The following is a 56,662-nucleotide window of genomic DNA, read 5'->3' on the forward strand; positions in this document are numbered from 1 at the left end:
GGCTGAGCGACCCGGCGGCCGGGCCGGCGGCGAAGCGGTCGCCTGCTCTCCGCGCCCGTCGGGCCGACGCCGTCCGGTGCGGGTCGCTGGCTCGGACGTGGGTGGGGATCAGTGCAGGGAGCGGGCGTAGCCGGTGGGGGTGTGACCGGTGACCGCGGCGAAGTCGCGGGCCAGGTGGGCCTGGTCGCTGTAGCCGAGGTCGGCGGCGAGGGCGGCCCAGTCGGGCAGCCCGGTGACGACCTGTTCGATCGCCTCCAGCAGGCGGTAGCGACGGATCACCCACTTGGGGCCGACGCCGACGTGGTCCAGGAAGAGCCGCTGTAACCGCCGGACGGAGAGATCGTGCCGGCGGGCCAGGTCGTCCACCCGCAGCACGCTCCGGTCGGTGCGGATCGACTCGGCGAGGGCGATCGCCTCGGCCGCCGCCGGGTCGGGCTGTGGCGCCCAGGCGAGCAGGAAGGCGTCCAACGCCCGCCGGCGCTCGTCGTCCGTACCCCCGCAGCGGGGTGACGCGACGGCGGACCCGGCGGCGCGGGGCGTGGTCGGGCCAGCGGGGTGGGTGGCGGCGGCACCGGGGGTGGTCGACCCGGCGGCGCGGGCGGCGATCGGGTCGGTGCGGAGCGGGACGTCCCGGTCGGTGAGTTCGGCGACCGGGCGACGCCAGAACGGGCGGAAGCCGCCGGGGCGGAACTGGATGCCGCTGACCGTTCCGGTGCCGGTCAGGGTGACCGTGAACAGCCGCCGACCGACCCCGGCCACCTCGGCGGTCTCCGGGCCGCCGGCATCCTGCCGGAAGACGACGTTGACCGCCGGGTGCGGCACCACCTGCTGGGTGAACGGCGCGGTCAGCGCCCAGTCGGCCAGCCAGTAGTGCTCCACCCACGGGCGCAGCGCGGGGGCCGGCAGGTGCCGCCGGAACCGCAGCTCCCGGCGCAGCCGGGCCGGATCGAGGATGCCCCGGTCATCCGCGCGTGGCTGTCGCATTCGTTCAAGACCACCTTCATACGCTGGCCGTATGCCAACGAAGACTAGTGAGCTGCTGGCCGCCGCCGCCCCGGGGACCGTGGAGTTGGTCCGGGCGATCGGCGACGACCAACTCGACCTGCCGACCCCGTGCGCGGAGTACGACGTCCGCGGACTGATCAACCACGTGTACGACGTGGCGGTCAACTTCCAACGCCTCGCCGCCGGGCAGGAGACGGACTGGTCGGTCAAGACCGATCACGTGGCCGAGCCGGGCTGGCGGGACCGGTTCGCCACTGAGGTGAAGCAGCTCGTCGTGGCCTGGGACGACCCGGCCAGCGAGGAGGGCGTCGCGCCGGCGATGGGGCTGCCCCGGTCGACGATCGGCCTGATGGGGGTGGTGGACCTGGTGGTGCACGGCTGGGACCTGGCGCGGGCCACCGGCCAGCCGTACCAGCCGGCGCGGGAGAGCATCGCGGCGCTGCACGGCTTCATGGACGAGATGGGCCCGATGGGCCGGCAGATGGGCGCCTTCGGCGCGGAGGTGCCGGTCGGGGCGGACGGGACCGAACTGGACCGGCTGCTCGGCCGTACCGGTCGCGATCCGGCCTGGAGGGCTGCTTGACATCGACTATTCACTGGATGAATAGTTGGCCGGGTGTCCACGTCGCACGTGCTGCTCGGGTTGCTGGCCGCCGGCAACCGGCACGGCTACGAGCTGAAGCGCGCCCACGACACCCGGCTGCCCCGGGCCAAGCCGCTCGCCTTCGGCCAGGTCTACGCCACCCTGGGGCGCCTGCAACGGGACGGCCTGGTGGTCACCGCCGGTCAGGAACGCGAGGCCGGCCCCGACCGGACCGCCTACGCGCTCACCGACCAGGGCCGGGCCGCGCTCGCCGGCTGGCTCGCCGCCGTCGAGCCACCCATGCCCTACGTGACCAGCGCGCTGTTCACCAAGGTCGCGGTGGCGTTGCTGGTCGCCGACCTCAACGCGGCCCGGTCCTACCTGATCGCCCAGGCGCGGGCGCACACCGACCGGCTGCGCGAACTCACCGCCGTCAAGACGGCACCCTCGACCACCCTCGATGACGTCGTCGCCGTCGACTACGCCGTCGCTCACCTCGACGCCGACCTGAGGTGGCTGCGCACCACCCTGGCCCGCGTCGCCGACTGGCACCGGGAGGTGCACCCGTGAGCCGACTCCAGGCCCGCGACGTGGTCCGGTCGTACGGCCCGACACCGGCCCTGCGCGGCGTCAGCCTCGACGTCGCCGACGGCGAGATCGTCGCCGTGACCGGACCCAGCGGCTGCGGCAAGTCCACCCTGCTGCACTGCCTCGCCGGCATCCTGCGCCCCGACGAGGGGGCGGTGCGCTGGAACGGCGAGCGGATCGACACCTGGCCCGAGGCGGCGCGGTCCCGGCTGCGCCGTACCGAGTTCGGGGTGTTGTTCCAGTTCGGTCAGCTCGTCCCCGAGTTGACCGCGGCGGAGAACGTCGCCCTGCCCCTGCTCCTCGCCGGCACGGGGCGGCGAGAAGCAGGGCGGGCGGCGGGCGAATGGCTGGACCGCTTCGGCGTCGGGCACCTCGCCGACGTGCGCCCCGGCGCGATGTCCGGCGGGCAGCAGCAGCGCTGCGCCACCGCCCGCGCCCTGGTCACCGGGCCCCGGGTGATCTTCGCCGACGAGCCGACCGGTGCCCTCGACACGCTCAGCGGCGAGGAGGTCCTCACCCAGCTCGTCCAGCTCGCCCGGGAGCAGGGCACCACCATCGTCCTGGTCACCCACGAACCCCGGATCGCCGCGTACGCCGACCGCGAGGTGATGCTCCGCGACGGCGTGGTCGACCCGACGGGCCTCGGCCTGGACGAAACCCTCGTCCCGCTCCCGGCGGCCGGCCCCGGCGCGGACCCCCGGTGAGGCCGGGCGTCGCGCTGCGGCTCGCCCTGGCCGGCAACCGCACCGACACCGCCCGGGTCGTGCTCACCGCGCTCAGCGCCGCCCTGGCCAGCCTCGCCGGGCTGGCCGCCCTCACCGTGCTGGCCATCCCGACCCCACCCGGCGGACGGGGCAGCAACAACTCCGAGCAGTACACCAACGCGCTGCTGCGCGAGCCGGGCCTGCGCGGCGGGACGGCGGTCGCGTTGCTGCTGCTCGCCGTGCCGGTGCTCGCCCTGGCCGGGCAGTGCGTGCGGCTCGGCGCCCCGGCCCGGGACCGGCGACTCGCCGCGTTCCGGCTGGCCGGGGCCACCCCCGGGCAGGTGACCGGGCTGGTCGCGGTGGAGGCCGGGCTGGCCAGCCTGCTCGGCACCCTGGTCGGGCTGGGGACGTACCTGGTGGGCCGGGTGCTGCTGCACCGGCCCGACGCCCGGGGGCTGCTGCCGCTGCCCACCGACGTGCTGCCGGCGCCGCCGGTGATCGCGGCGGTGGTGCTCGGCCTGCCGGTGCTGGCCGGGCTGGTCGGTGTCGTCCTGCTGCGCCGGGTCACCGCGACCCCGCTCGGCGTGGTCCGGCGGACCCGCCGGGAACGTGCCCCGAGGCCGTGGGCCGGGCTGCTGATCGTGGCCGGGCCGGCCGCGTTCGGCCTGCTCGCCCCGATCAACAGGTGGTACGCCGACCGTGCTCAGGACCCACCGGCGCTGCTGGAGCCGGCGCTGATGGCCGGCGGTGCGCTGGCCGCGCTGGTCGGGGTGGTGGTCGGCACCGGCTGGCTGTCGTACACGGCCGGGCGGCTGCTGCACCGGTGGGGTCGCGGGGCGGCCGTGCTGCTGGCCGCCCGTCGGTTGACCGCCGACCCGTGGGCCGGCAGCCGGACCCTGGCCGCCCTGCTGACGGCGGTGATCGTGGGGGCGGGTGCGGCCGGGCTCCGGGCCTCGATGATCGCCGACATGGCGGCGAACCGGGCCACCGGCCAGGGCCTGGCCGGCAGTGACGACTTCTACCTGAACACGATGGACCTGGTCGACCGGGCCGCCCAGCTGGCCGTGGCGCTGGCCGCCGGTGGCCTGGTCGTCGCCCTGGTCGAGGGGATCGTCGCCCGCCGCCGGACGTACGCGGCGCTGGTCGCCTCCGGGGTCCCCCGCAGCGTCATCGGCCGGTCCGTCGGGTGGCAGGCGCTGGCCCCGGCGGTGCCGGCCATCGTAGTGGCGCTCGCCGGCGGCCTGCTGCTCATCTGGGGCGTCGCGGGCCGCCCACGCACCTACGGGGCGCACTCCTTCCAGGTGTGCACGGGCGACGCCGTGCGGTGCGCCGACCCGTCGGCCCTGCGCACCGTGTGGGTGCCCGAGGTCGTGGTGACACCCGAGCTGCCGTGGGCGCAACTCGCCTGGGTCGGCGCGGGTGCCCTGGTCGCCGTGCTGGTCACGGTCGGTGTCGGTCTGCTCTTCCTGCGGATGAGCACCGCCGTCGAGGAACTCCGCACCGGCTGACCGCGATCAGCCGGTGCGCAGCGGCAACCGCCCGCCGGTCCCGGGCCGACCCGCCGAGCGTTGCCGGCCCGCCGGTCCCGGCCGGCCCGGGGACCCGCCCCGGCCCGGCGGGGACCGGTGGCGGCGGTCAGGCGCGGCCCAGCCGGTCGAGGATCCAGGCGTTGATGAACGCCTCCTCGCGCCAGGCGTCGTACCGGCCGCTGGGGCCGCCGTGGCCGGCACCCATCTCCGTCTTGAGCAGGTAGTCGCCCTGCGGGGCCACCGCCCGCAGCCGGGCGATCCACTTGGCCGGCTCGTGGTAGAGCACCCGGGTGTCGTTGAGGCTGGTCACCGCCAGGATCGCCGGGTAGTCGGCGGCGGTGACGTTCTCGTACGGTGTGTACGACTTCATGTACGCGTACACCTCCGGGTCGGCGAGCGGGTTGCCCCACTCCTCCCACTCGGTGACGGTCAACGGCAGCGACGGGTCGAGGATCGAGGTGAGCGCGTCCACGAAGGGCACCTGCGCCACGATCCCGGTGAACGCGTCCGGGGCGATGTTGGCGACCGCGCCCATCAGCAGGCCACCGGCCGAGGCGCCCCGGGCGACCAGCCGGTCGGCCGCCGTCCAGCCGGCCTTGACCAGGTGCCGGGCGCAGGCCACGAAGTCGGTGAAGGTGTTCTTCTTGGCCAGCATTTTGCCCTCGTCGTACCACCGGCGGCCCAGTTCACCGCCGCCCCGGATGTGCGCCACGGCGAAGACGACGCCCCGGTCGAGCAGGCTGAGCCGGGCGACCGAGAACCACGGGTCCATGCTGGCCTCGTACGAGCCGTACCCGTAGATCACGGCGGGGGCGGAGCCGTCGCGTGGGGTGTCCCGGTGGCAGACCAGCGAGATGGGCACCCGGGTGCCGTCGTCGGCGAGCGCCCACTCGCGGTGCTGCTCGTAGTCGGCCGGGTCGTACGCGCGCCCGTCCGGCCCGGGGAGCACCGGCTTGCGGCGACGCAGCGTCAGTTCCCGGGTGACCAGGTCGTAGTCGTAGACCGAGTCGGGGGTGACCAGCGAGGTGTAGCGGAACCGCAGCTGCCGGGTGCGGTATTCCGGGTTGGCGTCCAGCCCGACGCTGTGGATCGGCTCGGGGAACTCGATGTCGTGGCCGTCGCCGCCGCCGACGGGGAGCACCCGCAGCCCGGTCAGCCCGTTGCTGCGCAGCGAGACGACCAGGTGGTCGGCGAACGCGTCGACCGACTCCAGCCGGGTGCCGGGGCTGTGCGGGATCAGCGGCACCCAGTCGCCGGGGGCGTCCGCCGAGGTGTACGCGAGCGCGAAGTCCTCCGCGCCGTCGTTGTGCAGGATCAGGAACCGGTGGCCGTGGTGCTCGACGCTGTATTCGACGCCCTGCCGGCGCGGGGCGATCACGGCTGGCTCGCCGGTCGGGTTGTCGGCCGGGATGACCCGCACCTCGCTGGTGACCTTGCTGGTGCTGTCGATCAGCACGAACCGCTCGGATCGGGTCAGCTCGACGCCCACCCAGAACCGCTCGTCCTCCTCCAGATGCACCACCACGTCCTCGCCCGACGGGGTGCCGACGGTGTGCCGCCACACCCGGTTGGGTCGCCACGCCTCGTCGACGGTGATGTAGAACAGCACGGTCGCGTCGGCCGACCAGGCGGTGCCGTAGAAGGTGTCGGGCACCTCGTCGCCGAGCAGTTCGCCGGTGCTCAGGTCCTTGATCCGCAGGGTGAAGCGTTCGTCGCCGGAGAAGTCCGTCGAGTAGGCCAGCCACCGCCCGTCGGGGCTGACGTCGAACGCGCCGAGGGAGAAGAAGTCGTGCCCTTCGGCGAGCTGGTTGCCGTCGAGCAGTACCTCTTCGCCGTCGAGCGGGGCGCCGTCCGCGCTGACCGGCGGGTCGGTCTCGTCGTCGCGGACCGCGCGGCGGCAGTGCACGCCGTACTGCTGGCCCTCGATCGTGCGGGTGTAGTACCAGTGGCCGCCCTTGCGGGTGGGCACCGACAGGTCGGTCTCCTGGGTGCGCTGCTTCGTCTCGGCGAACAGCGTGCCGCGTAACGCTTCCAGGTGCGTGGTGCGCTGCTCGGTGTAGGCGTTCTCGGCGGTCAGGTGGGCGATGGTCGCCGGGTCGTCCTTGGCGGCCAGCCAGGCGTACTCGTCGACGACGGTGTCGCCGTGGTGGGTGCGCTCCGCGCGGACCTGTCGGGCGACGGGCGGGGTGGTCTCGGTGGTCACGCCGCCACGTTACCGGCCCGTCGCGCTGCGCGGCGCGGTCGAACCACCACCCACCTCTTTAGAACATGTGTACGATGACTGTCATGTCGACGCCAGCGGGTTCGAGCGGTGCAGCGGAGATCACCCGCCGGTTGGCCGGGATCTGCGGTCCGTCCTTCGCCCGGTTCGCGGGCGCGGCCGACGAGGTCGCCGGCCGGCTCGCCCGGTGGGTGGCCGTCCCGGGTGGGCCCCGGGCGGCGGCCGAGGTGCTGCGGCTCGCCGCCCGGCACGACCTGTCGGTGGTGCCCCGGGGCGCGGGCACGAAGATCGACTGGGGTGCCGCGCCGGCCCGGGTCGACATCATGCTCGACACCGGCCGGCTCGCCGGGGTCGGCCACCAGCCGGCGGCCTCCCCGGTGGTCGAGGTGGGTGCCGGCACCCCGCTGCGGGCGGTGCAGGCCACCCTGGAACGTGCCGGCCGTCGGCTGGCCCTCGACCCGCCGTCCCCCGGTGCCACCCTCGGTGGGGTGCTCGCCGCCGACGAGTCCGGTCCGCTGCGGCACCGGCACGGCACCCCCTGCGCGCAGCTCGTCGGCCTGCGGTGGTTGGACGCCGACGGTGAGCTGGTCAGTGCCGGCCGCAGCGCCGCGGAGCTGTCCGGGGTGAGCGCACCCGTCGGTCTCGACTTGGGCCGGTTGCTCTGTGGTTCGCAGGGCGGGCTGGGCGTGCTCGTCTCGGCGACGCTGCACGCGCAGGCGCTGCCGGCGAGCCAGGTCTGGGTGTCTCGACCGGTGTGGAGCCCGCTGGAGGTGCACGACCTGGTGCGGGCGGTGTTCGCCGCCGACCTCGACCCGGCGGCCGTCGAGCTGGACCTGCCGGCCACCGGGTCCCCGCCGCGTCGGGCGGTCGCCCCGGCGTCGGGCGCGACGTCGGGGCCGCCCGGTCGACCGATGTCCGCCGCCGAGGCGGCGGCCCGGGCCAACCATCCCGCGATGTCCGGCCGGCGGGCCGATCCGCCGCCCGCCCGGGGTAGCGCCGGTGAGCTGGCGATCCTGCTGGAGGGTGACCGGTCCGAGGTGGCCGAGCGGGCCGACCGCCTGTTGGCCGTGCTCGGTGGCGCGGCGAGCGTCGCCCCGTTCGCCCCGGCCTGGTGGGGGCGCTACCCGTTCGGCCCGGGCGACACCGCGTTGCGGGTCGAGGCCCCGGCCAAGGATCTGCACGCCGCCGTCTACGCGTTGCGCGACGCCGCCGGCACACCCCTGTCGGTACGCGGCTGCGCCGGTGCGGGTGTGGTGCACGCCGCGCTGCCCGGATCGTTCCCCGTCGACCGGGTGGCCGGCATCCTGGCCGCCGTCCGGGGGGTGTTGCTCGCCCGCCGGGGCCGGTGCGTGGTGGTCGCCGCTCCCGCTGCGGTCCGCCGTGAGGTCGACGTGTGGGGTGAGGCGGCGGTGATCCCCCGGCTGCGGGAGGCGAAGGAGCACCTCGACCCGCACCGCCGGCTCGCCCCCGGCCGCCTCCCCGGCGGCCTCTGACCAGCCCCGGCGGCCTCCCCCGGTGGCCTTTGACCAACTCCGGCGGCCCCTGACCAACCCCGGTGGCCTCTGGGTGTCGAGGTGATCGGGAGTGGATCAGGAGAGGGCGTCGTTGCGCAGCACCAGGATGGCGATGTCGTCGCGGGGTGACTCGACCGAAAAGTTGATCGCGGTGGCCCGCAGTCGCGCCGCGACCACGTCGGCGGAGTAGCCGGCCAGCGGCGCGGCGGCCTCCCGCAGCCGCTCGGTGCCGAAGAGTTCCCGGCCGCGTCGCCGCTCGGTCACCCCGTCGGTATAGAAGATCAGCGCATCGCCCGGCGCGAGCAGGATCTCCTCCGCCGGTGAGGTGATCGAGTCGAGCAGGCCGAGCGCGGTTCCACCGGTCCCGACGAAGTTCGCCCCGCCGGGACCGTGCAACAGCACCGGTCGGTCGTGCCCGGCCAGGTGCAGCGAGACGTCGAGCCCGTCGCCGTCGTCCGGCCCGACCGCCGCCAGGGCCAGCGTGCAGTAGCGTCCCCCGCCGCGCTCGACAAGCGTGTCGTTGAGCCGGGCCAGCACCTCGGGCAGCGGCTTGCCGTCCCCGACGAGCACCCGGATCACGTCCCGGACCAGCCCGGTCACCGCCGCCGCCTGCACCCCCTTGCCGGACACGTCGCCGACCACCACCAGCCAGCGCCCGTCCGGCAGCGGCACCACGTCGTAGAAGTCGCCGCCGACCTCGGCCTCGTCCCCGGTCGGGACGTACTCGGCGGCGAAGCCGACGCCCTCGACGACCGGGAGCACCGGCGGCAGCAGCGACTGTTGGAGGGTCTGCGCCACCCGACGCCGTTCGGCGTGGATCCGGGCGTTCTCGATGGCGAGGCCGGCCCGCCGGGCCACGTCCTCCAGCACCGCCACCTCGTCGGCGTCGTGCCGGTGCCGCTGGTGCCGGCCCACGGCCAGGGTGCCGAGCTTCTGGCTGCGGACGACCAGCGGCACGGCGAAGCCCTCCATCGGCCCACCGAGCGGCACCTGGGACCCGGTGCGCGACGCCTCGCGCAGCCGGGCCTGGACCGAGTCCGGCCCGGACTCCTCCAGCACCTTGTGCAGTTGGGGCAGGACCGACTCGTCGGCGTGGCTGCACGCGGCCAGCTTGAGCCGGCCCCACTCGTCGGTGGTGTGCACCGCGCACCACTGGCCGAGCCGGGGCACCACCAGTTGCGGGATCAGCGCCATGGTCAGGTCCACGTCGAGCGACTGGGCGAGCAGTTCGCTGGCCTCGGCGAGGAAGGTCAGCCAGGCCGAGCGGCGGACGTCGGCGCGGCGCAGCCGGTCGTTCTCCAGGTGCAGCGAGAGCCGTTCGGCGGCGAGTACGGCCAACGGCCGGGCGTACGCCGACGGTGCCGCGTCCAGCTCCAACTCCCCACCGTACGGTCGGTGCACCGCCAGCGGGACCCGGAGCAGCTCGTTGCCGGCGCGCGGCTGGCGGCCGTACCGGGCCAGCACCTGCGGGCCCTCTCCCTCGCCCCGGTCGAGCCGGATCACCCCGCCGGCCGCGCCCACCATCTCGGCGACCCGGGTGAGCAGGTCGGTGGCGAACTCGGGCAGCGGTTCGTCGGCGTACGGGTCGGGCCTGGTCTGGGTCAGTTCGCTCATCGCTGCGGCGCTCGGTGCGGTGGTCGCCAGGTCGCTCTCGGCCTGCCCGGGTGGCGGGTACGGGGACAGCGGCCCGCCGCCGTGGTCGCCGTGGCGGTCCAGCCGGAACCACACCCCCTTGCCGGTGGGCAGGTAGGTGGTGCCCCAGCGGCTGGCGAAGTGGTCGACGAGCAGCAGCCCGCGCCCCCGGGCGGAGACCTCGCCGATCTCGTCGGTGTCGTTGCGGCTGCCGACGATCAGCTCGTCGACCGGCCCTGCGGCGAAGTCGGAGACGGTGACGGTCAGGCCGATCCGGTCGGCGACGACCTCGATGTCCAGTTCGGTGCGGGCGTGCTCGACGGCGTTGGTGGACAGTTCGGTGGTGAGCAGCAGTGCCTCGTTGAGCAGTTCGTCGAGGTCCGCCTCGGCGAGCACGGAGCGGACGACGGCGCGGGCGGCAGCCGGGGTGCGCCGGTCGGCGGGCAGTCGGACGCGCCGGACGTGCTCGTCCCGTCCCGCGTCTGTCCCGGCCCCCGGCTCCGTTGACACCCCCGTATCCTCTACCGCGACCGCCCGGGTGCCAAGCCGCACCACGCACCGTCACACCCGTCGCACCGATCGGCAGGTCGACGTCACCCCCGTCGTCGGGTGCGGGTCGGCGACCAACGGCTACGTGTCGACCTGTGGTGGTGGTGGGGCCGGGTGCCGGGACCGCGTCCCGCCTGCGGTGTCGCTGTCGGGGCGGTGGTGGCACCGGCAGGGACATGTCGGGCACGTCGTGTCCGCTGCCCGGGTCCGGACGCGGGCACAATGAGGGAAAGTCGGCGTGTCGGCACGCCGGGGACCCTCCGAGCTGAGCGAGGAAAGATGACCGCGAAACAGTCGGTGACGGCGGACGTGTCCGCTTCCGAGCATGACGCGCTCCTCGGTGAGCTGTCGGAGGCGCTGCGGCGGGTCGGCCGGGGTGACTTCAAGGTACGGCTGCCCCGGCGCGCGGGTGCGGCTGGTGAGGTGGCGGACGCCTTCAACGAGGTGGTGTCGCTCCAGGAACGGCAGCACCTGGACCTGCGCCGGATCAGTCGGGTGGTGGGCCGGGACGGCCGGCTGACCGAGCGCCTCGACGAGGAGGGCCTGGACGGCTCCTGGGCGGAGGGCCAGCGGGCGGTCAACTCGCTGATCGACGACCTGGGTCGACCGACCACCGAGATCGCCCGGGTGATCATGGCGGTGGCCGACGGTGACCTCTCCCAGCACATGGAGTTGGAGATCGACGGTCGCCCGCTGCGCGGTGAGTACCTGCGGATCGGCCGGACGGTCAACACGATGGTCGGGCAGCTCTCGTCGTTCTCCAACGAGGTGACCCGGGTGGCCCGGGAGGTGGGCACCGAGGGCAAGTTGGGTGGTCAGGCGGACGTACGGGGTGTCGCCGGCACCTGGAAGGACCTCACCGACTCGGTGAACACCATGGCGTCGAACCTGACCGGCCAGGTGCGGTCGATCTCGCAGGTGGCGACGGCGGTGGCCCGGGGTGACCTGTCTCAGAAGATCACGGTCGGGGCGCGCGGCGAGGTCGCCGAGCTGGCCGACACGATGAACTCGCTGACCGACACGCTGCGCCTGTTCGCCGAGCAGGTGACCCGGGTGGCGCGGGAGGTGGGCACCGAGGGCAAGCTCGGTGGGCAGGCCGACGTGCCGAACGTCGCGGGCACCTGGAAGGACCTCACCGACAGCGTCAACTCGATGGCGTCGAACCTGACCTCTCAGGTGCGTAACATCGCGCAGGTCTCGACGGCGGTGGCCCGGGGTGACCTGAGCCAGAAGATCACCGTGGCGGCGCAGGGCGAGATCCTGGAGCTGAAGGACACCGTGAACACGATGGTGGACCAGCTCAGCTCGTTTGCCGACGAGGTGACCCGGGTGGCCCGGGAGGTGGGCATCGAGGGCAAGTTGGGCGGTCAGGCCCAGGTACGCGGGGTCTCCGGCACCTGGCGGGACCTGACGGAGAACGTCAACCAGCTCGCCGGCAACCTGACCAGCCAGGTCCGCAACATCTCCCAGGTCTCCACGGCGGTGGCGAAGGGTGACCTGTCGCAGAAGATCACCGTGGACGCGCAGGGCGAGATCCTGGAGCTGAAGAACACCGTCAACACGATGGTCGACCAGTTGTCGTCGTTCGCCGACGAGGTGACCCGGGTGGCCCGCGAGGTGGGCACCGAGGGCAAGCTGGGCGGGCAGGCGCAGGTGAAGGGTGTCTCGGGCACCTGGCGCGATCTCACCGACAACGTGAACTCGATGGCGTCCAACCTGACGTCCCAGGTGCGCAACATCGCCTCGGTGACGACGGCGGTGGCGAAGGGCGACCTGTCGCAGAAGATCACCGTGGATGCCCGGGGTGAGATCCTGGAGCTGAAGTCCACGGTCAACACGATGGTGGATCAGCTGTCGTCGTTCGCCGACGAGGTGACCCGGGTGGCCCGGGAGGTGGGCACCGAGGGCAAGCTCGGCGGTCAGGCCCAGGTACGCGGGGTCGCCGGCACCTGGCGGGATCTCACCGACAACGTGAACTCGATGGCGTCGAACCTGACCAGTCAGGTGCGTAACATCGCGCAGGTCTCCACGGCGGTGGCGAAGGGTGACCTGTCGCAGAAGATCACGGTGGACGCGCAGGGCGAGATCCTGGAGCTGAAGAACACCGTCAACACGATGGTGGACCAGCTCAGCTCGTTTGCCGACGAGGTGACCCGGGTGGCCCGGGAGGTGGGCACCGAGGGCAAGCTCGGCGGGCAGGCGCAGGTGAAGGGTGTCTCGGGCACCTGGCGGGATCTCACCGACAACGTGAACTCGATGGCGTCCAACCTGACGTCCCAGGTGCGCAACATCGCCTCGGTGACCACGGCGGTGGCCAAGGGTGACCTCGGTCAGAAGATCACGGTGGACGCGCAGGGCGAGATCCTGGAGCTGAAGAACACGGTCAACACGATGGTGGACCAGCTCAGCTCGTTCGCCGACGAGGTGACCCGGGTGGGTCGCGAGGTCGGCATCGAGGGCAAGCTCGGCGGTCAGGCCCAGGTCAAGGGCGTGAGCGGCACCTGGCGGGACCTCACCGAGAACGTGAACCAGCTCGCCTCGACCCTGACCACCCAGCTCCGGGCGATCTCCCAGGTCTCCACGTCGGTGACCCGGGGCGACCTTACCCAGCGGATCGCGGTCAAGGCGCAGGGCGAGGTCGCCGAGCTGAAGGACAACATCAACCAGATGATCGTCACCCTGCGGGAGACGACCAAGAAGAACGCCGAGCAGGGCTGGCTCGACTCCAACCTGGCCCGCATCGGTGGCCTGCTCCAGGGCCAGCGGGACCTGGGCGAGGTCTGCCGCATGATCATGATGGAGGTGACCCCGCTGGTCGACGCGCAACTCGGCGCGTTCTTCCTGGCGGACACCTCCGACGGGGTGATGCGGCTGCGGCTGACCGCGTCGTACGGGTATGTGGCGCGGGGGCACGACGTCACGTTCGGGCCCGGTGAGGGGCTGGTCGGTCAGGCGGCGCTCTCCCGCCGGACGATCCGGCTCAACGCGCTGCCCGACGGGCGGATCACCCTGCGGTCGGGGCTGGCCGAGACGCTCCCGTCCGACCTGGTGGTGCTGCCGATCCTGTTCGAGGGGGAGCTGCTCGGGGTGATCGAGTTCGCCAGCGTGGCCCGCTTCTCGGAGCTGCACCTGGCGTTCCTGGAGCGGCTGGTGCTCACCATCGGTGTCGCGGTCAACACCATCCAGGCCAACCGGCGTACGGAGGAGTTGCTGGCCCAGTCGCAGCGGCTGGCGTTGGAGTTGCAGGACCAGTCGGCGGAGTTGCAGCGCACCAACGCCGAGTTGGAGGACAAGGCGAAGCTGCTCAGTGAGCAGAAGGGCAACATCGAGACCAAGAACCGGGAGATCGAACTGGCCCGGCTCGGCCTGGAGGAGAAGGCGCAGCAGCTCACCCGGGCGTCGGCGTACAAGTCGGAGTTCCTGGCGAACATGAGCCACGAGCTGCGTACCCCGCTGAACTCGCTGCTGCTGCTGGCCCGGTTGCTGGTGGAGAACTCGGAGCGCAACCTCACCCCGAAGCAGATCGAGTTCGCCCGGACGATCCACGGCTCGGGCTCGGACCTGCTGCGCCTGATCGACGACATCCTGGACCTGTCCAAGATCGAGGCGGGTCGGATGGACGTCGAGCCGACGGAGATCCGGTTCGCCGAGATCCGCAACTACGTGGAGCAGGCGTTCGCCCCGCAGGCGGAGGACAAGAACCTCGACTTCCAGGTGCGGGTGGCCAAGGAACTGCCGCCGGCCCTGGTGACCGACGCCCAACGGTTGCAGCAGATCCTGCGCAACATGCTCTCCAACGCGGTGAAGTTCACCGACAACGGCGCGGTCACCCTGCGGATCGCCCCGGCGGCGGAGAACGCGGTCTTCGACGTGCCGGCGTTGACCAACGCCCGCCAGGTGATCGCCTTCACCGTGATCGACACCGGCATCGGCATCTCCGACGACAAGCTGAGCATCATCTTCGAGGCGTTCCAGCAGGCCGACGGCACCACCAGCCGGCGGTACGGCGGCACCGGGCTGGGCCTGTCGATCAGTCGGGACCTGGCTCGGCTGATCGGCGGCACGATCACCGTGACCTCCGCGCCGGGGCAGGGTTCGACGTTCACCCTCTTCGTACCGGATGTGCTGGCGCCGGACGCGGTGGTGGCGCCGCAGTCACCGTCGCCGGAGCGCGCGGGCCTGCCGGCGTCGCTGCTGATGCCGCCGGTGGAGTTGCTGGCCGCGCCGGAGGCCCCGGCCACCCGGCAGTTGGACGGCGCGACGGTACTGATCGTCGACGACGACGTACGCAACGTGTTCGCGTTGACCAGCGCGTTGGAACTGCACGGGATGACCGTGCTGTACTCGGACAACGGCGCGGACGGGGTTCGCGTGCTGGCCGAGCATCCGGAGGTGGACATCGTGCTGATGGACGCCATGATGCCCGACCAGGACGGTTACGAGACGACCCGGCAGATCCGCCGGAACCACCGCTTCGCGGACCTGCCGATCGTCTTCCTCACCGCGAAGGCGATGCCCGGCGACCGGGAGTCGGCGCTGGCGGCCGGGGGTAGCGACTACATCACCAAGCCGGTGGACCTGGACGGGCTGATCGAGCGGATGGCGTCCTGGATCAGTGGCAGCCGAGACAAGGAGAATTCGTGACCCAGACTGCCAAGGCGCTGCTGGTCGACGACCGTCGGGAGAACCTGATGGCCCTGGAGGCGATCCTCCAGGGGCTCCCGGTGCAGTCGGTGGCCGTGGAGAGCGGTGAGGCGGCGCTGAAGCAACTGCTGGTGGACGACTTCGCGGTCATCCTGCTGGACGCCCAGATGCCCGACATGGACGGCTTCGAGACGGCCAGTCACATCAAGCGCCGGGAGCGGACCCGGCACGTGCCGATCATCTTCCTCACCGCCGCCGACAAGGACGCCCAGTTGGCGCTGCGCGGCTATGCGGTCGGGGCGGTGGACTACCTGACCAAGCCGTTCGACCCGTGGGTGTTGCGGGCGAAGGTGTCGGTGTTCGTGGAGCTGTGGGTGAAGACCCGGCAGTTGGCGGCGCAGTCCGACGTGGTGCGTGAGCGTGACGCCCAGTGGCGGGTGCTCACCGACGCGGTGGACGCGGCGGCCACCCTGCTGCGGGTCGAGGACGACCCGGAGGCCCGGCAGCGTGCCCTGGACATTCTGGAGCAGGCCCGCTGGGGCAACACCGCCTGACCGGCGGCGTGCACCGGGCGTGACCAGGCGGGTGCCGGCCCGGCCGGGGGGCGGGCGTGCGGTCGGGTGGCGGCGTGCTCAGTGGGCGGGTGTGCCGCTGGCGGCGCGGCGGGCCCGCCAGCGCTCGCCGAGCGAGTCGAGTTCCTCCTGGATGAAATAGAAGAAGTCCCGCATCTCGGCCACCCGTTCGCCGCCCGGGGTGGCGGTGCCGCCCAGTGCGGTGACGCCCGCGTCGGCGATGTCGATGAAGTTCTTGTAGAGGCCGGTCTTGGTGATGGTGCCCTCGTACCAGGGGTTGTCGGGCAGCCGGTAGTGGTCCCGGCGCGAGCGCGGGACCGGTTCGCGGACCAGCATGCTGACCTGGGTCAGGTGGCGTACCGCGCCGGATACGGCTGCCGCGCTGACGCCGAGCCGCTCGCCGATCTGGGCGGCGGTCAGCGGGCCGTCGGCGCTCATCACGGCGAACAGGACCCGGGCGGACATCCGGGGGAAGCCGACGTCCGCGAAGGCCATCGCCATCCGTTCGACGAAGAGGTGGACCTCGTCGTCGTGGCCGGGTTGACGGTCGTCAGGCATCGGACGCTGCTCCTCGGGCTCGGGACGGTTCAGGCGATGGTGCCGCACCGGACAGAAACTTCACAACTTTGTGAAACGAGTGTAGCTTCTGAATTATGGAAACCCCGATAGCGGTGACCGGCCTGGTGAAGACCTTCGGCCGCACCCGGGCCCTCGACGGGCTCGACCTGAACGTCCGGGCCGGTGAGGTGCACGGCTTCCTCGGCCCGAACGGCGCCGGCAAGTCGACCGCCATCCGGGTCCTGCTCGGGCTGCTGCGGGCGGACGCGGGGGCCGTCCGACTGCTCGACGGTGACCCGTGGCGCGACGCCGTCACGCTGCACCGCCGCCTGGCGTACGTGCCGGGCGACGTCACCCTCTGGCCCCAGCTCTCCGGCGGCGAGGTGATCGACCTGCTCGGGCGGATGCGCGGCGGGCTCGACCCGAAGCGCCGCGCCGAGCTGCTCGCGTCGTTCGAGCTGGACCCCCGCAAGAAGGGGCGCACCTACTCCAAGGGCAACCGGCAGAAGGTCGGCCTGGTCGCCGCGCTCGCCTCCGACGTCGAACTGCTCATCCTCGACGAGCCCACCTCCGGGCTGGACCCGCTGATGGAGGAGGTGTTCCAGCACTGGATCGACCGGGCCCGCCGCGACGGCCGCACCGTGCTGCTGTCCAGCCACATCCTGGCCGAGGTGGAGGCGCTCTGCGACCGGGTGACGATCATCCGCAACGGCCGCCACGTCGAGACCGGCACCCTGACCGAGCTGCGTCACCTGCACCGCACCGCGATCGACGCCGAACTGGCCGGCCCGGTGGACGGCCTGGCCGACCTGCCCGGCGTGCACGACCTGCGGGTAGACGGCGACCGGGTCCGCTTCGCCGTCGACACCGTCGCGCTGGACACCGCGCTGCGCCGGCTCACCGAGATCGGCGTACGCAGCCTGGTCAGCCAGCCGCCGACGCTGGAGGAGCTGTTCCTGCGCCACTACGAGACCCCGGCCCCCGACGCCCCGGTCTCGACCGCGTCGGGCAGCACCGCGCCGGGCAGCGACCAGCCGACGGGGGTACGGCGATGAGCACCCTCACCGGCACCGGTCACCTGGCCCGGCTGATCCTGCGCCGGGACCGGATCGTCCTGCCGCTCTGGGTGCTGCTGCTGACCGTCCTGCCGGTGTCCTACGCGGGCAGCTTCTTCGCGCTGTTCCCCACCGCCGCCGAGCGGGCCGCGTACGTCACCGGCACCGCCCGCAACCCGTCGGTGGTGGCCCTGCTCGGCCCGGTCTACGGCGACAGCGTCGGCGCGTTGACCGCCCAGCGCGGTGGCTTCCTCCAGGTGATCGTCGGGCTGGCCGCCCTGCTCACCGTCATCCGGCACACCCGCACCGAGGAGGAGGCCGGTCGACGGGAACTGCTCGGCGCGACCGTCCTCGGCCGGTACGCCGGGCTCACCGCCGCACTGCTGGTGACGTACGCGGCCAGCCTGCTGCTCGGCCTGCTCACCGCCGCCGGGCTGGCCGCCACCGGGCTGCCGGCGACCGGCTCGCTGGCGTACGGGCTGTCGGCGGCGCTGGTGGGGGTGGTCTTCGCCACGGTGGGCGGGTTGGCCGCCCAGCTCACCCAGACCGCCGGTGGGGCGCGCGGGATCGCCGTCGGGGTGCTCGGGGTGGCGTTCACGCTCCGGCTGGTCGGGGACACCTCCGAGCACGGGTGGCCGAGTTGGCTGTCCCCGCTGGGTTGGGCCGCACGCATCCGCGCCTACGCGGGGGAGCGCTGGTGGGTGCTGGCCCTGCCGGTCGCGCTGACCGTGCTGCTGGCCGTGGTGGCGTACCCGGTATCGGTGCGGCGGGACCTCGGGGCCGGCGTGCTGCCGTCGCGGCCGGGTCCGGTGCGGGCCGGGCGGGTGCTGTCCGGGCCGTTCGGGTTGGCTTGGCGGCTGCACCGGGGGCCACTGCTGGGCTGGTCGGTGGGCTTCCTCCTGCTCGGGTCGGTCGTCGGTGGCGCGGCCGAGGCGGCCGGCCGCTCGGTCGCCGGCAACGCCGCGTTGGAGCAGGTGATGGCCCGGCTGGGTGGCGCGTCGGGGCTGGCCGAGGCGTACCTGGGGGTGTCGTTGGGGGTGGCCGGGCTGGCCGCCGCCGGCTACGGCGTCCAGGCGGCGTTGCGGATGCGGTCGGAGGAGGCCGCCGGGCGGGCCGAGCCGGTGCTGGCCACCGGGGTGCACCGGTCGACCTGGCTCGCCTCACACCTGGTGTTCGTCCTGCTGGGGCCGGTGGTGGTGCTGGCGTTGGTCGGGCTGGCGGCCGGCCTGACCTACGGGCTCAGCATCGGTGACGTGCCGGGGCAGCTGCCCCGGATGCTCGGTGCCGGCCTGGCGCAGGTGCCGGCGGCCTGGGTGCTCGCCGGCCTGGCGGTGCTGCTGTATGGCCTGTTGCCCCGCCTCTCCCCGGCGGCCTGGGCGGTGCTCGCGGTGGTGGTGCTGCTCGGTCAGCTCGGCGCGGTGCTGGAGCTGAGCCAGTGGCTGCTGGACCTGTCGCCGTTCACCCACACCCCACAGGTGTTGCGCGCCGGCTGGAGCGTCATTCCGCTGCTGGCCCTGACCGTGCTGGCCGGGGTGTTCTGCGCGGTCGGCTTCGCGTCCTTCCGCCGCCGCGACATCCCGGTCGGCTGACGGCACGACATCTCCCGGCTGGCCGGCCGCGCCACGACGCGTCGGCCGGCGGGCCCTTGCCGGGGCGGGCCCGACCGGTCAGCCGGAGGGGGTCTCGTTACGGATCATCAGGGCGGAACGCAGGCCGGTGATGTCGAGGACGCGCAGCAGGAAGTCGCCCACGTTGCTCAGGATCAACAGGCACTGGGAGTGGCTGGCCTTGCGACTGAGCACGACCAGCGTGCCGAGCCCCTGCGAGTCGCAGAAGGTCACCCCGGCCAGGTCGAGCACGATGCGCGGCGGAGGCTCGGCGAGCACCTCGTTCACGACGGTCGACAGTTGGGCGGCGGTGAGCATGTCGATCTCACCGGCCAGGCGCAACACCACTTCGTCGCCAGTCCGGTGTACCGTGATGGACAGCTCGGCACGATCCACGCCGTCAGCCTATCGCGATCCCACCAACCTGGCCCGGCGAGACGATCCGCCATGCCGATCACCGGGCGAGCGGCAGATCCGCCCCACCGGCTCCGGTGGGGTGAGCCGGGTAACCCGGCCCCGGGGTGGCTGCGGATTCCCCGCCCGGCGCTGACACAATGGGCCGCATCGTGACCGATACCTTTTCCGCCGGGACCGGCCGCTACCCGGCCGACGCACCGGCCTCCGAGGCCCTGTTCGACCGCGCCCAGGCCATCGTGCCCGGCGGGGTCAACTCCCCTGTGCGCGCGTTCCGTGCCGTCGGTGGCACCCCGCGCTTCATGGTCCGGGGGGAGGGTCCCTGGCTGTACGACGCCGACGGGCGACGCTACGTCGACCTGGTCTGCTCGTGGGGGCCGCTGATCCTGGGCCACGCCCACCCCGAGGTGGTCGAGGCGGTGCGGGAGGCCGCCACCCTCGGCACCAGCTTCGGCACCCCCACCCCGGGTGAGGTGGAGTTGGCCGCCGAGATCGTCGAGCGCACCCCGGTCGAGCAGGTCCGGCTGGTCAACTCGGGCACCGAGGCGACCATGTCGGCGATCCGGCTGGCCCGGGGGTTCACCGGCCGATCCAAGATCATCAAGTTCGCCGGCTGCTACCACGGCCACTCCGACGGGCTGCTCGCCGCCGCCGGCTCCGGTGTCGCCACCCTCGGCCTACCCGACTCTCCCGGGGTCACCGGCGCGGCGGCCGGCGACACCATCGTGCTGCCCTACAACGACATCACCGCCGTCGAGGCGGCGTTCGCCGCGCAGGGTCCGCACATCGCGGCGGTCATCACCGAGGCCGCCGCCGGCAACATGGGCGTGGTCGCCCCCCGCGACGGCTTCAACTCCCGGCTCGCCGCGATCGCCCACGCCCACGGCGCGCTGCTCATCGTCGACGAGGTGATGACCGGGTTCCGGGTCTCCCGCGCCGGCTGGCACGGCCTCGACCCGTCCGACGCCGACCTGTGGACGTACGGCAAGGTGATGGGGGGCGGGCTGCCCGCCGCGGCCTTCGGCGGGCGCACGGAGATCATGTCCCGGCTCGCCCCGGCCGGCCCGGTCTACCAGGCCGGCACCCTCTCCGGTAACCCGCTGGCCTGCGCCGCCGGCCTGGCCACCCTGCGGCTGGCCGACGACGCCCTCTACCGCCGGCTCGACGACACGGCCGCCGTCGTGGGCAAGCTCGCCGCCGACGCGCTGGCCGCCGCCGGGGTCCCGCACCGCCTGTCGTACGCGGGCAGCATGTTCTCGATCTTCTTCACCGACGCCGACGTGGTCGACTACGACAGCGCCCGCACCCAGCAGGTGCCCGCGTTCAAGGCGTTCTTCCACGCGATGCTCGCCGCGGGTGTCTACCTGCCGCCGAGCGCGTTCGAGTCGTGGTTCGTGTCGGCGGCGCTCGACGACGCCGCCCTGGAGCACATCGCCGCCGCCCTGCCCGGCGCGGCGACAGCAGCGGCAGCGGCAGGCAGCGGGGGGTAAAACCAGTGAGCGCGAGGAGTGAGCCGGGTTTGCGAGCCCCGCAGTCGCGAACGAGGGGGATGCAATGAGTAAGACCGTCGTCCACGTGCTGCGGCACGGCGAGGTGCACAACCCGGACCGGATCCTCTACGGCCGGCTGCCCGGCTTCCGGCTTTCGGAGCTGGGCGTGCAGATGGCCAAGGCCGCCGCCCAGGCGGTCGCCGAGCGGGAGGTCGTGCACGTGGTGGCCAGCCCGCTGGAACGCGCCCAGCAGACCGCAGAGCCGATCGCCGGGCAGTTCGGGCTCCCGGTCGGGGTGGACGAGCGGCTGATCGAGAGCGCCAACTGGTTCGAGGGCAAGAAGGTCTCGCCCGGGGACGGCTCGTTCCGCGACCCGCGCAACTGGTGGGTGCTGCGCGACCCGGTCACCCCGAGCTGGGGCGAGGCCTACCGGGCCATCGCCGAGCGGATGTTCGCCGGGCTGCACGCCGCCCGGGTGGCCGCCGAGGGACGCGAGGCGGTCATCGTCTCCCACCAGCTCCCCATCTGGACGCTGCGCCGCTACGTCGAGCGCAAACGGCTCTGGCACGATCCGCGCCGCCGGCAGTGCGGGCTGGCCAGCCTCACCTCCTTCCATTTCGACGGGGCGAAGGTGGTCGGGATCGGCTATTCCGAGCCGGCCGCCCACCTGATCGCCATGTCCGCGACAGCCCGGACGGCCAAGGGGGCCTGAGATGCGTTCCCGGAGGCCGTTGGCCGTCCTGCTCGCCGCCGTCACCGCCGGGGCGGCGCTGGTCGGCTGCTCCTCCGGCACCGACGAGAGCCGGTGCGCCAACAACGGCGGCATCGTCGAGTGCGCCCCCGACCAACGCTCCGCCGCCCCGAAGATCGCCGGTGACCTGCTCACCGGCGGTGGGTACGACACCTCCCAGGCCCGGGGCCAGGTGGTGGTGGTCAACTTCTGGGGTTCCTGGTGCGCGCCCTGTCGCGCCGAGGCCGATGACCTGGAGGCCACCTACCAGGCCACCAAGGCATCCGGGGTGACCTTCCTCGGCATCAACGTGCAGGACAGCCGGGACAAGGCGATCGCCTTCGAGGAGGGTCGGGTGACGTATCCGAGCCTGTTCGACCCGGCCAGCCGGCTGGCGCTGGCGCTGGACATCCCGCCGAACACCATCCCGGCCACCGTCGTGCTGGACCGGCAGGGCCGGATCGCCACCGTGATCAGGGCCGCCGTCACCACCGACGGGCTGCGCCCGATCGTCGAGCGGATCGCCGCCGAAGAGCCGGCGTCGACCGGTTCCCGCTGATGGGCGAGACGTTCCGCGAACTCGCCCAGTCCGGCCCGTTGCTGCTGGCCATCGGTGCGGCGGCGCTCGCCGGGCTGGTCAGCTTCCTGTCCCCGTGCGTGCTGCCGCTGATGCCCGGCTACCTGTCGTACGTGACGGGGCTGGCCGGCACCGACCTGGAGGGCCGCGCCCGGCCGACCACCCCGACCGGCGCGGACCCCGCCCCGGGCGGCGGGTCGGCACCCGGCGAGGGCCCGGCCTCCGACGGCGGTTCGGCTCCCGACGGCGGTCCCGGCGGCACGGTGGCGGTGGCGACGCGGGCGGCGGCCCGGCCGGTGGCGGCGGTCAAGGGCCGGGTGCTGGCCGGCACGCTGTTGTTCATCGCCGGCTTCACCGTCGTCTTCACCGCCACCGCGATCCTCTTCGCCGGGTTCGGTCGGATCTTCTTCGACTACGAGCGCACCTTCCAGGTCGTCATCGGCGGGCTGATCGTCCTGCTCGGGCTCAGCTACCTGGGCGTGCTCCCGGGGATGCAGCGGGAACTGCGGATCCGACGGTTGCCCGCCGCCGGGCTGCTCGGTGCGCCGGTCCTCGGCGCGGTGTTCGCGTTGAGCTGGATGCCGTGCACCGGTCCGACGCTGGGTGCGGTGCTGGGGATGGCCGCCACCGGTGGGCAGACCGACCGGGCCGTGGTGCTGGCGGTGGCGTACTGCCTGGGGTTGGGGTTGCCGTTCGTGGTCTTCGGGTTGGGCTTCCACCGGCTGCTCGGGGTGTTCCGGGCGGTCCGGCGCAACAGCCGGTGGGTGACCCGGATCGGCGGGGTGCTGCTGATCCTGATCGGCCTGGCGCTGGTCACCGGCGGCTGGCAGAGCTTCGTGATCTGGTTGCAGACGACAGTGGGCCCCGGCGAGGTGAGCATCTGATGACGACCGTCGACGACCGGCCGGCCAGCCCACCCGCCGAGGCCCCCCGCCGCCGGCCGAATCCGGTGCTGGCCCTGCTGCGCAACTCCTGGCGGCAGCTCACCAGCATGCGTACCGCGTTGATCCTGTTGTTCCTGCTCGCGGTCGCGGCGATTCCCGGCTCGGTGCTGCCGCAGCGGGGGGTCAACCCGGAGAACGTCGACAGGTACTTCGTCGAGCACCCCGATTTGGCCCCGCAGCTCGACCGGATCGGCGCGTTCGAGGTGTTCGGTTCGGTCTGGTTCTCCGCCATCTATCTGCTGCTGTTCACCTCGCTGGTGGGCTGCATCCTGCCCCGGATGCGCGACCACGTGCGCGCCTTGCGGGCCCGGCCGCCGGCCGCGCCCAAGCGGATGGACAGGCTGCCGCAGCACACCGTGCTGGAGGCGCCGGGGGCCGCCGACCCACAGGCCATCGCCGCGGTGCTGCGCCGCCGCCGCTGGCGGGTGCAGGTGCGCGGCAACGAGGTCTCCGCCGAGAAGGGCTACCTCAAGGAGACCGGCAACCTGCTGTTCCACACCTCGCTGGTCGCCGTGCTGGTCGGCGTCGCGCTCGGCTCGTGGTACGGCTGGCACGGCAACCGCCTGCTGGTCACGGGCGCGGACAACGCCTTCTGCAACACCCGCCAGCAGTACGCCGAGGCGAAGCTCGGCCCCCGCGTGGACAGCGCCGACCTGCCGTCGTTCTGCCTGACCCTCGACAGGTTCGACGCCCGGTTCCTGCCGTCCGGTCTGCCGGAGAGCTACCGCGCGACGGTGACCGTGGACCGGCCGGACGGCTCGGACCGGCGGACCGCCGATTTCTCGGTCAACTCGCCGCTGCGGCTCGGCTCGGCCAACGTCTACCTGCTGGGTCACGGCTACGCCCCGATCCTGAAGTACACCGACCGGTACGGCCGCAGCCAGACCAGTACGGTGCCGTTCCTGACCAGCGGCGACGCCAACCTCACCAGCGAGGGGGTGGCCGCCTTCCCGGACGCCAACGTCGACCCGGCGACCGGCCGGCGGGACGCCAACCAGCAGGTCGCCTTCGAGGGGTTGTACCTGCCGACCGCCCCGGACACCGCGCCGTTCGCGTCGTCGCGGTTCCCGGAGGAGCGCAACCCGGCCGTGGTGCTGGCCGCCTACCGGGGCAACCTGGGGCTGGACGCCGGCATCCCCGGCTCGGTCTACCAGCTCGACCAGCGGCAGGTGACCAACGGCAAGCTCAAGCAGGTCGGCAACAAGAAGCTCACCCCCGGTGAGACGTGGACCCTGGACGACGGCAGCAAGCTGGAGTTCCTCGGCACCAAGCGGTACGTCACCCTGTCCGTCCGGCACGACCCGGGCGAGAAGCTGATGCTGGGCGCCTGCGTGGTGCTGCTGGCCGGGCTGATGGGATCGCTGTTCGGCAGGCGGCGGCGGGTCTGGTTCCGGGTGACGCCCCCCGACAGTGGATCTCCGACGGGCGGTAGTAGTTTGGTGTCGGCCGGTGGGCTGCCGCGCACCGATCATCCAGGGTTCGCCGAGGAGTTCGCGTCTCTCGTCGCCGCGGTACGCGACGACGGGCGGCCCGACCGGCGGGCGCGAGAGGGAGTCGAGTGATGTCCGCAGTCTCCGACCAGCTGGTGACGTTCGCGATCCTGGTGTACCTGGTTGCGATGATCAGCCACGCCGTCGAGTACGCCCTGGGCAACGTCCGCGCGGTGTCGGCCCGGGTCGCACCGGCCCGGGAGTTGGTCGGCGCGGGTGTCGGTGGGGCCGGCGACGCGGTTGCCGGTGGGGCCGACGCGCCGGTGAAGGGCGACGCCGTCGGGACCACGCCGTCGTCGACCCGGCCGAGCCGTTCGGCGGGACGGGCCAGGCTGGCCGGGCGGATCGCCGCCGGGCTGACCGTGCTCGCCGCCGCGCTGCACCTCGGCGCGCTGGTCACCCGGGGCATCGCGGCCGACCGGATGCCCTGGGGCAACATGTACGAGTTCGTGCTGACGGTCACCTGGATCGGGACCGCCGCCTGGCTCGTGGTGCTCTGGAAGCGGCCGTCGCTGCGCCGGCTCGGGCTGTTCCTCACCCTGGTCATGGTGCTGCTGCTGGCGTTCGCCGAGCTGAAGCTCTACGTCCCGGTGGTGCCGCTGATGCCGGCGCTCCAGTCGTACTGGTTCATCATCCACGTGTCGACGATCGTCTTCTCCTCCGGCATCTTCCTGCTGGGCGTGGTGCCGGCGGTGTCGTTCCTGCTGCGCAACGGGTACGAGCAGGGGCGGCGCAGCTTCCCGTACACGTTGGCCCGGCGGCTGCCCGGGGCGGCCGACCTGGAGCGGCTGACCTTCGCCCTGCACGCCTTCTCGTTCCCGATCTTCACGTTCGCGGTGATCGCGGGCGCGATCTGGGCCGAGGCGGCCTGGGGCCGGGCCTGGGGTTGGGACCCGAAGGAGACCTGGGCGTTCATCTCCTGGGTGGTCTACGCCGGCTACCTGCACGCCCGCGCCACGCCCAGCGTCCGGCGCAACGTGGCGACCTGGATCGCGGTGCTGGGCTTCCTGACCGTGCTGATGAACCTGTTCGGGGTGAACTTCTTCTTCACCGGCCTGCACTCGTACGCCGGGGTGGAGTGAGTCGGCCGGTGAGCACCCGGTCGACGCCCAGGGTCACCTGGTAGGCGACCTCCGGCACGTCGGCCAGGTCGATGCGCTCGGCCCGCAGGGCGAGCTGGGCGTGCAGTTCCCGGGCCACCGCGTCGCGGATCTCCTTCAGCAGCGGGGAGAAGCCGTCCGGATCACCCACGGTGTACGCGTCGTCCATGCGTCCCATCCTCTACCGGAGGACCAGGTGTGTCGATGCCCCTGGCCTGCAGAACGTCTATCTCTCCCGAAGTCGGTCAGCGGTACCGACCGCCAGCGGTCGTTGGTGGTCGTGATGCCTTCCCATTGGCTGACACCTTGACGCCCCATAAGGCTGATGACATCATCGCCGAACGATGTTTGCGTAAACAATTTAGGGCTTAAATCGGACATCAGCTTCGACTGTGGCATCCGGATGGGGGCGCGCTGCTTGTCGATGTTTACGTAAACATCGACAAGGGTGACGTGGTCGACGTTGACGGCCGGCGGGGGAGACGCCCTGACCCCTGGCCCACCCGTCTGCGAGGAGAGACTCTCCATGAGGAAGTTGGACAAGCGCACCGCCTCGGTGCTCGTGCCCCCTTGATGGCGATGCACCCTACGAGGACAACGACCAGCCGCTGGACACCGACTCGCCCGGCTGACAGTTCCCTGAACTCCGCCGTACCGCCACCTGGTCACTCCCGACGCGGCGGACCCGGACGAGAACCTCGTTCCCCCGCTATTGGAGCCGCACATGTTCCCGAAGCAGACAGGCGTCAGATCCGGCGCCGCCCCGCTTTCCCGTCCCTTGCCCCTCCTTGTCCTGCTACTGCTGCTCGCCCTGGTCGCGGCGGTCGGCACGGTCCTCCTCCCCACGGTGAGCGAGGCCATCACCCGCTCCTCGCAGACCATGTACACCCCGCCGCCCGGCACCCCCGCCCCCGGCACGCTCTACCCCAGGGGGATACGGCTGGAGCACAGCGGGTCGGCCAACGGCACCATGCTCGCCACCTTCGAGCAGTACACCACCGGCAAGCCCGTCTTCCCGATCTACCGCAGCACCGACACCGGCAACACCTGGACCAAGATCTCGGAAGTCGCCGACACGCAGAACGGCTGGGGCATGCGCTGGCAGCCACAGCTGTTCGAACTGCCCATCGCGATCGGCAACTTCCCCGCCGGGACCATCCTGGCCGCCGGCGACTCCGTCCCCAGTAACCGCTCCGGGTTCAAGATCGACATGTACGCCAGCACGAACCAAGGGCAGACCTGGACCTTCGTCAAGAACATCGCCAACGGCGCGGGCAGACCGGTCTGGGAACCCTTCTTCCTGGTCAACGGCAACAAACTCATCGTCTACTACTCCGACGAGCGAGACAGCAGCCACAGCCAGAAGCTGGTGCACCAGGTCAGCGCGGACGGCATCAACTGGGGCCCCGTCGTCGACGACGTGGCGACCTCCACGCAGAGCGACCGGCCCGGCATGTCGACAGTTGCGAAGCTGCCGAACGGCAACTACGTGATGACGTACGAGTACGGGGGCTCGCCGGCGGGAAACCTCGCGGTCTACTACAAGATCTCCTCCAACCCCGAGGCGTTCGGCTCGGTCACCGGCCAGGTCCTGAGGTCGACCGACGGCCAGACCGCCTTCTGGAACCCGTACATCACCTGGCTTCCCACCGGCGGCTCCAACGGCACCCTCGTCGTCAGTGCGCAAAGCACAACCGACGTGTTCGTCAACACCCAGGGTGGTGCCGCGAACGCCTGGACCCGTGTCGATTCCAAGGTCGCCGGCGGCTACAGCCGCGGCATGGTTCCGCTGGCCGACGGCCATAGCCTGGTGGTGCTCAGTGGCGGCTACAACGGCAGCACCGTCAACTCCGTCACCTACAGCACCATCGACCTGGGCGGCGTCGTGCCGACGACACCGGTCCCGTCCACGGGGACGACGACGGCGAGGCTGATCGGCGCCCAGTCGGGTCGTTGCCTCGACGTGCCGAACAGCAACTCCGCAAACGGGACCAGGCCGGCGCTCTGGGACTGCCACACCGGGGCCAACCAGCAGTGGACGTACAACGCCTCCACCCGCCAGTTGCAGTCGCTCGGCAAGTGCCTGGGCGTCTCCGGTCAGAGCACGACGCCGGGCGCCACGGTGGTCCTCGGGGACTGCGGCAGCGGTGCCAACCAGCAGTGGACCCTCACCAACAACACAGTGGTGGGAGTCCAGTCCGGGCTGTGCCTGGACGTCGCCAACAACGCGACCGCGAACGGATCAGCGGTGAACATGTGGACCTGCAACGGAGGCGCCAACCAGCGGTGGACCCGCGGCTGACACCAACCTGACGTCGGAGGGATCCGGAACGAGGCGTTCCGGATCCCTCCACCGTCTTTCTCGGATGGCGTCACGAACCGATAGCTGTTTATCGTGTCGTTCAACAGCCCGCCGGGCTGCGAAAGGAGCACCGCAGCGATGATCCCAGCATCGCCGGACGGTGTGCCGCGGGCCCTCGCCGGATCGTCAGGCATCACCCGGCGCCACCGGCGCGTGTCGATGGCGGACGTGGCCCGAGCGGCCGGGGTCTCCGCGCAGACGGTATCCCGCGTCTCCACCGGCCATCCCGGGGTTGTCGCGTCCACCCGCCAACAGGTTCTCGCGGCGATGCAGCAGTTGGGCTACCGGCCCAACAGCGCGGCCCGGGCGCTGAAGAACGGCGAGTTCCGCACCATCGGCGTCATCATCTTCACGCTGTCCACCACGGGAAACAGTCGGCTGCTCGAAGCGATCGCCACCCACGCCAGCCGTGCAGGTTACGTGATCACGCTCATGCCCGTGGCGACACCCACCCAGCACGGCGTGCTGGGCGCGTTCACCCGACTGGGCGAGCTGGCGGTGGACGCCGTCATAGTGGTGATGGAGGTGCATCTGCTCGACGCCGCGATGTTCGTCCTCCCGCCAGGGGTGCATGTCGTGGTCGTCGACTCCGATGCCGGCGACCGTTACAGCGTGGTGGACACCGATCAGGCCGACGGCGCGCGGCAGGCCGTCCAACACCTGCTCGACCTCGGCCACCACACCGTCTGGCACGTCGCCGGGCCGCCGGAGTCCTTCGCCGCCGGGCGTCGGTCGACGGCGTGGCGCTGCGTGCTCGAAGGGGCGGGTCGGCCCGTACCGGCGATGTATCGCGGCGACTGGTCGGCCGAATCCGGCTACCGCGCCGGCCTCCTGCTGGCAGACGAGGCGTCGTGCACCGCGGTATTCGCCGGCAACGACCAGATGGCCCTCGGCGTGCTGCGGGCGTTGCACGAGAAGCACCGGGTCGTTCCCCGCGACATCAGCGTGATCGGCTTCGACGACATCCCGGACAGCGCCTCGTTCATCCCACCGCTGACCACGATCCATCAGGACTTCGCCGAAGTAGGCCGCAGATGCGTCGAGACCGCGCTGCGACAGATCCGCAACCAGCCCGTCGAGCCCGGTACCAGCCTGGTGCCGAACCGGCTGGTGACACGGGCCAGCACGGCAGCACCGCGAACCGTCTGACCCGAACCGGGCTGCTCCTGCCGGTGCTTCCGCCCGCATCGTCGGTGCAGGAGTTGAAGCGTGCCGTGTCCCGCGCTCGGATCGTCGTTGCCTGGCTCTGGAGTGGTCAGGTGCCGAACCAGCCGGGGACGTCGAGGCGGAAGGAATCCGGTGGGGTGACCGCGCGCAGGTCGTCCTCCAGGGCGGCGACCCGCTCCGCGCCGAGCCGGGCCACCCAGCGTTCCCGCAGTGCGTCGAAGAGCACCGCCGAGCGGCGCAGCCCGTCGACGCCCTTCTCTGTCATCCGGACCAGTTTGCGGCGGGCGTCGGTCGGGTCGTCGGCGCGTTCCAGGTAGCCGAGGGCGACCAGCCGGTCGACGGTCTTGCCGGCGGCCTGCTTCGAGACGCCGAGGCGGTGGCCCAGGTCGGATGCGGTGGTGCCGTCGACCCCGACGGCCTGGAGCACGAAGCCGTGCGCCGGCCGCAGCTCGGGGTGCCCCTGCCGGGCCAACTCGGCGTGCAGGTCGTCGACCAGGCTGCGGAAGCCGGCGAGCAGCAGCAGGGGCAGCACAAAGCCGGGCCGCTCGGGGTCACCTATCGACATGTTCGACAACCTGGTTTACTGTTTCGACAACCACGTTGACTATCGTACGTGAGGGGTACCGCCATGTCCCGACCCGGCTTCACCACCCACACCCTCGACACGGCGCCCGACGCCGCCCGCGCGACCATGGCCGGCGTACACCGAAGGCTCGGCCACCTGCCCGGCGCGGTCGGGCTGATGGCCGAATCCCCCGAACTGCTCAAGGGGTTCCTGACCGCCTCCGCCACCTTCGAAGCCACCGACCTCGCGCCTGTCGAGCGGGAGGTGGTGGTGCTGACGGTCGCCACCCGCAACCGGTGCCACCTCTGCGTGGCGATGCACACCGCCACCCTGCACCGGCTGGGTGCCGCCGCTGAACTGATCGCCGCGCTGCGCGACGGCACCGACCTGCCCGAGCCCCGGCTGGCGGCGCTGCGCCGGTTCACCCTCGCCGTCCTCGACCACGCCGGTGACGTCCCGGACGACGAGCTGACCGCCTTCCTCGACGCCGGCTACCGGCCCCGACACGCCCTGGACGTGGTGCTCGGGGTCGGGACGTACACCATCTCGACCCTCGCCAACCGACTCACCCGTGCCCCACTCGACCCGCCCCTGACTGCGTACGCCTGGGAGCCGGCGGCCTGATCGCAGCTCCACGTCGGGCGTATTACAACGTGTTACGCTTGAGGAGTGTCGGATCGTGAGTATGTCTGGACCGACGAGGGTCTGGACAACGCCAGCCGCAACGGTGTCGGCGTGGACGAGACGACCCAGGCGCTGTACGCCCCGTCGGGCCTACGCCATGAGCGTGCTCTCGGGGATCTGCTGCTCATCATCATGGGGATGGCCGACAGCGGTCGGGTGATCGCCGCACTGTGTGACCGCATCGGTGGGACGAGCACATACAAGATCATCGGAGCGCGTGCCCTGCGCGGCGCAGACCTCGACGATTGGAGGAGGCGAGTCCTATGACCGAGCCGGACTTTGAGCGGATGACCAAAGACGAGGTCGTGGCATGGTTCCAGCACACCGACAGCCTGGCGCCGGTCATCAGGTCCATGACGGCGACGCCAGCCTCCGGCACCGCTCCCGAGACACCGATGGCGCTGGTCAGCACCCGACTGCCGGTGGCGCTGGTGAAGCAGCTTGACCGCCTCGCCGAGCAAACCGCAGTCCGTCGCTCCGACATCATCCGCGACGCTCTGACCAGGTACGTCACCACCCGCTCCGAGCCGGTGAGCCACGACGAGGCCGAACACGCCCTCGACGTGCTGCGCCGTGTCGTCGCCGCCCGAACCACCGAAGGTCGGGCGGACGCGGCATAACCCTTTGGCGAGATGCCTTGCCGCACGACGCCGGGACGGCACGCGTCACCGACGCCGGGCCGGGGCGGGGCATCGAGGAAGATGATGCCCCCGAGGGCCGACATTCCGACATCCCGGGCCGACCCGATCTCGCCGGACCGGGGCTGTCAGTCGTGCAGGAAGGGGAGCAGCAGGGCGGTCAGCTCGGCCGGGCGCTCCTCGAACAGCCAGTGGCCGCTGTCGGTGACCACCCGGCCGTCGACCGTCCGGGCGTAGCGGCGCACCTGGTCGGCGACCTGGCCGCCGAGGCTGGCCGCCGCGCCGACGGCCAGCACCGGCATCGGCAGCGGATTCTCCCGGTACGCCGCGTTGTCCTTGACGTCCTGCGCGAAGGCCCGGAAATAGTTGAAGCTGGCCCGCAGGTGGGCCGGGTCGGTCAGGTGCCGGGCGTACTCCTCGATGTCGTCCGCACCGATGCTGCCTTTGTTCACCATGATCGAGTCGGTGAAGCGGTCCACCCAGCGCGCCTCCCGGCCGGCGACCAGCTCCTCCGGCAGGCCGTTGGTGAGGCTGAAGAAGCCGAAGTTCCACACCGCCGGCCCGGCCTCGGTCAACGCGGGAAACGTGTAGATGCTCTCGTCCGGGATCGGTGCCTCGGTCAGCACCAGCCGGGACACCGAGTCGGGGTGCGCGGCGGCATAGGCGTACGCGACCATGGTGCCCACGTCGTGACCGACCAGCCGGATGTCGTCGGCCAGGCCCAGGCCGGTCAGCAGCCCGTGCAGGTCGGCGGCGACTGTCTTCTTGTCGTACCCGTCGGGTGGGGCGTCGCTGCCGCCGAAACCGCGCAGGTCGGGCGCGACCACCTGGTACGTCGCGGCCAGTTCCGGCAGCAGCGCCCGCCACATCCGCCAGCACTGCGGATAGCCGTGCAGCAGCACCAGGGTCGGTCCCCGGCCGCCCCGGACGTAGTTGATCGCCACGTCACCGACCTGCGCCCGCTGCTCGGTGAACCCCGCCGGAACCCGTCCGTCGCCCATCCCGACCCCCGCCCCCATCCCGACCCCCGCCCCCGTCCCGACGTCGCCGGCTGGCACCCGCCCCACCGTCACCCGTGCAACGAGCAACTGTCGGCCGGAGAGACGCGCCTGCCCGGGTGGGGAGGCGTGCCGGCCCGGGTGGGGAGACGCACACCGCCCGGCCCCACCCGGCGTGGGCGGTGCCGGCAGCGGTGCGGGAGACTGGCCGTATGGCGGCTCGTGGCTTCCCGTACACCGATCTCAAGGACTTTCTCGCGGCGCTGGAGCGCGCGGGCGAGCTGCGGCGGGTGACCGTCCCGGTGGACCCCACGCTGGAGATCAGCGAGGTGGTCACCCGGACGGTCCGGGCCGGCGGGCCGGCGCTGCTGTTCGAGCGGCCCACCCGGGGTGAGATGCCGGTGGCGATCAACCTGTTCGGCACCGAGAAGCGGATGGCGATGGCGCTCGGCGTCGAATCGCTCGACGAGATCGGCGACCGGATCGGCGCGCTGATCAAGCCGGAGCTGCCGGTCGGCTGGTCCGGCATCCGCGAGGGCCTGGGCAAGGTCATGCAGCTCAAGTCGGTGCCGCCGCGCAAGGTCAAGACCGCCCCCTGCCAGGAGGTGGTCTACTCCGGTGACGACGTCGACCTGAACCGGCTGCCCGGCCTCCAGGTCTGGCCGGGTGACGGCGGGATCTTCCACAACTACGGGCTGACCCACACCAAGCACCCCGAGACCGGCAAGCGCAACCTCGGCCTCTACCGCCTCCAGCAGCACTCCCGCAACACGCTCGGCATGCACTGGCAGATCCACAAGGACTCCACCGCCCACCACGCGGTCGCCGAGCGGCTCGGCCAGCGGCTCCCGGTAGCCATCGCCATCGGCTGCGACCCGGTGGTCAGCTACGCCGCCTCCGCGCCGCTCCCCGGTGACATCGACGAATACCTGTTCGCCGGGTTCCTGCGCGGCGAACGGGTCGAGATGGTCGACTGCCTGACCGTGCCGTTGCAGGTGCCGGCGCACGCGCAGATCGTGCTGGAGGGCTACCTCGAACCCGGCGAACGCCTGCCCGAGGGCCCGTTCGGCGACCACACCGGCTTCTACACCCCGGTCGAGCCGTTCCCGGTGCTGCACATCGAGACGATGACCATGCAGCGCAACCCCGTCTACCACTCGATCGTCACGTCCAAGCCGCCGCAGGAGGACCACGGCCTCGGCAAGGCCACCGAGCGGATCTTCCAACCGCTGCTCAAGCTGATGATCCCGGACATCGTCGACTACGACCTGCCGGCCGCCGGGGTGTTCCACAACTGCGCGATCGTGTCGATCCGCAAGCGCTACCCCAAGCACGCGCAGAAGGTGATGAACGCCATCTGGGGCGCGCACCTGATGTCGCTGACCAAGCTGATCGTGATCGTCGACTCCGACTGCGACGTGCACGACTACCACGAGGTCGCCTTCCGCGCCTTCGGCAACGTCGACTACGCCCGCGACCTGCTGCTCACCGAGGGCCCGGTGGACCACCTCGACCACTCGTCCTACCAGCAGTTCTGGGGCGGCAAGGTCGGTGTCGACGCGACCCGCAAGCTGCCCACCGAGGGCTACACCCGGGGCTGGCCGGAGGAGATGACCATGTCACCGGAGGTCGCCTCCCTGGTCGACAAGCGCTGGAAGGAGTACGGCATCTGATGGCCACCGCCGTCGCGCCCGCCCCCCGCCCCGGCCGGGTCAAGTCCTTCCTCAAGCTCGTCGCGATCGAGCACTCCGTCTTCGCGCTGCCGTTCGCCTACCTGTCGGCGCTGACCGCGATGCAGGTCAACGGCGGTCGGGTCCGTTGGCTCGACCTGTTGCTGATCACCGTGGCGATGGTCGGGGCGCGGACGTTCGCCATGGCCGCCAACCGGATCCTCGACCGGCGGATCGACGCCCGGAACCCGCGTACCGCCGGGCGGGAACTGGTCACCGGGGCGGTGAGCGTGCGGACGGCCTGGACCGGCGCGGCCGTCGCGCTGGTGGTCTTCCTCGCCGCCGCCGCCCTGCTCAACCCGCTCTGCCTGCTGCTCGCCCCGCTCGCCGTGATCCCGCTGGTCGTCTACCCGTACGGCAAGCGGTTCACCGACTGGCCGCACGCCATCCTGGCCATCGCGCAGGCGGTCGGCCCGGTCGGCGCGTGGCTGGCGGTCACCGGCACCTTCGCCGGCTCGTGGCCGGCCTGGCTGCTCGGCGCGGCCGTCGGCCTGTGGATCGGCGGCTTCGACCTGATCTACGCCTGCCAGGACGACGAGGTCGACCGGGTGATCGGGGTACGCAGCGTCCCCGCCCGCTACGGCCGCCGCTTCGCGCTGCACGCCTCCACCGTGGCGCACGTGGTGACGTTCGCCCTGTTCGTCTGGTTTGGCGCGCTGGTCGGCTACGGCTGGCCCTGGTGGATCGGGCTGGCGCTCACCGCGGTCGCCTTCGGCTACCAGCACGTGGTGGTCACCCCCACCGACCTCAGCAAGGTCAACCGGGCCTTCTTCACCGCCAACGGTTTCGTCGGCATCGCCCTGTTCGCCTTCGCCCTACTCGACCTGGTACTCCGTCTCAACCTCCGCGCCTGACCCCGCCCCCTCCCCTCGCCCCTGCCCCCTGCCCTTCCCCCTGCCCCCTCGCCCCCCGTGATCAAGAGGTTTGCGTCAGGTGATCAAGAGGTTTGCGTCAACTTGAAGATCAAAGTTGACGCAAACCTCTTGATCACCGGGGCGGAGCGGGCCGGGGCAGGGCGGGCCGGGGCGGGCCGGGCGGCGCAGGGTGGGTGGGGGTTAGGGGTGGGTGGGGTAGCGGGCGCTTTCCAGGGTCCAGTCGATGGTGCCGCGGACGGCGTTCGCTATGCCGTCGAGGTGGGCGGTGACGGATTCGTCCAGCGCGGGGCCGAACGACGGGACCGCGGCGCGTTGCGCCTGGAAGCGGGCCATCGTGTCTCGCCACCGCTCGGCGACCAGCTCCACCGCCTCCGCCACCGGCACGTTCCGCTCGGCGGCCAGCGCCAGCACCAGGTTGTGCCCACCCGAGGTGACCCGGTCCCGTTCCATCGAGGCGAGGTCGTTGTACCAGGAGAGCAGGTCGTTGCCGAGGGTGCCGATCCGGCGCAGCAGTGGATGGTGGTACACCGCGTCGGGCAGCACCCGGCCCCCGACGAACTCGATCAGCGGATACGACACGTACGCCGCCGAGGTGGCCCGGCGCAGCGCGATGTACTCGGCCACCCCGGGCACCCGCCCGTTCTCCTTCGCCACCGCCTCCCGCCAGTTGCCGTCCAGGTGGTCGCCGACCGCGTCGGCGAACCGCAGCCGCCAGCGCGCCGGCATCCGGCGGCGGGGGGACCGCCACGCCTCCACCAGCAGCCGGCGCAGCGGACCACCGAAGTTCGGGTGTCGCCGTCGGGGGCCGTCGTGCAGCAGGGTCAGCGTCCCTCGCCGCAGGGCCCGGATCTGCTCCGAGGGCAGCCGGTCCGGCCCGTCGCAGGCGTCGTCGACCAGGAAGAACCAGGTGAACAGGGCGGCCACGGTACGCAGGTCCGGTTCGCTCGCGTCCGGATAGAGGCGGCCGGCGTACCGGGCGAAGCCCGCCCGGTCGAGCCGGTGCAACGCCTCGGTGCCCAACGGCAGGCCCAGTCGGGGCAAGCGGTCCAACAACCAGTCCTGCACCCCCTCGGCGTACGGGGAGAGCCGGGGAGGGATCGGGCACGCCGACCGTAACGACCAGAGGATCTCGTCGACCATTACCGATGTCTCCCCCGTACGATGTGGATCATCCGATCGCAGCATCGCAGGTCCGCCGCTGACGCGCCGTCCGGGCTGGTCGACGAACGCCTGGTCCGCAGGCATGACGACGGTGAGTGGATCAACCGGTCCCGCCCCGTGATGCGGTCGTCGGGTCGGGACGCGCGGAGAGTGTGACCGCCGGAGCGGACGGGCGATTGCGGGGGTGGGCGGCGGCTGCCGGCGTACACCAGGCAGGCTGGGCGTATGCGCGAACCATGGGTGGTGGGGGTTTCGGGGGCGTCCGGCACCCCGTACGCGGCGGCCGTCGTCCGGGGGTTGCTCGACGCCGGGCAGCCGGTGGATCTGATCGTGTCCCGGGCCGCCCGGTTGACCGTTCTCGACGAGACCGGCCGGCCGTTCCGGGACGGCCACTGGGCCGAGGACCTCGCCGGTTGGCTGGGCCGCGACCTGACGGGCGACGACGTACGACACTGGCCGGCCGGCGACATCGCGGCCGGCCCGAGCAGCGGCTCCTACCGGGTACGCGGGATGGCGGTGGTGCCGGCCAGCACGGCGGCCTGCGCCGGCATCGCCATCGGCCTGTCGAAGGATCTGCTGCAACGCGCCGCCGAGGTCAACCTCAAGGAGCGGCGGCCGGTGGTGCTGGTGCCCCGGGAGACCCCGGTGACCCGCAGCCACCTGGAACACCTGATCGCGCTGCACGACGCCGGTGCGGTGGTGCTGCCGGCCAGCCCCGGCTTCTACGGCGCGGGGGCGTCGGCCACCGCTCAGCAGTTGGTCGACTTCGTCGCCGGCAAGGTGCTGGACGCCCTGGGGGTGCCGCACACCCTGTTCCGGCGCTGGGCGGGCCAGTTGGCCGCCGGGCGCTGACCACCACGACCGCCGCCGTCGACCGGAACGTGTGCCCGGCCGCCTGAACGTGTGCCCGGCCGGTTCCGGGCGACCGGAACTGTGCCCGGCCGCCGGGAGATGTGCCTGGCTGCTGCCGTCTACCGAGCCGTGTGGCCGGTCGCCGTCGTCGACCGGGACGGGTGTCGGGGCGCAACGATCGGTCCCGGCCGGCCGCTACCCGGTCAAGCGGCGGCGGGCCGGACCTTTCGGCCGGCCCGCGCGTCCGTCTCGCACCATTCAGTACATCCCGGCATTGGCCGGACCCGGCCCGGTCGAGGCGGCTGGGCCCACATTGCGTGGTTTGCCCATGTCATCCGCCTCGTCCAACATGCCCTCCCCTTCCAGCAGGGCCCGCACCTCGGATTCCCGAAACCGGCGATGCCCGCCTGGAGTCCGGATGCTGCCTATCCGGCCGGCCGCCGCCCACCGCGTCACAGTCTTCGGGTCCACCCGAAACAGTGCGGCGACCTCACCCGGTGTCAGCAGGCGATCTCCAGTGTCCACAGCCCCCTCCTCGCGTCGACGAAGCCCTCGGCTGAACACACTGCCCCCGGCCGGTGCGAGCCCAGAGCCGTCATGAGGGACGTATGGCAATTACAGCACCAGCGAACTGGCCTGTCCGCCAAACGCGAAAAACGCACGGAGTGGGAAGTTAGTAAATGGTACCGGCGCGGGACTCCCTTGACCGTCGGTCTGCGAACTGTCACCTGCTGTCAGATCCAACGGATGCCGGTCGCCGGACGTTACGCCCCAACGGATAGGCTCACCCTCCGTGGACGCGATCGACCGGAGCCTCGTCGAACTACTGCGCGGTAACGCCCGCCTGTCGTACGCCGAGCTGGCCCGGCAGGTCGGCCTCTCCGCGCCGGCCGTGCACGAACGGGTCGGCAAGCTGGAGTCCAGCGGCGTCATCCGGGCCTACCGGGCCGAGGTCGAGCCGGAAGCCATCGGCCTCGGGGTGACCGCGTTGATCGGCATCGTCGAGGACTCCGGCGGGGACACCGACGACGTGCTGGAGACGTTCCGGCAGATGCCCGAGATCGAATCCTGCTATTTCATGGCCGGCGTCGAGTCTTTCCTGCTCAAGGCTCGGGTAGGCACCATCGCCGAGCTGGAGCAGCTGATCGTGCGGCTGAGCCGTACCCCCGGGGTGGCCTCCACCCGCACGGGCATCGCGCTGTCGACCAAGTGGGAGAACCGGCCCCAGCCGATCGACCCGCCGGCCTCCTGACCGGCCGGCACGCCACCCACCGGTCCCCCTCCCGTCGGCCGTACGCGCAGCGTGGCCGTCCCCGCCGTCGGCGGCGGATGCCGGGTCGACCCGAACGCGAGCCGACCTCGCTTGTACCGTTGCCGTCGTGACTCATCTGGAGCGGTGCGACGAGGCCAGCCGGGTCTGGGTGACCGAGGCGATCGCCGCGGTGGAGGCCGACGCCAACCGGTCGGCCGACACCCACCTGCTGCCGTTCCCGCTGCCCCGGCAGTGGGGGATCGACCTCTATCTCAAGGACGAGTCGGTGCACCCCACCGGCTCGCTCAAGCACCGGTTGGCCCGATCGCTGTTCCTCTACGGGCTCTGCAACGGCTGGATCGGGCCGGCGACCACGGTGATCGAGGCGTCCTCCGGCTCGACGGCGGTCTCCGAGGCGTACTTCGCCCGGATGCTCGGGCTACCGTTCGTCGCCGTGATGCCCGCCTCCACCTCACCCGAGAAGATCGCCCAGATCGAATTCCACGGCGGGCGTTGCCACCTGGTCGACGACCCGGCCAAGGTGGTGGTCGAGGCGCGCTGGCTCGCCGAGGACAGCGGCGGGCACTTCATGGACCAGTTCACCTACGCCGAACGGGCCACCGACTGGCGGGGCAACAACAACATCGCCGAGTCGATCTATGCCCAGCTCTCCCTGGAACGGCACCCGGTGCCCGCCTGGATCGTGGTCGGTGCGGGCACCGGCGGCACCAGTGCCACCATCGGCCGGTACGCCCGCTTCCAGCGGCTGCCCACCAAGCTCTGCGTGGTCGACCCGGAGAACTCGGCGTTCTACCCGGCGTGGCAGGCCGCCGACTGGTCGGTACGCACCGGGCGGGGTTCCCGGATCGAAGGGATCGGTCGACCCACCGTCGAGGCGTCCTTCCTCCCCTCGGTGGTGGACCGGATGACCCAGGTGCCGGACGCCGCCTCACTGGCCGCCATGCGGGCCGGCTCGGCGGTGCTCGGCCGGCGGGTCGGCGGCTCGACCGGCACCAACCTGTGGGGCGCGTTCGGGTTGATCGCCGAGCTGCTCGCGCAGGGTCGGACGGGCTCGGTGGTCACCCTGATCTGCGACGCCGGGGAGCGGTACACCGACACCTACTACGACGACGGGTGGGTGGCCGCACAGGGCCTCGACCTGACCCCGCACCTGGCCACCATCGACCGGTTCCTCACCACCGGCGACTGGCCGACCTGACGGCGTCGCGGTGGCTGGCCGGCAGTCCCACCGCGGTCGACACCGTGGACGTGCCGCGCCGCCGGGTAGCGGCCGTAACCCGGCGGGCTCCAGCCGCCGTGCGGTCGGCTGCCGACCATGCTGCTCCTCGGACAGGCCGAGCCCACCCCAGCCGTCCGCCGGCTCCCCGGCGAGGGCGGGATCAGCCCAGGTCCGCCCGGTCGGCGAGGCCGGGGTAGTGCCGGACCAGCCCCTCGCCGTCCACCTCCAACTCGGTGCGGAAGGTGTCGCTGGTGAAACCCACCCGACCCGGCCCGAGCGCGGTGTAGACCTGCTCGCCGGCCACCACCTCCAGGCTCGGCGTCAGCACCCAGGCCACGGTGATCCGGTGTTCGGTGCTGGACGTCGCCCCGGCCAACCCCAGTCTGCGGATCGGCAGGCTGTTGAACAGCGCCGAGCCGGCCAGGTCGACGTCGACGGCGTCGTGCAGCCGGTCGGTGTCCTCGATGCCGGGTAGGCCGGCCGGTGGCTGCCCGGCCGCCCGCAGCACCGCGTCCAGGTCGCCCTGCTCGCCGGTCGTCACCCGCCAGCCGTCCGTCCCGCGTTCCAGGCGTACGGTCCGCGACCAACCGGCCCCCTCGGCCTCCACGGCGAGCGAGTCTGTGCCCCCGTCCGCGCCGGTCACCAGCCGGTAGCGGCAGGTGTGGGGGACCGGGTCGACGGCCAGTTGGGTGCCGTGCGCGGCGAACCGGGGGCCGTCGTCGAGGACGGCGTACTCGGCCCCGGCAGTGTCCGTCCGGCTCCAGAACAGTGATCGTGCCATGGTCCGGACGTTACGCCAGCCGGACGCAGCCGGCAGCGCATGCGCGAACGCCGCCCCGGAGCGCGGGCTCCGGGGCGGCGTCGGACAGCACGGATCAGTGGGTACGCGCCGGGGGCCGACCGCCGAAGCCCTGCCGGTCGTCACGCGGCCGGTCGTCGCGGACCCGGCCCTCGGTGCGGAACCCGCCCCGACGGTCGGTGGCACGCGGCTCACCGGCACCGAACCGGCGTTCCCCGGAACGCTGCTCGCCCCGGGTGTCCCGGTCACCGAAACGCTGCTCGCCCCGGTCACCGAAACGCCTGTCGCTGCGGTCGCCGTAACCCCGGTCGGCCGGTGCGCGATCCCCGTAACTCCGGTCGCCGCTGGGCCGGTCGCCGTAGCCGCGCTCGCCGGTGGGTCGGGCGCTGTAGCTCCGGTCGCCGGTGGGCCGGTCGCCGTAGCCGCGCTCGCCGGTGGGTCGGGCGCTGTAACTCCGGTCGCCGGTGGGTCGGGTGCCGTAACCCCGGTCGCCGGCGTAGCCGCGTTCGCCGCTGGGCCGGGCGCTGTAGCCCCGGTCGCCGGTGGGCCGGTCGCCGTAGCTCCGCTCGCCGGCCGGCCGGGCGCCGTAGCCCTGGTCGCCGCCGTGACCCCGGCTGTCGCGACTGCCGGAGTAGCCCCGGCTGTCACGGTTGCCGCCGTAGCTGCGGGAGTCCCGGTCGCCGAAGCGGCGCGGGCGGTCACCGTGCCGGCGGGGCTCGGGCTCCTCGCGGACCACGACGGGGACGCCGCTCGGCTCACGGGCCCCGGTCAGCTCGGTCAGCACCGCGTCACCGACCCGGACCCGGGTCTCCGCCGGGGACACGCCGGCCTTCTCCATCATCGCCAGCGTGGTCCGCCGCTGCTTGGGCAGCACCAGCGTGGCCACCGCGCCCGACTCGCCGGCCCGAGCGGTACGACCCGCCCGGTGCAGGTAGTCCTTCGGGTCCTTCGGCGGGTCGATGTGCAGCACCAGGGAGACCCCGTCGACGTGGATGCCCCGGGCCGCCACGTCGGTGGCGACCAGCACGTCCATCCGCCCCTCCTTGAACTCGGCGAGGGTCTTGGTACGCATCCGCTGGGTCTTGCCGCCGTGCAACCCACCGGCCCGTACGCCGACCGCGCCGAGCTGCTCCACCAGCCGGTCGACCCCGAGCTGGGTACGGGCGAAGAGCATGGTCCGGCCGGGGCGGGCCGCGATCGACGCCGCCACGGCGAACTTGTCGTGCGGCGGGATCAGCAGCAGGTGGTGGTCCATGGTGGACACCGACGCGGTCGACGGGGCGGTGGAGTGCGTCACCGGGTCGGTCATGAACCGCCTGACCAGCATGTCGACGTCACCGTCCAGGGTGGCCGAGAAGAGCAGCCGCTGGGCGTTCGACGGGGTCTTGGCGAGCAACTCGGTGACCTCGGGGAGGAAGCCCATGTCGGCCATCTGGTCGGCCTCGTCCAGCACGGTCACCTCGACGTCGTCCAGGACGCAGACGCCCCGGTTGATCAGGTCGCCGAGCCGGCCGGGGGTGGCCACCACGATCTCGACACCCCGGCGCAGCGCGTCGACCTGCCGGTCGTACGGGACGCCGCCGACGGCGGTCTTGAGGAAGATCCCGACGGCCTTGCCGAGCGGCAGCAGCGCGTCGTTGACCTGCATCGCCAGCTCGCGGGTGGGGACCAGGACCAGGGCGCGCGGGTGCAGCGGCCGGGCCCGGTTGCGTTCGGCCAGCCGGGCGATGATCGGCAGGCCGAAGGCGAGGGTCTTGCCGGAGCCGGTCTGGCCCCGACCGAGCACGTCGCGGCCGGCGAGGGCGTCGGGCAGGGTGGCCCGCTGGATCTCGAACGGGGTGGTGATGCCCTGCCGGGCGAGGGTGTCGACCAGCTGCCGGGGCAGTCCCAGGTCGGCGAAGCCCACGACGGGGGCGGCCGGAGCGGGTTCGTTGCCGGTGGCGTCACCGGTCGGCAGGTCGTGGGCGGACGGAATGGTGCCGGAGTCAACAGAGGTGGTCAAGAAAGGCCTTTCGAGCGGGGCGCATCTTCGCGATGGCCCGCCGCAGCATGAGGTACGCCGCCGAATCGCCCGCAAGATCGCCCAGGGGCACGCCACGCGCGCCAGGTCAGTGATCCCGACCAGTGTACGGCGATCCGGCGGTGCCGCCAGTGAACCCCGAGCCGGTAGTGGGCGGACTCACCCCGATCCGGTGGGCCTCGTCCGCCCGACGGATACGCCCACCAGCACCTGCGTGCCGCCCCCGTCGGCCCGGCCTCACTCGGACAGCATGTTGCCGACCAGCCCGTCCATCACGTCGTTGGCGAGTAGGACGACCAGCACGCTGATCGCGACCAGCAGCCCGAGTGAAGCGGCGAGCACGATCACCACCCGGGTGGTCCGGGATCGCGGGGCGGGCGTGTCGGACCACCCCTGGGCCAGGATGTGCCCGGTCAGCGAGCCGGAGTTCTCTACCGGGTTGGCTGCCGGGAACGCGATCGTGGAGTGCCCCGGGCCGTCGGTGCCGCCGTAGCCGATGCTCGCCAGGTCCGGACCGCCCCGGTACGAGGTGCCGGTGGCGGGGCGGGCCACGCCGTCGGTCGTCCCGACCGGGGCGGGGGCGAAGCGGGGTGGTTCGGGCGGTGCGGGTGCCGGCACCACCGGCAGCGCCGACGTCGCCCCGTCAGCGGACGGGTCGGGCACGACCGGGGCCCGGAACGTCGGGGTGGTCGCGCCGACGGCACCCGACCCGGTGCTCGCCACCGGTGCCGGGGGCGCGGACGCCGGTGGGGTGAAGGTGGGTGGGGGCGGGGATGCGGGTGGGGTGACGGCAGCGGCCGGCGGGAGCGGGGGCGCGGACACGGACGGCGGCGCCGAGGTGGGCGCGGTGAAGGCGACGGGTGCCGGGGCTGACGGTGTCGCGGCGGGCGGGCTGGTGGTGCCGGCGGCGGGCGGGCCGACGGTGCCGGCGGGGGGCGGATTGGCGGTGCCGGCGGGGGGCGGATTGGCGGTGCCGGCGGCGGTGCGGACGACCGCGGAGGCGCTGGCCCGGACGGTCGGGGTCGCGCGGCCGGGCATGGCCGGTGGCGGCGGGAACGGGGGCGCCGGCATCGGGCCGGGCGGTGCCGGCGACGGCGGCACCACCGGACCCGGGGGCGGCACCGGCGGCCCCGGCACGGGTGGGACCGGACCGGGCGGGACCGGGGTGGGACCCGGCGGAGGGCCGGGCAGCGGCGGGACCGGCGCGGGGAACGGGCCGGGCGCGGGCGGCTCGGGGGTGAACGGCGTGGGACTCGGGGCCGGCTCGGGAACGGGCGACGGCCGCGGGGCCGGCGACGGCTCGGGGGCGGGCTCCGGGTCCGGGGTGGGCGGCTGGACCGGGGCCGGTGGGGTGGAGGGCTGCCCCGGGGTCGGCGGGGTGGGTGGCTGGGCCGGGGTCGGGGGCTGCGCCGGCTCGGGCGGCTCCGGGCTGACCGGTGCCGACCGGTACACCCCGGGGGCCGCGTCACCGGGCCGGGTCCCCGCGCCCGCTGCCGCGCCTTCGGCCTCGGCGGCGGAGATGCGACTCAGCCCGGGGACCGAAACGCTGGCCCGGGCCGTCCCGCCGTCCGATCCGCCGCGTTGTTCGGGAACACCGCCCGGGGTGGCCGGGCCGACCGGGCCCGAACCGCCGGGAGCCGGGTCACCCGGTTCGGGTGTTCGCGAGGCGGGGACGGTGGACGGGCCGGCGGCGGTGGGGCTGCCCGCCCGGTAGGTGGTCGCGGTGGCCACCCCGGAGGGCAGTTCGTCGCCCTCGGGCGGCACGGTCATGGTGTGCACGCTGGCCGTGGCGCGGGCCGACCCGTCGGCGGTCGGGCCAGGCCGGGCCGACCCGTCGGCGGCCGGACCTGGCCGGGCCGGGGTGTCGGCGGTTCCGGTGGGCCGGCCGGAGGCCTCGGTGGGTCGGCCCGGGGGGTCGGAGGTCGCGGCACCGGACCGGTCGGGGGCGTCGGCGGACACGACGGGTCGGTCCGGGCTGCCGGTGGCCGGGTCGGGCACGGATCCCTGGTCGACGTGTCGCACCGGAACCTCTTGCTCAGCCATGATCGCCCTCCGCGCACCCTCGCACCCGTGCCCTGTGAACGGCGACCGGATGTGCCTCGTGTCACCGTGCCACATCTCGCCCCGTCGGCACAGTCGGAGTGCCGAGGGTGGTCGCAACGGTGGCGGTCGGTCAGCTCCCGGTGCTCGCCGAGGCGGAGGTGGACGCCGACCGGCTGCTCTCCGGGGCGCCGGTGCTGCCGGCCGTGGTCGGGTTGGTGCTGCTGTCCGGTGTGCCGGTGCCGGTGCCGGAGACGCTCGGTGTCGGGTCGGGGCTCTTGCTCGGCGTGGGCGTGGGCTTCGGCGTCGGTGGCTTCGTCGGTGCGGTGGTCGACGTCGGCCGGGGCGTGGGCGGCTTCGGCGACGCGGTGGTGGGCTTCGGGGATGGCGTGGTGGGCTTCGGCGACGCGGTGGTGGGCTTCGGCGTCGGGGACGGCGTCGGGACCTGGGTGATCGGGGAACCGGGGGTGTTCACCGCGCCGACGACCCGGGTGGCGGCGTAGAGACCGGACCACCGGACCTGGGAGATCTTGACCACGTCCCCGCTGCGTGGCGCCTGCACCATCCGCCCCCCGCCGATGTACATGGCGACGTGGTGGATGGTCGTCCAGCTGCTGCCCGAGGCGAAGAAGAGCAGGTCGCCGGGGAGTAGGGCCGCCTGGGAGACCGTCCGGCTCCGCGTGGCGTAGTACTGGTCGCGGGCGACCCGGGGCAGGTCGTAATAGCCGGCGGACCGGTAGGCGGCCCACATCAGCCCCGAGCAGTCGAAGCGGTCCGGGCCTTCGGCCGCCCACAGGTAGGGGTCGCCGAGCTGCGCGAGCGCGTACCGCACGGCGGCGAGCGCCTGCGGGCTGGCGTTCAGCCCGGTGCTGCTCTGCCCCTCGACGTACGCCGCACCCAGCTTCTGCTCGGCGGCCTCCTGCTGCTTTTCCAGCGCGATGAGCTGGGCCTGGTTGTCCGCGCGCAGCTTGGCGATCTTGGCGTCGTTGTCGCGCAGCGCCTTCTGCACCGCGGCGAACTGTTCCTCCGCCCGCCGGACCCGGTCGGTGGCGGCGGTGACCGCCTGGGCGGCGACCTGCTCGGCCGTCCGCGCCCGGGACAGTTCGCCGGCCGCCGCGGTGGTCTCGTCGTCGGCCTGCTGCCCCCGGGAGACCCGCTGCAGGACGCTCAGCCCGTGCAGGTCGCGGGCCAGTTCACCGGGCGGCAGGGCGGCGGCGGCCTTGAAGGCGTTCGCGGCGACGGCGTTGGCCTGCCGCTCCGCCACGGTCAGCGCGCCCCGGGCCCGGGTCAGCTCACCCTGGACGCCGGTGAGCTGGACCCGTGCGTCGTCGCGTTGCTTCTGCAACTGCAGGAGTTGGTCGGCGAGCTGACCGTTCTGCGCGGTCAGGGTGTCGATCTGGGACAGCAGCGGGCTGGTCGGTAGCCCGCCGACCGGCAGGGTCGGGTAGCTGGGCTGGCCCGGGAGCGGGTAGCCGGGCGTCGCCGCGCCGGGCAGCTGCAACCCGCCGGTGACCACCGGCCGGGAACCGGTGTCCGGGACGGTGTTGGGCAGCGGCGGCTCGGCATAGGCCGGGGTGGCCAGGACCATCGCGGCGACCGCGCCGAGCAGCGCCGACCAGAGCGCCGGCCGCAGCACCGGGGAGATCACCGGGACCCTGCGTCGTCGCTGTCGTCGCCCGTGCCCGCTGTCGACCATTCCGCTCCCTGTGCCGCGTGATGGTGCCGCCGCCTTAGGTGGGGCGCGACGACCCGGGACGCCGCCGGTGTGCGCCGCGTCCCATCCTGTCTTACCGCACCGGGACAACGATGTCGATGCGTGAGCAGCTTGGAGAACCCTGGGAGTACGGGTGAGGTAGGTCGCTGGCGGTGCCCGTCCTGCCGACCTGTCGCTCGTCCGACGTAGGCTCGATCCGACCGCAGGTGGAAGGGACGTGGCTTTTCGATGGACGCCGGACTCAAGCGTGAGCTCGAAGCGAAGGTGTACGCGGGGGAGCGACTGACCCGCTCGGACGGGATCGCCCTCTATGAGAGCGACGACCTGACCTGGTTGGGCCGGCTGGCCCACCACCGGCGTACGGAGTTGAACGGCGAACGGGTGATGTTCAACGTCAACCGGCACCTCAACCTGACGAACGTCTGTTCCGCCTCGTGTGCGTACTGCTCGTTCCAGCGCAAGCCGGGCGAGAAGGACGCGTACACGATGCGTATCGAGGAGGCGGTCCGCAAGGCCAAGGAGATGGAGGACGAGCAGCTCACCGAGTTGCACATCGTCAACGGCCTGCACCCCACGTTGCCCTGGCGCTACTACCCGAAGGTGCTGCGGGAGCTGAAGGCGGCGCTGCCCAACGTCAAGCTCAAGTGTTTCACCGCGACCGAGGTGCAGTGGTTCGAGAAGATCAGTGGCCTGTCGGCCGACGAGATCCTCGACGAGCTGATGGACGCCGGCCTGGAGTCGTTGACCGGCGGCGGCGCGGAGATCTTCGACTGGGAGGTCCGCCAGCACATCGTCGACCACGCCTGCCACTGGGAGGACTGGTCCCGGATCCACGCGTTGGCCCACGCCAAGGGCATGAAGACCCCGGCGACGATGCTCTACGGCCACATCGAGGAGCCCCGGCACCGGGTCGACCACGTGCTGCGGTTGCGTGAGTTGCAGGACGAGACCGGCGGGTTCGCGGTCTTCATCCCGCTGCGCTACCAGCACGACTTCGTCGACTCGGCGGACGGCAAGATCCGTAACCGGATCCAGGCGCGCACCACGATGGCCTCGCCGGCCGAGTCGCTCAAGACGTTCGCGGTGTCCCGGTTGTTGTTCGACAACGTCCCGCACGTGAAGAACTTCTGGGTGATGCACGGCCTGTCGGTGGCCCAGCTCTCGCTCAACTTCGGCGTGGACGACCTGGACGGCTCGGTCGTCGAATACAAGATCACCCACGACGCCGACTCGTACGGCACCCCGAACACCATGCACCGCGACGACCTGCTGCACCTGATCTGGGACGCCGGCTTCCAGCCGGTCGAGCGGGACACCCGCTACAACGTGGTCCGCGAGTACGACCGGGCACCCGCGTTGGCGTCCCGGCGTGCCGAGCCGCAGCAGGTCTGGGCCTGACCCGGCCGTATGCTCGTCACACCATGACCGGACAGCAGCCGACCGCGCAGCAGCGCAGCGGGTTTCCCCGCCGCGACACCGAGGGACGCATCCTCACCCTGGGTGACCTGCTCGGGGTGAGCCTGGCCGGTTGGGTGATCGGCGTGCTGGCGCTGGTGCTCTTCGACTGGGCGTTCGCCGTGGCCGGCGCGGGCGACTTCGGCCGTACCAACGGCTGGCTCGCGGTGATCCTGCCGGTCTGGCTGTTCTGGGACGAATTCCGGGCCTGGGACTTCGGCGCGGCCCGGGTGGTGGCGGCCCTGTTCGCCGCGGTGGTCGCGGTGGTCGCCGGGCTGCTGGTGGCGGGCCTGGCCGCCGGGCTCGCGCCGCTGTTCACCGGCGGGTTGGCCGCGCTCGCGTTCACCGTCGGGTACGCGGTGCTCTGGTTCCAGGGCGTGCACTGGCTGGCCCGACGGACGGGCTGAACCACCCGGCTGCGGGCCTCCCGACGCAGCAGCCGGGCGTTCCGACGCAGAAGCAAGGAGTGGGCAACGTGGGCGCGAGCAGCGAGCGGGGTGTGCGAGCCCTGCGGTCGCGGATGAGGATGGTCCGGTGAGCGCGGCGGTGAAGTACACGCTGGCCCGGATCGGGCTGTTCCTGGTGGTCGTGGCGGCGTTGTGGCCGGTCGGGATGAACCTCTTCCTGAAGCTGATGGTGGCGTTGATCTTTTCCGCCGCCGCGTCGTTCTTCCTGCTCCGGGGCTGGCGGGACCAGATGGCCGAGGAGGTGGCCGCCGCCGCCGAGCGGCGACGCGCGGAGAAGGAGCGGCTCCGCTCCGCCCTGGCCGGCGACGACCACCCCGGCGGGGACGCCCCGCGCCCCTGATCCCCGCCCGCCCCGCGGACACGCCCCGCCCCCCGCGGACACGCCCCGCGCCCTCTCCGGCCCCCGCCCGCCCTGGTGATCAAGAGGTTTGCGCCAACTTCGATCTTCAACCTGACGCAAACCTCTTGATCACCGGGCACCAGCGACGCACCGCGTCCTACCGGGCGTGATCCACTCCAGGTTGACTCAAGAGCGGTATCGCTGCCTGGCGATACCGCTACTTCGGCTCCCGAGAGTGGATCTTGAGCCGGGTCACCAGTTGGTCGAGCCGGGGACGATCGGCCAGGGGCGGTCGATCGGCTTGATCAGGTACGCGATGCCGCCCGACCCACCGGCCACCGTGCCGTTCGCCCGGTAGCGCTTGGTGCGTAGCCAGATCTGCTCGAACTGGTCGCGTCGGTAGACGTTGCGGACCTCGGCGTTGGACGCCGACGCCGGGTCGTTGACGATCACGTCGCCGTCGGCGGTGAAGCCGACGATCACGAAGAGGTGCCCGGAGGTGCCGTAGTTCGACCCGTCCAGCTCGGTGTCGAGGAAGGACTGCGAGGTGACCACGGGGATGCCGGCCCGGATGAACCGTTCCGCCTCGTCGAGCGAGTGCAGCCGGGTCACCCGCGCCTCGATGCCGGGGAAGCTGGCCGCGTACGCGGTGTTGAACGGCCAGTTGCCCGCGCCTTCGTACTCGTTGTCCCAGGTCATCCGGGCGGCGTGGACGACCTGCGGGTCGGGGTGGTCGGGGTCTATCCAGGACAGGTCGGCCGCCGACGGCAGCTTGCCGTAGTGCTCCAGCACCATCGTGGTGGACGTCGGGCTGCACCAGACCTGACCGCCGCCGCCCCACTCGGGGTAGCTGCCCCGGTGGATCATCTGGGAGCGGGCCGGCACGGGCAGTTCGGTGCCCCAGGCGATGTGGCCCCGGCTCGGGGTGACGGTGAACCGGTCCGGCACGTGCGAACTCATCGCGCCGAGCATCCGGACCCGGGGCGCGGCGGCCTGACCGGGTGCGCGGTAGAGGGTGAGCCGCAGTTGGTACGACCGCAGCAGCACCCCGGCGGCGGCGTCGTCGATGGCGAAGGTGTCGGTCCACACGCTGGACCAGGGGTCGCCCTGACCGTCCAGGGTGGCGCGGGCGATGTCGCGGTCACCGGAGGCCCAGCGGGCCATGACGTACCACGGGGTGTGGTCGCCGGTGGTGTAGGTGCCCTGGAGTTCGACCTGAAGCCAGGTGCCGGTGGGGGTGTCGGCGTTCCAGGAGGCGACCAGTTCGGTGGCGTCGAAGCCGATCGGGGTGGGTGGCGAGGTCCAGGTGGCGTACTCCCAGGTGCGGGTGGTGCCGGTGTGCGGGTCGGTGAACTCGGTGGTGCCGGCCGGGCGGCCGATGGTGAGACCGGCGCGGTGCCCGGGTGCGGCGTACGTGCCCCGGTGGGTGCCGGCCCGCCAGTCGGGGTGCCGGGACCACTCCTGGAAGGTGATCTGCTCGTCGTGTCCGCCCGGGGGCGGGCGGTCCCCGGCGGGTGGGGGCGTCCCGGTGGGTGACGGGCCGGCGGCGTGGACGGGTGCGGTGCTGGCGAGCAGGGTGAGGGTGGCGACGCCGACCAGGGCGACCGCGCGCAGGGCTCTGCTGGACATGGTAACTCCGCGGGGTGGGGAATCGTTGTCGTTCACTGTCCCGCCCGGCAGGAAGTTTCGCCAGGGCTTGCAGACGAGAAAGTCATTGCCGATGTGACGATCCGGTCGGGATGGTTGGAGACAGTCACGGATATTGATATGACCATGTGACTCCTGGTGAAGTGGGCACACAACGGGATCTCCCGTACCCCGAGGAGGATGTTCATGGCCTTCCGCACCTCCCCCTTCCGGCGTCGCCTGGCGCTCGCCGTCGTCGCCGGCCTCGGCCTGACCGCCGTCGCCACCGGGCCGGTCTCCGCGCGCCCGGCCCCGGAGCCCGAGCCCGCCGCCGCCGAATACCGGGTGCTCGGCCCGCGTACCCTCGCCGACCGCAACGCCGTCGCCCGCACCGGCGCGGCGATCGACTCCGCTGAACACGGCGTGCTGTACGTCTCGGCGACCCGGTCCGAGGCAGCCGCGATCACCCGGCTCGGTTTCCGGCTGGAGCGGGAGACCGCGCCGGCTCCCGCCGAGGGGGCCAGTGCCCTCGCCTTCCCCCCGGCCGACTCGAACTACCACGACTACGCCGAGCTGACCACAGTGGTCAACCAGGTGGTCGCCGACCACCCGGCCATCGCCCGCAAGATCAGCATCGGTCGGTCGTACGAGGGCCGCGACCTGATGGCGGTGAAGATCTCCGACAACGTCGGCACCGACGAGGCCGAACCGGAGATCCTGTTCAACTCCCAGCAGCACGCCCGCGAGCACCTGACCGTCGAGATGGCGATCTACCTGCTGAACCTGTTCACCGACAGCTACGGCACCGACTCGCGGATCACCAGCATCGTCAACTCCCGGGAGATCTGGATCGTCCCCACGGTCAACCCGGACGGCAGCGAGTACGACATCGCCACCGGCTCCTACCGGTCCTGGCGCAAGAACCGGCAGCCCAACAGCGGCGCGGCGGCGGTCGGCACCGACCTGAACCGCAACTGGGGCTACAACTGGGGCTGCTGCGGCGGCTCGTCCGGTGCGCCGTCGTCGAGCACCTACCGGGGGCCGTCCGCCTTCTCCGCGCCGGAGACCAAGGCGCTGCGGGACTTCGTCAACAGCCGGGTCGTCGGCGGGGTGCAGCAGATCAAGGCCAACATCGACTGGCACACCTACTCGCAGCTGGTGCTCTGGCCGTTCGGCTACACCACGGCCAACACCCCCAGTGGGATGACCGCCGACCAGTACAACACCTTCGCCACCCTCGGGCAGCGGATGGCGGCCACCAACGGCTACACCCCCGAGCAGTCCAGCGACCTCTACATCACCGACGGCGACAGCCTCGACTGGATGTGGGCGACCCACAAGATCTGGGCGTACACCTTCGAGATGTACCCCGGGTCGTCCGGGGCCGGTGGCGGCTTCTACCCGCCCGACGAGGTGATCCCCGCCCAGACCTCCCGCAACAAGGAGGCGGTGCTGCTCCTGTCGGAGTACGCCGACTGCCCCTACCGGGTCATCAACAAGCAGAGCACCTACTGCTGACCCACCGGACGTGACTCCGGGTGGGGTCCCGTAAGCCCCCGACGGGACCCCACCCACCCCCACCGACCAGACGATCTTCGCTGGTCGTGCGCTACCGTGGCACCCGATCGACCCGCAGCGAAGCCGGTGCGAAACCGGCGCTGTCCCGCAACTGAGATGCCCCACCGTGGTTCCCGGCCCCGCCGGTGACCCGCCCCGGCGCCCGGCCCGAGTGGCCGGCGTCGTCGTGTGTGGGGACGAGCCAGGTCGCCTGCGGTCGGTCGCGACACGCGCTCTCGAGGAAGGGCGCCTCGCGGACGGGCACGCCAGCGGCCCTGTCGGCGAAGCACCACGCTCCTCGACCGACAGGAGGACCGATGTCCCGACGTACCCCCCGGTTGTTCGCCGCGACCCTCGCGGTGGCGGCCCTCGCCCTCGGCGCATGCGCCGAGAAGACCTCCGACGACACCCCCGCCGCCGGCAGCAGCTCCGCCGCCGCCTTCCCGGCCACCGTCGGCAACCTCACGCTGGACAAGCGGCCTGAGAAGATCGTCTCGCTGTCGCCCACCGCGACCGAGATGCTGTTCGCCATCGGGGCCGGCAAGCAGGTCACCGCCGTCGACGACCAGTCGAACCACCCGGCCGACGCGCCCAAGAGCGAGCTGTCCGGCTTCCAGCCCAACGCCGAGGCGATCGCCGGCAAGAACCCCGACCTGGTGGTGCTCGCCAACGACACCAACAAGATCGTCGCCCAGCTCACCGCGCTGAAGGTCCCGGTGCTGCTCACCCCGGCGGCGGCCACCCTCGACGACACCTACCGGCAGCTCACCGACCTGGGCACGCTCACCGGCCACCCGACCGAGGCGGCCGACGTGACCACCCGGATGAAGGACGAGATCGGCAAGCTCACCAAGGACCTGCCGCAGCGGTCCACCAAGCTGACCTACTACCACGAGCTGGGGCCGGAGCTGTACAGCGCGACCAGCAAGACCTTCATCGGCTCGATCTACGCGCTGGCCGGGCTGCAGAACATCGCCGACGCCTCCGACGCCGACGGCAAGAACGGCGGCTACCCGCAGCTCTCCCAGGAGGTCATCGTCAAGGCGAACCCCGACTTCGTCTTCCTGGCCGACGTGAAGTGCTGCCAGCAGAGCGCCGACACGGTCAAGGCGCGCAGCGGCTGGGCCGGCATCACCGCCGTCAAGAACAACCAGGTCGTCGCGCTCGACGACGACGTCGCCTCCCGCTGGGGACCGCGCGTGGTCGACCTGCTCCGGTCGATCGTCGACGCCACCGCCAAGGTGCCCGCGTGACGGTCCACCCCCGGTGACCGTGCGCCCCACCGGCCCCGGACCGGCCGGGACGCCCGACGCGTCCCGGCCGTCCGGCCTGCCCGAACCCGGCCCGGCCGCCGCCGCAATCTCCCCGGCCGGGTCCGCCGGGGCCGATGTGCCGACCGGTGGGCGCGGTCGGGACGGTGGCCGCGAGTCCCGCTCGGTCGGGTCCGCGTCCGCGCCGGGTGGACGGCCCGGCGTCGGGTGGGTCCGCACCCCGAAGGTCGCCGCCGGTACGCCCCGACCGGCCGGGCTGCGTAAGCGTTGGCTCGCCGCCGGGGTGCTCGCCGTGCTGGTGGCCCTGGTCGCCGGGGTGTCCCTCGGCCCGGTGGGCCTGCCCCCCGGCAGCGTCGCCGCCGAACTGCTCAACCTGCTGCCCGGGGTACGCCTCGACAGCGGGCTGACCGAACGCGAGATCGCCATCGTCACCGAGCTGCGGCTGCCCCGGGTGGTGCTCGGCTTGCTCGTCGGTGCTCTGCTCGCCCTGGCCGGCGGCTGCTACCAGGGCGTGTTCCGCAACCCGCTGGCCGACCCGTACCTGCTGGGGGTGGCGGCCGGCGCGGGGCTCGCGGTGACCGCCGTGATCACGCTGGGCGGTGTCGGGGCGGGCGGGGCGCTGACCGGGATGCCCGTCACGATCCCGCTCGCCGCGTTCGTCGGCTCGCTCGGGGCGGTCGCCCTGACGTACCTGCTCGGGGCGGCCGGCGGGCGGGACCGGTCACCGGCCACCCTGATCCTGGCCGGGGTGGCGGTGTCGGCGTTCCTCTCCGCCGGGCAGACGTACCTGCTGCAACGGCACTCCGACAGCATCCAGATGGTCTACTCCTGGCTGCTCGGGCGGCTGGGCACCGCCGGTTGGGGCGACGTCCGGCTGATCCTGCCGTACTTCGTGCTGACCGCCGTGGTGGTGCTGCTGCACCGGCGGGAACTCGACGTGCTTTCCGTCGGCGACGACGAGGCGGCCAGCCTCGGCCTGCACCCGCAGCGGTCCCGCTACCTGCTGATCGCCGCCGCCTCGCTCGGCACCGCCGCCGCCGTCTCCGCGTCCGGCCTGATCGGCTTCGTGGGGATCATCGTGCCGCACACCGTACGGCTGCTGGCCGGGTCGAGCTACCGGGTGATCCTGCCGCTGTCGATGCTCTTCGGCGGGGCGTTCCTGGCGCTGACCGACGTGGTCGCCCGGACCGCCGCCGCCCCCGCCGAGATCCCCATCGGCGTGGTGACCGCCCTGCTCGGCGGCCCGTTCTTCGTCCTGGTCCTGCGCACCGCCCGCCGGGTCTTCCCGTGAGCGCGAGGAGTGAGCCGGTGTTGCGAGCCCCGCAGTCGCGAACGAAAGGCGGTCCCGTGAGCGCGAGGAGTGAGCCGGTGTTGCGAGCCCCGCAGTCGCGAACGAAAGGCGGTCCCGTGAGCGGTCCGGCGGTCGAGGTGCGGGGGCTGCACGTGCGGCTCGGTGGGGAGGTGATCCTGGCCGGCGTCGACCTGACGGTCGCCGCGGGTGAGTGGGTCACCGTGATCGGACCGAACGGTGCCGGCAAGTCGACCCTGCTGCGGGCCGTCGGCGGCCTGCTGCCCGCCCCGGGCGCGGTCTCGCTGTTCGGTACGCCGTCCGGCGCGTTGCGTCGCCGGGACCGGGCCCGGGTGGTGGCGACGGTGGCGCAGTCCCCGGTGGTGCCGGCGGGCATGTCGGTGTTCGACTACGTACTGCTGGGGCGGACCCCGTACATCGCGCCGTTGGGGCGGGAGTCGGCGGCGGACCTGGCCGCCGTGCACGACGTGTTGGACCGGTTGGATCTGACCGGGTTCCAGCGGCGGGAGCTGGCGACCCTCTCCGGCGGGGAGCGGCAGCGGGTCTTCCTGGCCCGGGCGCTCGCCCAGGGCGCCACCCTGCTGTTGCTGGACGAGCCGACCAGCGCGTTGGACATCGGCCACCAGCAGGAGGTGTTGGAGTTGGTCGACCAGTTGCGCCGGGCGCACGGCCTGACCGTGCTGGCCACCATGCACGACCTCTCCGTCGCCGGTGAGTACGCCGACCGGATGGTGCTGCTCGCCGACGGCCGGGTCGTCGCGGCGGGCCCACCCGAGCAGGTGCTCACCGAGGAGTTGCTGTCCCACCACTACCGGGCCCGGGTCCGGGTCATCCCCGGCGACCACGGCCCGCTGGTGGTCCCCACCCGCCCCGAGCCACGGCGAACCTGAGGGTCGACGGTGCCGGGCCGCGCGGTCGACGGTGCCGGCGGGCGTCCGGATGCCGTCGGGCGGCTGGTCAGGGGGTGTCGGCGGCGGGGCGAAGCAGGGAGAAGTAGGCGCCCTGGGGGTCGCGGAGGGCGGCACGGCGGCCCAGCAGGGTGTCCCGGGGTGGGGTGACGATGGTGCCGCCGAGGGTGGTGGCGCGGGCGGCGGTCGCGTCCACGTCGGCCACCGCGAAGAACACCGACCAGTACGCCGGCCGCGCGCCACCGTCGTCTGTCGTCGGCAGCATCCCGGCCACGATCCGCGCCCCGCACCGCCAGCCGGTGTAGCCGGGCCCACCGGCGGGTTGCTCCTCGGGGTGCCAGCCGAAGACCAGTTCGTAGAAGACCTTCGCGCCTTCGGGGTCGGGGCTGACCAGTTCGTTCCAGCACATCGCCCCGGGGGCGTCGAGCAACTCCGCGCCGGGCATCCGCATCGGCTGCCAGACGCTGAACACCGCGCCGGCCGGGTCGGCGAAGACCGCCATCCGCCCCGCGTCGAGGACGTCGAACGGGGCGACCAGCACCTGCCCGCCGGCCGCCTCGACCCGGGTGGTGACCAGGTCGGTGTCGTCGGTCGCCACGTACGTCGACCAGACCGGCAGTTGGTCCGGGTCGGCCGGTGGGCCGGCGCCCGCCACCGCCCGGCCGTCGCGGTGGAAGGTGGTGTAGCCGGCCGGCCCGGGTTCCGGTGTGATCCGGCCGGTCCAGCCGAACAGTTCCGGGTAGAACCGCCGGGCGGCGTCCAGGTCGGGGGTCGCCAGGTCGGTCCAGCAGGGCGTGCCCGCGGCGACGGTGCGCACGTCGGCCCCTCTCGGCTGCGGGGGCGTGCCGGCGCGACGCCCTGCCGGCATCGTGGCACCGGTCGCCGGTCACCGGGCCGAACCGGCGAAAGGTCAACTGAACCGGCGACCCTCGTCGCGCCGGTACGCCCAGCCGGAGAGGGCGGCGAGCAGCACGATCCAGACCCCGAGCATGGCCAGGGCGAGCGGGTCGGGCCGCCAGTCGCCGACCGCCGCCCACATCAGTTCGACCGCCCCCCGGGTGGGCAGGAACGGCGCGACCACCTGGATGAAGCCGGGCGCGTCGCCCGGGGCGGAGAGCAGGCCGCCGCCGAAGGCCAGCGGGAAGAAGATGACCTGCGCGACGACGATCGCCGCCTTGCTCGGCAGCGAGTAGCCGATGGCGAGACCGAGCAGGGTGAACGGCACCGACACGACCGCGACGGTGACCGCGCCGAGCAGCAGCCCGACCGGGGTGACCCGGGCGGCCGTGGCGACCGCCGCGATGATCACGACGGGCAGCATCGACAGGTAGGTCAGCACCAGCCCGGCCAGGATCCGCCCGGCCAGGCGGGGTCCGGGCCCCGCCGGCAGGGTCCGGGTGTACGGGTTCCACGGCTGGTCGCGGTCCTCGGCGACGCCGATGCCGTACTGGAAGATGTTGGCGCTCATCACCGCGAAGGTGACCATCGCGGCGGTGGCGTAGGTGGCGCCGGTCGGGTCGTCCCCGGCGAACGGGACGACGAAGAAGAGCATCGCGGCGGCGGGGAAGAAGGCGCTGCCCACCACGGCGACGGGGACGCGGATGATCTCAAGGAGCTGGTAGCGGGCGTGAACCAGGGTGAGCGGCACGGCGTCGACTCCTCAGGCAATGGGTCGGCCGCCGACGGCGGCGCTGGTGGCGGTGCCGGTCCCGGTCGGGTCGGCGGTGGTCCGGGTCGGGTCGGCGGTGGTCCCGGCGGCGGTGATGGTGAGGAACGCCTCCTCCAACGAGGTGGGGCGGACCTCCAGGTCACGGAACGCCACCCCGGCGGTGACCAGGTCGCGGACCAGTTGGTCGGCGTCGGTGGTGAGCAGGTGGGTACGTCCGTCGGTGTGCTCGGTGGCGACCACGCCGGGCAGCGCGGGCAGGTCGTCGGCGGCCAGGCTGACCCGGCGGACACCGACGATGTCGCGGATCGCGCCGACGGTGTCGTCGGCGAGCACCCGGCCCTGCCCGAGCACCACGACCCGCTGCGCCAACGCCTCCACCTCTTCGAGGTAGTGGCTGCTCAGCAGCACCGTCCCGCCGTCGGCGTGGAACGACCGGATGGCCTCCCACAGGGTGTGC

49 protein-coding genes and 1 pseudogene (1 of these 50 cut by a window edge) are annotated in these 56,662 nt (G+C 72.5%); 32 read left to right on the forward strand and 18 right to left on the reverse strand.

What is annotated here, in order from left to right; all coding sequences use genetic code 11:
- Window positions 1-108: 108 nt before the first annotated feature.
- Entirely contained in the window at window positions 109-984 is an 876-nt protein-coding gene (locus AB0C22_RS01885; RefSeq protein WP_208565444.1) for a helix-turn-helix domain-containing protein, read from the reverse strand.
- Window positions 985-1,015: 31 nt separating this feature from the next.
- Between AB0C22_RS01885 and AB0C22_RS01890 the strand changes: the two genes are divergently transcribed.
- Genes AB0C22_RS01890 through AB0C22_RS01905 form a run of 4 tightly spaced genes read left to right on the forward strand, consistent with a single transcriptional unit; the run spans window position 1,016 to window position 4,388 of the window.
- Entirely contained in the window at window positions 1,016-1,588 is a 573-nt protein-coding gene (locus AB0C22_RS01890) for a TIGR03086 family metal-binding protein (RefSeq protein ID WP_219465756.1), read from the forward strand.
- A 33-nt stretch (window positions 1,589-1,621) separates the two neighbouring features.
- Complete coding sequence (locus AB0C22_RS01895) at window positions 1,622-2,158, forward strand: PadR family transcriptional regulator (protein ID WP_204958604.1); 537 nt, start codon at window positions 1,622-1,624, stop codon at window positions 2,156-2,158.
- Window positions 2,155-2,880 carry an ABC transporter ATP-binding protein gene (locus tag AB0C22_RS01900; protein ID WP_357532932.1) on the forward strand — a complete coding sequence of 242 codons (726 nt, stop codon included), beginning with the start codon at window positions 2,155-2,157 and terminating at the stop codon, window positions 2,878-2,880. Before AB0C22_RS01895 ends, AB0C22_RS01900 begins: the two co-directional genes overlap by 4 nt.
- Window positions 2,877-4,388: an ABC transporter permease gene (locus AB0C22_RS01905; protein ID WP_357532934.1), complete on the forward strand. Its 1,512-nt coding sequence runs from the start codon at window positions 2,877-2,879 to the stop codon at window positions 4,386-4,388. Before AB0C22_RS01900 ends, AB0C22_RS01905 begins: the two co-directional genes overlap by 4 nt.
- A gap of 127 nt (window positions 4,389-4,515) precedes the next feature.
- Here AB0C22_RS01905 and AB0C22_RS01910 read toward each other — a convergent pair whose 3' ends face one another.
- On the reverse strand, window positions 4,516-6,612 hold the full coding sequence (locus AB0C22_RS01910; protein WP_357532936.1) for a S9 family peptidase: 2,097 nt from the start codon (window positions 6,610-6,612) through the stop codon (window positions 4,516-4,518).
- Between the two features lie 83 nt (window positions 6,613-6,695).
- Between AB0C22_RS01910 and AB0C22_RS01915 the strand changes: the two genes are divergently transcribed.
- Window positions 6,696-8,123: an FAD-binding oxidoreductase gene (locus AB0C22_RS01915; RefSeq protein ID WP_357532938.1), complete on the forward strand. Its 1,428-nt coding sequence runs from the start codon at window positions 6,696-6,698 to the stop codon at window positions 8,121-8,123.
- A gap of 96 nt (window positions 8,124-8,219) precedes the next feature.
- Here AB0C22_RS01915 and AB0C22_RS01920 read toward each other — a convergent pair whose 3' ends face one another.
- A complete protein-coding gene (locus tag AB0C22_RS01920; RefSeq protein WP_219465764.1) occupies window positions 8,220-10,286 on the reverse strand; it encodes a SpoIIE family protein phosphatase in 2,067 nt (688 codons plus the stop codon).
- A 318-nt stretch (window positions 10,287-10,604) separates the two neighbouring features.
- Between AB0C22_RS01920 and AB0C22_RS01925 the strand changes: the two genes are divergently transcribed.
- Both AB0C22_RS01925 and AB0C22_RS01930 read left to right on the forward strand, forming a co-directional pair.
- Window positions 10,605-14,969, forward strand: a complete 4,365-nt coding sequence (locus AB0C22_RS01925; RefSeq protein WP_219465767.1) for a HAMP domain-containing protein — start codon at window positions 10,605-10,607, stop codon at window positions 14,967-14,969.
- Window positions 14,966-15,523, forward strand: coding sequence for a response regulator (locus AB0C22_RS01930; RefSeq protein WP_208565450.1), 558 nt, complete (start codon window positions 14,966-14,968; stop codon window positions 15,521-15,523). Before AB0C22_RS01925 ends, AB0C22_RS01930 begins: the two co-directional genes overlap by 4 nt.
- Before the next feature lie 78 nt (window positions 15,524-15,601).
- Here the strand turns inward: AB0C22_RS01930 and AB0C22_RS01935 are convergent, their stop codons facing one another.
- A complete protein-coding gene (locus AB0C22_RS01935; protein ID WP_219465770.1) occupies window positions 15,602-16,099 on the reverse strand; it encodes a helix-turn-helix domain-containing protein in 498 nt (165 codons plus the stop codon).
- Between the two features lie 95 nt (window positions 16,100-16,194).
- On the opposite strand from AB0C22_RS01935, the gene AB0C22_RS01940 reads away from it, so the two are divergent.
- Together AB0C22_RS01940 and AB0C22_RS01945 are read left to right on the forward strand one after the other, a co-directional pair.
- Entirely contained in the window at window positions 16,195-17,154 is a 960-nt protein-coding gene (locus tag AB0C22_RS01940) for an ABC transporter ATP-binding protein (protein WP_357532942.1), read from the forward strand.
- Complete coding sequence (locus AB0C22_RS01945; protein WP_219465776.1) at window positions 17,151-18,743, forward strand: ABC transporter permease; 1,593 nt, start codon at window positions 17,151-17,153, stop codon at window positions 18,741-18,743. The genes AB0C22_RS01940 and AB0C22_RS01945 overlap by 4 nt, the downstream gene beginning before the upstream one ends.
- A 78-nt stretch (window positions 18,744-18,821) precedes the next feature.
- On the opposite strand, the gene AB0C22_RS01950 is transcribed toward AB0C22_RS01945, so the two are convergent.
- The gene (locus AB0C22_RS01950; RefSeq protein WP_208565454.1) at window positions 18,822-19,157 is read right to left on the reverse strand and encodes an STAS domain-containing protein; all 336 of its coding nucleotides are present in this window, start codon (window positions 19,155-19,157) and stop codon (window positions 18,822-18,824) included.
- Window positions 19,158-19,327: 170 nt separating this feature from the next.
- Here AB0C22_RS01950 and hemL point away from each other — a divergent pair, with 170 nt between their 5' ends.
- From hemL to ccsB, 6 genes are all read left to right on the forward strand, one after another.
- The gene (hemL, locus tag AB0C22_RS01955) at window positions 19,328-20,665 is read left to right on the forward strand and encodes a glutamate-1-semialdehyde 2,1-aminomutase (protein ID WP_357532944.1); all 1,338 of its coding nucleotides are present in this window, start codon (window positions 19,328-19,330) and stop codon (window positions 20,663-20,665) included.
- A 64-nt stretch (window positions 20,666-20,729) separates the two neighbouring features.
- A complete protein-coding gene (locus AB0C22_RS01960) occupies window positions 20,730-21,377 on the forward strand; it encodes a histidine phosphatase family protein (RefSeq protein ID WP_208565456.1) in 648 nt (215 codons plus the stop codon).
- Between the two features lies 1 nt (window position 21,378).
- Complete coding sequence (locus tag AB0C22_RS01965; protein ID WP_357532946.1) at window positions 21,379-21,954, forward strand: TlpA disulfide reductase family protein; 576 nt, start codon at window positions 21,379-21,381, stop codon at window positions 21,952-21,954.
- On the forward strand, window positions 21,954-22,856 hold the full coding sequence (locus AB0C22_RS01970) for a cytochrome c biogenesis protein CcdA (RefSeq protein ID WP_219465788.1): 903 nt from the start codon (window positions 21,954-21,956) through the stop codon (window positions 22,854-22,856). Before AB0C22_RS01965 ends, AB0C22_RS01970 begins: the two co-directional genes overlap by 1 nt.
- On the forward strand, window positions 22,856-24,478 hold the full coding sequence (locus AB0C22_RS01975; protein ID WP_357532949.1) for a cytochrome c biogenesis protein ResB: 1,623 nt from the start codon (window positions 22,856-22,858) through the stop codon (window positions 24,476-24,478). The genes AB0C22_RS01970 and AB0C22_RS01975 overlap by 1 nt, the downstream gene beginning before the upstream one ends.
- Window positions 24,478-25,488, forward strand: a complete 1,011-nt coding sequence (gene ccsB / locus AB0C22_RS01980; RefSeq protein WP_357532951.1) for a c-type cytochrome biogenesis protein CcsB — start codon at window positions 24,478-24,480, stop codon at window positions 25,486-25,488. Before AB0C22_RS01975 ends, ccsB begins: the two co-directional genes overlap by 1 nt.
- On the opposite strand, the gene AB0C22_RS01985 is transcribed toward ccsB, so the two are convergent.
- Window positions 25,454-25,675 (reverse strand): hypothetical protein, encoded by a 222-nt coding sequence (locus AB0C22_RS01985; RefSeq protein WP_219470581.1) that lies wholly within the window; start codon window positions 25,673-25,675, stop codon window positions 25,454-25,456. The genes ccsB and AB0C22_RS01985 overlap by 35 nt on opposite strands.
- Before the next feature lie 609 nt (window positions 25,676-26,284).
- On the opposite strand from AB0C22_RS01985, the gene AB0C22_RS01990 reads away from it, so the two are divergent.
- Entirely contained in the window at window positions 26,285-27,808 is a 1,524-nt protein-coding gene (locus AB0C22_RS01990; protein WP_357532953.1) for a ricin-type beta-trefoil lectin domain protein, read from the forward strand.
- Window positions 27,809-27,901: 93 nt separating this feature from the next.
- On the forward strand, window positions 27,902-29,017 hold the full coding sequence (locus AB0C22_RS01995) for a LacI family DNA-binding transcriptional regulator (protein ID WP_357532955.1): 1,116 nt from the start codon (window positions 27,902-27,904) through the stop codon (window positions 29,015-29,017).
- Between the two features lie 106 nt (window positions 29,018-29,123).
- Here the strand turns inward: AB0C22_RS01995 and AB0C22_RS02000 are convergent, their stop codons facing one another.
- On the reverse strand, window positions 29,124-29,600 hold the full coding sequence (locus AB0C22_RS02000; RefSeq protein WP_219465793.1) for a MarR family winged helix-turn-helix transcriptional regulator: 477 nt from the start codon (window positions 29,598-29,600) through the stop codon (window positions 29,124-29,126).
- A 48-nt stretch (window positions 29,601-29,648) separates the two neighbouring features.
- Here AB0C22_RS02000 and AB0C22_RS02005 point away from each other — a divergent pair, with 48 nt between their 5' ends.
- Genes AB0C22_RS02005 through AB0C22_RS02015 form a run of 3 tightly spaced genes read left to right on the forward strand, consistent with a single transcriptional unit; the run spans window position 29,649 to window position 30,904 of the window.
- The gene (locus AB0C22_RS02005) at window positions 29,649-30,224 is read left to right on the forward strand and encodes a carboxymuconolactone decarboxylase family protein (protein WP_308290977.1); all 576 of its coding nucleotides are present in this window, start codon (window positions 29,649-29,651) and stop codon (window positions 30,222-30,224) included.
- 45 nt (window positions 30,225-30,269) lie between these two features.
- Complete coding sequence (locus tag AB0C22_RS02010; protein ID WP_219465795.1) at window positions 30,270-30,551, forward strand: hypothetical protein; 282 nt, start codon at window positions 30,270-30,272, stop codon at window positions 30,549-30,551.
- On the forward strand, window positions 30,548-30,904 hold the full coding sequence (locus tag AB0C22_RS02015; protein ID WP_219465797.1) for a ribbon-helix-helix protein, CopG family: 357 nt from the start codon (window positions 30,548-30,550) through the stop codon (window positions 30,902-30,904). The genes AB0C22_RS02010 and AB0C22_RS02015 overlap by 4 nt, the downstream gene beginning before the upstream one ends.
- A 146-nt stretch (window positions 30,905-31,050) precedes the next feature.
- Here the strand turns inward: AB0C22_RS02015 and AB0C22_RS02020 are convergent, their stop codons facing one another.
- Window positions 31,051-31,923, reverse strand: a complete 873-nt coding sequence (locus AB0C22_RS02020) for an alpha/beta hydrolase (RefSeq protein WP_219465799.1) — start codon at window positions 31,921-31,923, stop codon at window positions 31,051-31,053.
- A gap of 209 nt (window positions 31,924-32,132) precedes the next feature.
- On the opposite strand from AB0C22_RS02020, the gene AB0C22_RS02025 reads away from it, so the two are divergent.
- Together AB0C22_RS02025 and mqnP are read left to right on the forward strand one after the other, a co-directional pair.
- Complete coding sequence (locus AB0C22_RS02025) at window positions 32,133-33,593, forward strand: menaquinone biosynthesis decarboxylase (RefSeq protein ID WP_357532959.1); 1,461 nt, start codon at window positions 32,133-32,135, stop codon at window positions 33,591-33,593.
- Entirely contained in the window at window positions 33,593-34,504 is a 912-nt protein-coding gene (gene mqnP / locus AB0C22_RS02030; RefSeq protein WP_357532961.1) for a menaquinone biosynthesis prenyltransferase MqnP, read from the forward strand. Before AB0C22_RS02025 ends, mqnP begins: the two co-directional genes overlap by 1 nt.
- A 201-nt stretch (window positions 34,505-34,705) precedes the next feature.
- Here the strand turns inward: mqnP and AB0C22_RS02035 are convergent, their stop codons facing one another.
- Window positions 34,706-35,665, reverse strand: a complete 960-nt coding sequence (locus AB0C22_RS02035) for a terpene synthase (protein WP_357532963.1) — start codon at window positions 35,663-35,665, stop codon at window positions 34,706-34,708.
- Window positions 35,666-35,911: 246 nt separating this feature from the next.
- Between AB0C22_RS02035 and AB0C22_RS02040 the strand changes: the two genes are divergently transcribed.
- Window positions 35,912-36,538, forward strand: a complete 627-nt coding sequence (locus AB0C22_RS02040) for a UbiX family flavin prenyltransferase (RefSeq protein WP_208565475.1) — start codon at window positions 35,912-35,914, stop codon at window positions 36,536-36,538.
- A 258-nt stretch (window positions 36,539-36,796) separates the two neighbouring features.
- Here AB0C22_RS02040 and AB0C22_RS02045 read toward each other — a convergent pair whose 3' ends face one another.
- Entirely contained in the window at window positions 36,797-37,063 is a 267-nt protein-coding gene (locus tag AB0C22_RS02045) for a BldC family transcriptional regulator (RefSeq protein WP_084261470.1), read from the reverse strand.
- A gap of 268 nt (window positions 37,064-37,331) precedes the next feature.
- On the opposite strand from AB0C22_RS02045, the gene AB0C22_RS02050 reads away from it, so the two are divergent.
- Both AB0C22_RS02050 and AB0C22_RS02055 read left to right on the forward strand, forming a co-directional pair.
- Entirely contained in the window at window positions 37,332-37,790 is a 459-nt protein-coding gene (locus AB0C22_RS02050; protein WP_208565476.1) for an Lrp/AsnC family transcriptional regulator, read from the forward strand.
- A 127-nt stretch (window positions 37,791-37,917) separates the two neighbouring features.
- Complete coding sequence (locus AB0C22_RS02055; RefSeq protein WP_219465810.1) at window positions 37,918-39,009, forward strand: PLP-dependent cysteine synthase family protein; 1,092 nt, start codon at window positions 37,918-37,920, stop codon at window positions 39,007-39,009.
- A 181-nt stretch (window positions 39,010-39,190) separates the two neighbouring features.
- Here AB0C22_RS02055 and AB0C22_RS02060 read toward each other — a convergent pair whose 3' ends face one another.
- The 4 genes from AB0C22_RS02060 to AB0C22_RS02075 all read right to left on the reverse strand — a co-directional run bounded on the left by AB0C22_RS02060 (window position 39,191) and on the right by AB0C22_RS02075 (window position 45,585).
- Window positions 39,191-39,811 carry a putative glycolipid-binding domain-containing protein gene (locus AB0C22_RS02060; protein WP_219465812.1) on the reverse strand — a complete coding sequence of 207 codons (621 nt, stop codon included), beginning with the start codon at window positions 39,809-39,811 and terminating at the stop codon, window positions 39,191-39,193.
- A gap of 94 nt (window positions 39,812-39,905) precedes the next feature.
- The gene (locus AB0C22_RS02065) at window positions 39,906-41,786 is read right to left on the reverse strand and encodes a DEAD/DEAH box helicase (protein WP_357533343.1); all 1,881 of its coding nucleotides are present in this window, start codon (window positions 41,784-41,786) and stop codon (window positions 39,906-39,908) included.
- 300 nt (window positions 41,787-42,086) lie between these two features.
- Window positions 42,087-43,892: a hypothetical protein gene (locus AB0C22_RS02070; protein WP_357532966.1), complete on the reverse strand. Its 1,806-nt coding sequence runs from the start codon at window positions 43,890-43,892 to the stop codon at window positions 42,087-42,089.
- Window positions 43,893-44,022: 130 nt separating this feature from the next.
- Window positions 44,023-45,585: a C40 family peptidase gene (locus tag AB0C22_RS02075; RefSeq protein ID WP_357532968.1), complete on the reverse strand. Its 1,563-nt coding sequence runs from the start codon at window positions 45,583-45,585 to the stop codon at window positions 44,023-44,025.
- 246 nt (window positions 45,586-45,831) lie between these two features.
- Between AB0C22_RS02075 and mqnE the strand changes: the two genes are divergently transcribed.
- The 3 genes from mqnE to AB0C22_RS02090 all read left to right on the forward strand — a co-directional run bounded on the left by mqnE (window position 45,832) and on the right by AB0C22_RS02090 (window position 47,865).
- The gene (gene mqnE / locus AB0C22_RS02080) at window positions 45,832-47,001 is read left to right on the forward strand and encodes an aminofutalosine synthase MqnE (protein WP_219465818.1); all 1,170 of its coding nucleotides are present in this window, start codon (window positions 45,832-45,834) and stop codon (window positions 46,999-47,001) included.
- Window positions 47,002-47,024: 23 nt separating this feature from the next.
- Window positions 47,025-47,465 carry a hypothetical protein gene (locus AB0C22_RS02085; RefSeq protein WP_219465820.1) on the forward strand — a complete coding sequence of 147 codons (441 nt, stop codon included), beginning with the start codon at window positions 47,025-47,027 and terminating at the stop codon, window positions 47,463-47,465.
- Window positions 47,466-47,592: 127 nt separating this feature from the next.
- Window positions 47,593-47,865 (forward strand): DUF4229 domain-containing protein, encoded by a 273-nt coding sequence (locus tag AB0C22_RS02090; RefSeq protein WP_204958639.1) that lies wholly within the window; start codon window positions 47,593-47,595, stop codon window positions 47,863-47,865.
- A 252-nt stretch (window positions 47,866-48,117) separates the two neighbouring features.
- Here AB0C22_RS02090 and AB0C22_RS02095 read toward each other — a convergent pair whose 3' ends face one another.
- Window positions 48,118-49,494 carry a C39 family peptidase gene (locus AB0C22_RS02095; protein ID WP_357532971.1) on the reverse strand — a complete coding sequence of 459 codons (1,377 nt, stop codon included), beginning with the start codon at window positions 49,492-49,494 and terminating at the stop codon, window positions 48,118-48,120.
- Between the two features lie 204 nt (window positions 49,495-49,698).
- Here AB0C22_RS02095 and AB0C22_RS02100 point away from each other — a divergent pair.
- From AB0C22_RS02100 to AB0C22_RS02115, 4 genes and pseudogenes are all read left to right on the forward strand, one after another.
- Window positions 49,699-50,994 (forward strand): annotated as a pseudogene (locus AB0C22_RS02100) (M14 family metallopeptidase); the annotation flags it as partial.
- 371 nt (window positions 50,995-51,365) lie between these two features.
- A complete protein-coding gene (locus AB0C22_RS02105) occupies window positions 51,366-52,301 on the forward strand; it encodes an ABC transporter substrate-binding protein (RefSeq protein WP_219465823.1) in 936 nt (311 codons plus the stop codon).
- Window positions 52,302-52,575: 274 nt separating this feature from the next.
- On the forward strand, window positions 52,576-53,610 hold the full coding sequence (locus AB0C22_RS02110) for an iron ABC transporter permease (RefSeq protein WP_219470593.1): 1,035 nt from the start codon (window positions 52,576-52,578) through the stop codon (window positions 53,608-53,610).
- 116 nt (window positions 53,611-53,726) lie between these two features.
- Entirely contained in the window at window positions 53,727-54,518 is a 792-nt protein-coding gene (locus AB0C22_RS02115) for an ABC transporter ATP-binding protein (RefSeq protein WP_357532974.1), read from the forward strand.
- A gap of 67 nt (window positions 54,519-54,585) precedes the next feature.
- Here AB0C22_RS02115 and AB0C22_RS02120 read toward each other — a convergent pair whose 3' ends face one another.
- From AB0C22_RS02120 to AB0C22_RS02130, 3 genes are all read right to left on the reverse strand, one after another.
- The gene (locus tag AB0C22_RS02120) at window positions 54,586-55,353 is read right to left on the reverse strand and encodes a VOC family protein (protein ID WP_357532976.1); all 768 of its coding nucleotides are present in this window, start codon (window positions 55,351-55,353) and stop codon (window positions 54,586-54,588) included.
- A 93-nt stretch (window positions 55,354-55,446) separates the two neighbouring features.
- Entirely contained in the window at window positions 55,447-56,184 is a 738-nt protein-coding gene (locus AB0C22_RS02125; protein WP_219465826.1) for an ABC transporter permease, read from the reverse strand.
- A gap of 12 nt (window positions 56,185-56,196) precedes the next feature.
- Window positions 56,197-56,662, reverse strand: partial view of an ABC transporter ATP-binding protein gene (locus AB0C22_RS02130; RefSeq protein ID WP_219465830.1) — the end only. It continues 488 nt past the right edge of the window; only the last 466 of its 954 coding nucleotides appear in the window; its start codon lies beyond the right edge, outside the window; it ends in the stop codon at window positions 56,197-56,199.

The organism is Micromonospora sp. NPDC048894, assembly GCF_040649765.1.
In the GTDB taxonomy this organism is placed as follows: Bacteria; Actinomycetota; Actinomycetes; order Mycobacteriales; family Micromonosporaceae; genus Micromonospora; species Micromonospora antibiotica.

Excerpts from the sequence above, each read along its gene's own strand:
- AB0C22_RS02070 (WP_357532966.1), bottom strand. The coding sequence starts at position 43,892 with ATGGCTGAGCAAGAGGTTCCGGTGCGACACGTCGACCAGGGATCCGTG.
- AB0C22_RS01915 (WP_357532938.1), top strand. The coding sequence starts at position 6,696 with ATGTCGACGCCAGCGGGTTCGAGCGGTGCAGCGGAGATCACCCGCCGG.
- AB0C22_RS02000 (WP_219465793.1), bottom strand. The coding sequence starts at position 29,600 with ATGTCGATAGGTGACCCCGAGCGGCCCGGCTTTGTGCTGCCCCTGCTG.
- AB0C22_RS01970 (WP_219465788.1), top strand. The coding sequence starts at position 21,954 with ATGGGCGAGACGTTCCGCGAACTCGCCCAGTCCGGCCCGTTGCTGCTG.
- AB0C22_RS01975 (WP_357532949.1), top strand. The coding sequence starts at position 22,856 with ATGACGACCGTCGACGACCGGCCGGCCAGCCCACCCGCCGAGGCCCCC.
- AB0C22_RS02025 (WP_357532959.1), top strand. The coding sequence starts at position 32,133 with ATGGCGGCTCGTGGCTTCCCGTACACCGATCTCAAGGACTTTCTCGCG.
- AB0C22_RS02040 (WP_208565475.1), top strand. The coding sequence starts at position 35,912 with ATGCGCGAACCATGGGTGGTGGGGGTTTCGGGGGCGTCCGGCACCCCG.
- ccsB (WP_357532951.1), top strand. The coding sequence starts at position 24,478 with ATGTCCGCAGTCTCCGACCAGCTGGTGACGTTCGCGATCCTGGTGTAC.
- AB0C22_RS02015 (WP_219465797.1), top strand. The coding sequence starts at position 30,548 with ATGACCGAGCCGGACTTTGAGCGGATGACCAAAGACGAGGTCGTGGCA.
- AB0C22_RS01940 (WP_357532942.1), top strand. The coding sequence starts at position 16,195 with ATGGAAACCCCGATAGCGGTGACCGGCCTGGTGAAGACCTTCGGCCGC.
- AB0C22_RS01890 (WP_219465756.1), top strand. The coding sequence starts at position 1,016 with ATGCCAACGAAGACTAGTGAGCTGCTGGCCGCCGCCGCCCCGGGGACC.
- AB0C22_RS02075 (WP_357532968.1), bottom strand. The coding sequence starts at position 45,585 with ATGGTCGACAGCGGGCACGGGCGACGACAGCGACGACGCAGGGTCCCG.
- mqnE (WP_219465818.1), top strand. The coding sequence starts at position 45,832 with ATGGACGCCGGACTCAAGCGTGAGCTCGAAGCGAAGGTGTACGCGGGG.
- AB0C22_RS02105 (WP_219465823.1), top strand. The coding sequence starts at position 51,366 with ATGTCCCGACGTACCCCCCGGTTGTTCGCCGCGACCCTCGCGGTGGCG.
- AB0C22_RS01935 (WP_219465770.1), bottom strand. The coding sequence starts at position 16,099 with ATGCCTGACGACCGTCAACCCGGCCACGACGACGAGGTCCACCTCTTC.
- AB0C22_RS02095 (WP_357532971.1), bottom strand. The coding sequence starts at position 49,494 with ATGTCCAGCAGAGCCCTGCGCGCGGTCGCCCTGGTCGGCGTCGCCACC.
- AB0C22_RS02035 (WP_357532963.1), bottom strand. The coding sequence starts at position 35,665 with ATGGTCGACGAGATCCTCTGGTCGTTACGGTCGGCGTGCCCGATCCCT.
- AB0C22_RS01945 (WP_219465776.1), top strand. The coding sequence starts at position 17,151 with ATGAGCACCCTCACCGGCACCGGTCACCTGGCCCGGCTGATCCTGCGC.
- AB0C22_RS02085 (WP_219465820.1), top strand. The coding sequence starts at position 47,025 with ATGACCGGACAGCAGCCGACCGCGCAGCAGCGCAGCGGGTTTCCCCGC.
- AB0C22_RS02060 (WP_219465812.1), bottom strand. The coding sequence starts at position 39,811 with ATGGCACGATCACTGTTCTGGAGCCGGACGGACACTGCCGGGGCCGAG.
- AB0C22_RS01985 (WP_219470581.1), bottom strand. The coding sequence starts at position 25,675 with ATGGACGACGCGTACACCGTGGGTGATCCGGACGGCTTCTCCCCGCTG.
- AB0C22_RS01965 (WP_357532946.1), top strand. The coding sequence starts at position 21,379 with ATGCGTTCCCGGAGGCCGTTGGCCGTCCTGCTCGCCGCCGTCACCGCC.
- AB0C22_RS01885 (WP_208565444.1), bottom strand. The coding sequence starts at position 984 with ATGCGACAGCCACGCGCGGATGACCGGGGCATCCTCGATCCGGCCCGG.
- mqnP (WP_357532961.1), top strand. The coding sequence starts at position 33,593 with ATGGCCACCGCCGTCGCGCCCGCCCCCCGCCCCGGCCGGGTCAAGTCC.
- AB0C22_RS02020 (WP_219465799.1), bottom strand. The coding sequence starts at position 31,923 with ATGGGCGACGGACGGGTTCCGGCGGGGTTCACCGAGCAGCGGGCGCAG.
- AB0C22_RS01960 (WP_208565456.1), top strand. The coding sequence starts at position 20,730 with ATGAGTAAGACCGTCGTCCACGTGCTGCGGCACGGCGAGGTGCACAAC.
- AB0C22_RS01925 (WP_219465767.1), top strand. The coding sequence starts at position 10,605 with ATGACCGCGAAACAGTCGGTGACGGCGGACGTGTCCGCTTCCGAGCAT.